We start from the raw sequence: 47,763 nt of genomic DNA on the forward strand, positions 1-47,763 counted from the left end.
AAGTGATTTACGCAGTTGATAATTTAACATGTTTCGATTAGGTAAGCCGGTAAGCAGATCATACATTGCTATGTTTTCTAATTCTTTTGTTTTTTGTTCTACTTCAAAATTCAATTGCTCTAATTCATAGCTTAGCTCTAACGCTGAATCAGTTAACACGTCTAACTCATCTGAAAACAAAATGGGCCTTTTTAATTTAACCTCCCTGAACTGGTCAAACTTTTTATTAGCCAGCAACGGAAGAGCGCCCGACAACCGTAATAACCGCTGAGTAAATGGCCGAGCCACACCATAAAGAAACAGGCCAAGTATTAAGAATATACCCGTGAGTGAAAGGAGAAATTGATATCGATATTGCGTATTTTTTTCTGCAAAAGGGCTAACATCATCAATAAGCAATAAATAAAACCTTCTTTGGCTATTGCTCGCTAGTGGTAATAAGTTGACGAGATAGCTCTGTTCAAATAACTTAAGTTGCAACCCATTTTCGATTATTTTATCAAGATCTCTTTCTTTATTAACATCAATAAGTGACTGGGTTAGTTTTTTATTTGATGCTGAGATAAGTTGTATGTCGTTATAACCTGTTTTATCAGGCTGCAAAGAAAAGCTTGCCACTGCCACTTCACTATTTAAAGAAGTGTTAATCGCATAAAGCATATCAACAAGGCTAGCTGTCATGGTAATAACCAGTACATCTCCATGGTTATTTAATAGCGGTACACTCAGCAAAAGCTGACATTGCTGTTGGCATAATATCTGATGATTAGGTTGTTGTAATTTTAGTACTTGTTCAACATTTTCTTGCACTGCATAAGGCATAGTTGAAGTTTCAAAAAGTAACTCTTTGTTTGAGTTAACGAGCCAAATACCCTCAATATTTAAAGTAAGCTGTAAACCATCAAACTGGCTCTCAAGTTGCTTTACAAAAACGGTAAAGTCTGTTTGTTGTGAAAACTTTGTGATTTCAGAAAAGGACTCAAGCCAAACATTTATTTTAGAGCGGAGAATATCGTTGTGTAAGGCAAACTGAGTCTGCCCTTGTGCCAAAGTGCTTTTATGAAACTCTTTGTAGTCGGCTTGTAATCGAGATAAAGATAAAGCTGAGAAGCCTACCGCCAATATCAATAACGTTGAAATGATAGATATCAGCAGTTTTGTAGGCACGCTAATAAATCTTTTAGTCATTGGTTAACCTCCTTATCAAAACCAATACATTAATTGCATGGCCCACAAATGCCATTTCTCACTGTTATTTATACTGGGGTTTGGTAAAACAACAGGGGTAAGCCTAGCCCCCCCCTGAAACCAGTGGTACTCTAACCTTAAACGTAGGTTACTTGAAAAATCATACGATACCCCTAGCGTGGTATTTCGATGGTAACCAAAGTATGCTGGTATAGTACCACCAGACTCTTGTGCTAGCCTGGTACCATTTTTGTCATTCTTATCATTATAATACATTTCATAACGTGCCAATAACGTTAGCTCACGGTTAACTTTAAACTGCGATTGCACATAGGCGCCTTGCCCGATGGGTTTTTTATTGTGCAAAGGCTGATAAAAGCCCTCAGTTTTAAAGCTCTCTTGATAAAGCTCACCACTAAACTCCCAACTTTCACCCTCGTATAAGGCATTCATGGTATAGAATTTAAAAGAGAAGTCGCCATCAAAAAATGAGTCTGCCGTTTTATTAGCCCGATAATTAAACACTGAATCTAAGTAAGAGGCACCAAATCGCCACGGTGAAAACGCAGGCTGCCAATAAAAACTAAGCTGTAAATCATTACCTTGTTTGAGCGAGCCCTGTGCTATCTTACTTAATACGATTTCTTTTTGTTTATTAGATATTCTTGATGTGCCAAAACTTACGTTAACATCAAAGTTACCCCAGTCGTCATTGCTGTGGCTAATTTTTACTGCACCACCATCCGAGCCTACAGCTATATCTCGAAAACCATCATAATAAACTGATTGAGGTATTATAATACTAGGGCGAGCGAACGGGATATCTCGGGTGCTAGAGTAGAGCCAATGATTATTTTTAAAACGACCTAAATAAACATTCGCTTTCCAATGCGAGCTTTCATACGCTGTCCAGTCTACTAAGGCATAATCAACACGAAAGCCTTCTGCGTATCTGTTGCCACCATTTAAATAAACAGCTTGCCCAGCAAGTCTCAAGTTATCATTTAACTGATAAGAGCCGTTAAGACCTACCTCGGTTAATTTAGGTGACAATGAGCCATCATCGTTAACAAAGTTACTGTCGTCCACATTGATAACACCTTGAGCAACAAAACCATGGTATTGGAAATTTTGTTCCGCAGACTCAGCAGTCACTACCAACAAGCCGAAAATTACTAATAGCCCCAACAACAGTGTTTTCATCGGCATTATTACCATTTTAATTTTTAATTTGAATAACATAGACACCCTCCATGTCTTGAGCACTATCAAGATAGCCAATTGCACCTGGTGTCCTACTAACGGCGTCGAGAAGATCTTTTTGTGTATCCACTATAATAGGCGCAACACCTAAACCAGAGTAAGTTAACTTATTCCAAATACGATCAAGCTGGTAAGGAAACATTTGCAAACGCTCCTTACTAAAACGTAAATGAAGCTCATGTTGACGAGGTAGAGTAAAAACGGTAATTCGCTTTCCTTCTGCCCAAGTTATTCTGCGCATAGTATAAATACTACGCAATTGTGACGTGGTTAAATTAAGTTCTTTAACAGACGGATGTGATATAACCTCAACAGCATAAGACGTTGACGTTATAAACCCTAAAAATACTAATAAGCACAAAGAGTAAAGTTTTTTGATAAGTCAGTCCTTTTACACTCAGCAGTAAGTCTAAATAATCTTGGTAAAGCAGTTACCGACAATAAAGTAAATAGCTTAATTCCTACAATAACGAGTTAAAATCACAGTTAGCCCGTTGGTTATTTCATGTTTTTATAGACTGTTAATTAAACAGTGTAATTAACTACCGGCAAAGTACGCTATAATCTATGCAATACCCTTATTAAGCTTTTGAAATATACTTCAAGCAATAGCTTACCACAATACTTGCCCTATATAATTAAATTACTTTAAAAACAGCCCGTTAAAATTTATAGTTTGCCTAACTCAGTGTAGCCAACAATGAAAAAAAAGACAGTTTTTTGCTAATTAAGAGATTAGACCAGTATTTTGCTGTTATATTCTGCGAAAACACTATAATAATCGCCAATAATAAAAAAAACAGTTTTTTATTCACAATATTATTATTTTGTGTAATTATTATAATTATTCACAATTTAAAGATATTTTTACCGAAGATGAGTACTAAGTTTGCAGTTTTAGTGTTAAATGGCCCTAATTTAAATATGTTAGGTAAGCGTGAGCCTGAAGTGTATGGCGCACAAACATTAAATGAAATCATAGCGGCATTGACAATACAAGGCCAAGAGAAAGGTATTGAAATTTCTCACCTACAATCTAATGCTGAGCACTCACTGATAGATGCAATACATCAGGCTTATAAAAAAGTAGACTTTATTATTATTAATCCCGCTGCTTTTACCCATACCAGTGTTGCGCTACGTGATGCGTTATTGTCAGTAGCTATTCCTTTTATTGAAGTGCATTTATCGAATGTTCATGCAAGGGAAAAATTTAGGCATCATTCTTTTCTTTCTGATATTGCTACTGGCGTCATTTGTGGCTTAGGTGCAAATGGATACAGCTACGCATTACAGTCTGCTGAGGCTTGGCTGAAGAAAAACAAAATAAAATAGTTGTTATAAACTATAGTTAAGCCCTGTAACAATCAAAGCATTACAGTTGGTTATTAACACTAACCCCACATTAATTAAAGTACATTAGAAACAAGGTAATATAATGGATATTCGTAAGATCAAAAAACTAATCGAGCTAGTTGAAGAGTCAGGTATTAATGAGTTAGAAATATCTGAAGGTGAAGAGTCTGTACGTATTAGCCGCGGTGTTTCAGCAGTAGCTGCACCGGCAATACAAGCAGCTCCTGCTGCAGCCCCTGCCCCTGCCCCAGCTGTTGCAACGCCAGCACCTGAAGCTGCACCGGCATTAACTGGTCATGTTGTGCGTTCTCCTATGGTAGGTACGTTTTACGCTTCAGCTTCTCCTGACTCTCCTGCTTTTACTGAAGTTGGTCAGCATGTAAATGCCGGTGATACTCTATGTATTATTGAAGCAATGAAAATGATGAATCAAATTGAAGCTGATAAATCAGGTGTTATCAAAGAAATATTAGCACGCAATGAAGATGCTATTGAATTTGATCAACCGCTATTCATCATTGAATAAGCCCAACCAAAAAGGGTCATTCCATGTTAGATAAAGTTGTTATCGCCAACCGTGGCGAAATTGCCTTAAGAATACTTAGAGCTTGTAAAGAGCTCGGTATCAAAACTGTGGCTGTGTATTCCGCTGCTGATAAAAACTTAAAGCACGTGTTATTAGCCGATGAAACTATTTGCATTGGTAAAGCGCCTGCTCCCGATAGTTACCTTAACATTCCTGCAATTATCACTGCAGCAGAAATAACCAATGCTGTCGCTATTCACCCAGGTTATGGATTTTTAGCTGAAAATGCTGATTTTGCTGAGCAAGTTGAAAAATCGGGTTTTGCTTTTATTGGTCCAAAAGCAGAAAGTATCCGTATTATGGGCGATAAAGTTGCTGCAATTAAAGCGATGAAAGTCGCTGGTGTTCCTTGCGTGCCGGGCTCTGATGGTCCATTAGACGACGATGAAGCAACCAATAAAGCCCATGCTAAACGTATTGGCTATCCTGTTATTGTTAAAGCTGCTGGCGGTGGCGGTGGCCGTGGTATGCGTGTTGTTCGCAACGAAGAAGATTTAATAGATGCTATTGCTTTAACCAAAAATGAAGCTGGCACTATTTTTAAAAACGATATGGTTTACATGGAGAAATTCCTTGAAAACCCTCGCCACGTTGAAATACAAGTTATTGCCGATGGTAAAGGAACAGCAGTGCACTTAGGTGAGCGTGATTGTTCAATGCAACGTCGCCACCAAAAAGTGGTTGAAGAAGCTCCAGCACCAGGCATTACACCTGAAATGCGTGCCAAAATTGGTGAGCGGTGTTGTAATGCATGTATTGAAATTAATTACCGCGGTGCAGGGACTTTTGAGTTTCTGTATGAAAACGGTGAATTCTACTTCATTGAAATGAATACACGTATTCAAGTAGAACACCCAATCACTGAAATGATCACTGGTATTGATTTAATTAAAGAGCAACTCCGTGTTGCTGCAGGTCAACCGTTATCTTTTACTCAAGAAGATATTAAAATTTCAGGCCATTCAATTGAATGTCGTATTAATGCTGAAGATCCACGTACTTTTATTCCTTCTCCAGGTAAAATTACGCGTTTTCATCCGCCGGGCGGCTTAGGTGTTCGTTGGGATTCACATATTTATGCCGACTACACAGTACCCCCTCATTATGACTCTATGATTGGTAAACTAATTACATGGGGCGATAACCGCGATGTAGCCATTGCACGTATGCGTAATGCATTATCAGAGCTTGTTATCGATGGTATAAAAACCAATATCTCTTTACACCAAGACATATTAAATGATCAAGGCTTTGTTAATGGTGGTGCTAATATTCACTACTTAGAACAAAGACTTTCTGAGTTTGGTTAAAACTCCAGATTGATACGTTAATTGCATTCAAAAAAAGTGTTACACCGTTAGCACTTTTTTTTTCACTACAATTTAAGGTAAACTAGGGGCAATAACCACAGTGAGCAGCCAAATGACAAACCCCATAAAGAAACCTACCCCTCCTGAAGATGATGACTGCTGTGGCGGTGGTGCTTGTAACCCCTGTGTTTGGGATCACTATTATGCTGAATTACAAAAATGGCGTATTGCGCAAGCTAAATTAAAAGAAGAGCAGCAAAAGCATAAGCAACCTTGAGCGTAATTAGCACAACAACCACAATTTCATTAAATTTATTCCCTGCTTAGCGCTTCATTAGCGAGCTTAAAACAAGCTTATGAGTTAAACAGAAAACCTTTATGCTCATAGCATTTGTTTACGCTTCCCTATTAACGGTAATTACTTGTTTAGGTATCGTTACTTTATAATGCCCGAGTCCATTATTATTTGTGCTATCTCTTGCACTTTAGGGCTCGACATTAAACCAATAACGTCACCATTATTAAACATACGTGAAAGCTCTGGGTCACGTGTTAATTGCTTAAAACGAGGGTTATGTTTTACTGCCTCAACACGTACGAGTGTAGTCATAATTTCTTCAGTTAACCGCATTTTAACCGCTGTTTTGTCAGTAACATCAACATCACCTAGTACATGGGTTTCGGCCAATATTCGCTGTACTGTTTCTTTATCAAGCACGGCATTAATTTCACTCGCGGTCATTAAGCCTAGTACATCTTTTTGTTGTACCATACGCTTAATTTTTTTACTGTTAACTAAGGTTTTAACGTCGGCGTCATTAGCGAGAAAGATACCATCTTGTATACCACGCGCTGGGTTTTTTAAAGCATAAGCAGCCACCCCTACTAACTGCGGTGCCTGTGGAAACTGCTGTGCTAATACAGTATCAATAGTTCCCCCCATCATTTGTTGTGACAGCTTATTAATGAGATTATTGGCGGGTAGTTCACCATTATTCAATGCGGTAGCAGCTATATTAGCGAACCAAACCAAGGCTAGCCCCACAACAGCCCCTATTAACCCATTAGTAATTGCCCCAAGGGTGGGTAATTCTGACTTTCCTGCTGTTAATTTACCAAGAATATGAAGCAAAATTTGTAAGATGATTGAAATTAAAATCCAACTAAGAACAAATATAGCAAATCCTGCGACAAAATAAGCAGCTAGCCCTTTAAGTGCAGTGTGCTCACTTAATAGTGCAGCACCGTTTGTAGCAACACTTAAGGTCAGTATGTAAGCGCTTATCAAACTCACTAACCGAGCCAATACCAAGCCCAAACCTAAGCAGTAGCCACGATAGATAAAGTAAAGTAATACGACTGAAAACAGAATAATTCCGATCATGTATTTGCCCCTAATAATAAATTTTAAGTGAGCACGATAACAATGCACTTACGTTAAATAGTAAACACTATGTTATCGACATTCAAGGCTGTTGGTTGCTGGTTGTTGACTAGTGCGTGTTTGTATAAACGCAATAATTCAGCTCTCATCCTTTGTTTTAATGGTCATTTCAATGTGTTTATTTGCTCCTGCAAACCATTTTTGTACATAAATAGAGCCTAAAACTGGCGGCATAACATTTTCCGGGACTTCTTTATATCGAACACTATTCTTATTATGCTTTTCGAACACAAATTGAATGGTTTTCTCTACCATTATTAATCCTTAAATAAATTGATGTATTTTTCTGACGGATAATAAAGCACTCATTATAAAACTTCAAAGGCAACCAGTGATACCACTGGTTGAATTAGCTTAACTGTTAAGTTAATTAGTCTCTATTATCCCAATAAACAATATTTAACGTTTATTGTAAAATAAATTGAACTTTATTAAAAAAGTACGCTCTTATTAAACAGTAATGTTATTCCCTTAATATTTCATGTTTTATGCACCTATTTTATAGGTGCATTTTTTTTGCTAATTATCGTAATAAAACGGAGTATATAATATACAGTGGTATCATTAGACAGCCATTGTAACCAAATAACATTAAAGTAATAATTTTTCAATAATACCCGCTTAATTGATATATTTATTATAAATTTACTGTAAAATGGTAAGCATATAACATCCTAACAGGAATGGAGAATTGGTATGAATAAACCATTTAATATTAACCTAATACAAGGCTCTCGCAGTCTTGCGAATGACTTGATTGAGTCTCTTCGCAATAAAATATTAGAAGGGAACCTTGAGCCTGGCACTAAGCTCCCTGCTGCTAAAGATATTGAAGAGCAAGCAGGAGTTAGTCGAAGCGTTGTTCGAGAGGCAATGGCAGCATTAAAAGCAGAAGGCCTGATAGTTAGCAGACAAGGTGTTGGTATCTTTGTTGCTAAAAATACCATAAAGCATTCGTTTGCAATTGACGATAATGAATTTAATTCAATCGAAGATGCGGTTAAAATTCTTGAGCTTAGAATTGCTGTAGAGTTAGAAATGGCTTCAATGGCAGCGCAAAACCGCACAGAACAACAGATGGCAACTATTTGGGAATGTGTAGCAGCGTTCGATAAACAAATAGCTAGCGGTAACGATGCAGTAAAAGAAGATCTTGCTTTTCATCTATCAATTGCTGACGCAACAGGCAATCCCTACTTCTCACGCTTTATTAAGTACATTGGTGAAGGTGTCATTCCAGCAAGAGATATCATCACTAACTATGAAAAATCTATAGACGCGAAAGATTATTTACATTTAATTCAAGATGAGCATAGAAAAATAGCAGAAGCCATTGAATTAAAAGACTACGTAGCGGCAAGAGCAGCAACACGCACTCACCTTGGCAATAGCCGTAGTCGTCATATTAAAATCGTTGAAAGCTATAAACAGGCCATCAACTTGTAGCCAAATTAAATGAGTGCATGGCGCTAGCTCACCCAATAAAAACTTCATAACACTAACTAAAAATTAATGTTATGAAGTTTTTTCTTTTGTTTAATAAAGTAATAAAAGAATTAGTCCCCCTTTAATCAGTATGATGGTGAAGGTTTTTAGTGAGCCAACTATAGCTTATCGTTATAAACTTAAGTGATTACCATGATAACCACTTAAGCATCCCTAACTAAAGGCTTACATTAAGCCAAAGAGTTTTGGTAAAAATTCACTAATGGCTGGTATATAAGTCACCAACATAAGCGCAAAGAACATTGCAAAATAAAGTGGTAGCATTGGTCTTATTATTTTTTCTATACTCGTTTTCGCAACTGAGCAACTTACGAAAAGCACTGCACCAACGGGCGGAGAGCAAAGCCCTATGGATAAATTGAGCACCATCATAATTCCAAAGTGTATAGGTGACATACCGATACTTTCAGCCACAGGCAAAAAGATGGGTGTAAATATAAGGACCGCTGGCGTCATATCCATAAAAGCACCAACTAAAATTAAGGTTAGATTAATAAGTAATAAAACCATTAACGGGTTTTCGCTAATACTTAACAGTAAGTTACTAATAGTTTGTGGAACATCTTCATAGGATAATATCCAAGACATGGCTGAAGATGTTGCTATTAAAAACATTACTATAGCCGTTATCCCCCCTGCTTTTAGAAACAAATTAGGTAGGTCACCAAAGTTCACTTCTTTATAAACAATTGTAGCAAGAAAGAGTGAATAAATTACTGCGATAGCCCCTGCTTCAGTAGCGGTAAAAATACCACTGATAATGCCACCTATAACTATCACCAATAAAAATAAACTCGGTAACGCAGCGACAACTTTATTAAGCACAAGTTTTAGCGGTAAAGTTGCTCCTCTAGGGTATCCCTGGTGTATAGAATAAATGGCGCACACCAGCATGAGTAACCCAGCAACTAATAGCCCTGGTAAGTACCCCGCCACAAAAAGTGCAGAAATAGACACACCACCACTGGCAATTGCATAAATAATTAAGATATTACTCGGAGGAATAATCATACCAGTGGTTGCGGCAGTCGCGGTAACAGCGGCGGCAAAGTTTCTGTTATAACCTTTTTTTTCCATTTCTGGAATCATAAAACTACCAATCGCACTGGTTGCCGCAACCGCTGAACCTGAAATCCCTCCAAATAAAGTGCATGACAACACGTTAACTAGCGCTAAACCACCGGGCAGCATTCCGATCAACGCCATAGCGCATTCAATCAAACGTTTAGCAACTCCTCCTTGCCCCATAATTAAGCCAGAAAGAATAAAAAAGGGAATAGCTAATAAGGCAAAAGTATTTAATCCACCAACCATGCGCTGCGCTATGGTTGTTACTGCTGGTAGAAAATCAATACTAAATAGCATAGTAACTAAAGTAGCTAGACCAATACTAAATGAGATAGGCACATTTAAAATCAGTAATATAAAAAACACAACTATCAGCATTAAACCACTAATTTCCATTAGTCATTACCTCTTCGTTACGAGTGTTTAACAGTAGGTTATATATCTCTATGCTTGCGTAAAAGCAAAATAACACACCCGACAAAGGTAAGATGCCATAAACATACCCCATTTCGACATTCAGTGCTGCAGATGTTTGTACAGGATTAAATGTTAAATGTACAAGGTTACTTCCACCCAGCACTAGCACACTTAAAGCAAAACAGAATACTAATGTATGGGATAGTAACTTGGTATAATTTTGACGTTTCAAGGACATTTTTTTAATGACAATGTCTAACCCTAAATGCATTTGTGTCCGATAACAATAGACCGAGCCTAGCAAACCAATCCAAATAAGTAAGAATCGGGCCAACTCTTCAGAGCCTGGGCTAGATGCGTGAAAAATATATCGTGCAAGTACCTGCCAAGTTACGGTTAATACAATAATTAACATAAAAGAAATTAGACAAGTAGATAATACTCGATCTAAAAGGGTCACAAACTTATTCATCTTTTTTCACCTCTGACTCCACCGCCTTAATACGATTGATATAATCGCCAACCACTGTCCCTTGATAGGAAGTATGGAACGGTATTACCGCTTTCATAAATGACGCTTTATCTGGTGCTATAATTTCAACACCTGCTTTTTTCATCGCGGTCAAGGCTTCATTTTCAGCATTGAGCCACAATGACTTTTGAAACTCAACCGCTTCTGCCATCGCTTTTTCTAACCAGAGCTTCTCATTTTCAGATAATGAATTGAAGATATGCTGACTCACTACCACAACATCAGGTACTGAAGTATGCTCATTGAGCGAGTAGTTAGGACAAATTTCATAATGACGAGATAAATAAAATGTTGGAGGGTTATTTTCAGCGCCATCTACCACACCTTGTTGCAATGCAGCATATATTTCTCCCGATGATATTGGCGTGGCCGAACCACCCAAAGCCCTTACCATTCTCACCGCTGTTTGGCTTTTCATGACACGTATTTTTTTACCAATAAGATCCGCAGGAGACTTCACCATGCTGTCACAAGTATAAAAGCTACGACTGCCAGCATCAAAATAACCTAACCCCAATATATGGGCTTTTTTTGTTGACGCTAAGATCTGTTGCCCAACCTCACCTTGTAAAACCTGCCAACGATGTGATCTGCTACGAAAAATATAAGGAACGCTAAAAACCTTCATTTCAGGCACGAACCCCTCCAGCGCAGCGGCTGAAACTTTAGCCATGGCTAAGCTACCAATTTGTAATAGCTCAACCATTGCTCTTTCTGAGCCAAGCTGGCTATTAGGGTAAATTTTTACTGTCAGCGTACCATTTGAATAATGCGCTAAACGCTCAGCCATAAAGTCAATTGACCTATGTACGGAATGGTCAACATTAAGGTTATGGCTAACTCTAAGCACTTTATTATTACTCTGCTCAGAGCAACCTATTAATAATAAAAAACTTAACAAACATAACAATTTAATAGTAGCAGACAGCATACTCTTCCCCTGAAAGGTTTATGAATGATTATTTTAATTCTGTAGGACCGTATTTATCCATATCATCATAATCTAAATTTTCACCCGCCATTCCCCAAATAAAAGAGTAATTAGCGGTGCCGGCACCACTATGGATAGACCATGAAGGTGAGACAACCACTTGTTCATTAGATGTCCAAATATGGCGAGTTTCACTTGGTTCGCCCATAAAATGGCTAATTGCTTGTTCTGGTGCTAAATCGAAATAAAGGTAAGCTTCCATTCTTCGATCATGTTGATGTACAGGCATTGTATTCCAAACACTACCAGGTTTTAAACAAGTTAACCCCATTTGCAGCTGACAGGTGTCTACAATACCATTAATAATTAACTGATATATAGTACGCTCGTTTGATGTTTCTAACGAACCAAGCTCTAAAGTATTGGCATTTTCTTGGTTCACTTTTTTTGTCGGATAAGCGGCATGAGCGGGCGCTGAATTTAGATAGAATTTTGCAGTTTCAGTAGCGCACTTACTAGTAAAACTCACCGATTTATTGCCCGAGCCTACATATAACGCTTCTTTATTTTCTAAAATATATTCTTCGCCATCAACACATACGATTCCTGTTGAGCCTATATTAATAATACCTAGCTCACGTCGATCTAAAAAGTATTTAGCTTTTAGTGGGTCAATACTATCTAAACTTAGCGTTTTATTACCTGGTACAGCTCCACCGACAATAAATCTGTCATAATGTGTGTAGACTAATTTAATTTTGTCTGTTTGAAATAAATCATCAACTAAAAACGCGTCTCTTATTTTTTGTGTGTCAAAACTTTTTGCTTCGTTGTGACTAACCGCATATCGGGTTTCATATTCTAAAGTCATAATACTTTCTCTACTTGAAATAATAAAAATTAAATGGATTAACGCGCCAACCAACCACCATCAACAGCTAACACGTGACCGTTAACATAATCACTTGCATGGCTTGCTAAGAATGTAACTGCGCCAACCAATTGCTCTGGTTCGCCCCATTGTCCCGCAGGAATTCGTTTTTCAATCTCTTGATTGCGGTTGACATCATCTTGTAACGCTTGCGTATTGTCAGTACGAAAATAACCAGGCGCTATCGCATTAACTTGCACATTTTTAGCTGCCCATTCATTTGCTAATGCTTTGGTAATACCAACTACACCATGCTTACTTGCTGTATATGCTGGCACTGTAATACCACCAGTGAAAGAAAGCATTGACGCTATGTTAATGATTTTACCCTGCTGTTTTTCTAACATTTTACTACCAACGAGTTGGCAAGTTAAAAAGACTGAATTTAGATTTACATCAATAACATTTTGCCATTCATCTAATGGGTACTCATGCGCTGGAAATCTAGAAATAGTGCCACCGTTATTAACCAAAGCGTCGATATTACCTGTCAATGAAAACGCTTTATCAACCATGGAACGAACCTCGTCAGGCTTAGATAGATCTGCGTTAACGGAAAACACTTCGCCACCATTAGCTTTAATGATTTGCTCCGTTTTCTTTGTTCCGTCAACTTTAGAGCTGCTACAGATAACCGTTGCGCCAGCACCAGCTAATCCAATAGCTATTGCTTGGCCTAAACCTCGACTCGCACCCGTAACTAAGGCTGTTTTGCCTTTTAGCGAAAATAAATTTTGATGTGTTTCTAATGTCATAATAGTTTCCAATGTTTAAATGCTTACACAAAAGATATCAGTCCTCATGTTATCATACAAGTGATTTTATAAAAAGTTTAATCTCAGTTCCGTCTATTAATACCCTTAGAGGTAGCAATCTGTTATTGTGCGTTGTCTTATAACATGATAACTTGACAAAAGCATTATTTGAACAAAGCAAACCAATAACATATGAACATGGTTTCTTTAACGCTATTCAACTAAAGGTAAAGATCATAATGAAATGTAAACTTAAAATAACTACATTGCTACTCACCACAGCATGTTTACTAACCACTGTGGGTTGCTCTGTCCAGCAAGCGTCAATAAATGAGCAAATAGCCGCTAGTGAGAGTAACTTGCAGCCTAAAGAGTTACAGCAAGTGAAAGCATACGCTAAGTTTGTTCCGATACGTGAAGATGATTTTGCTTGGGAAAATGATCTAGTCGCATTTAGAGTTTATGGCCCGTCTTCATTAGCAACGCCAACAAAGGCAGCGAGTGGTGTAGATACTTGGCTTAAACGTGTCGACTATTCCATTATTGATAATTGGTATAATAATTACGAAAAAAAAGTGAGTTATCATACAGACTGGGGAGAAGGACATGACCCTTATCACACTGGTATCTCACGAGGCGCAGGCGGCACGGCTATCTGGATAGATGGCACTCCTTATCCTTCAAGCACCTTTAATGCTTGGCGAATCATTGATAACAACCCAGAAAAAGTCATTTTTGAATTAGACTATCACTGGCAAACAAAATTAGGTGAGGTTTCTGAAACAAAACAAATTAGTCTTGCACTAGGCTCACAATTATTTGAAGTAACATCACAGTTTTTACTTAATGGGCAGCCAGCAAAAAATCTTAGTATTGCCATTGGTTTAACGACTCATGATGAAGCTGCAAAAGCCAGTTTTAATAAAGAGTCAGGTTGGATATCCGCCTGGGAAAAGTTAAAAGGTTACTATTTAGGAACGGGTGTTGTAGTGGCGCCAGAACAAGTTGATGAAATTATTCACCGCCCTTCACCGCTCAAAGACCACAGTCATGTTTGGTTAATTTCTCATACCGATGAACAAGGTAAGCTTAATTATGCTGCAGGTTACGGTTGGGAGCGCGCCGAAAAAATCACTACCGAAACCCAATGGCAACAATACTTAAACAATTATACGCTGTCTCAGTAAATGTTGAACCTGACTAATTCAGTGTCAAGCTAACATTTATTTATACTGGTGATCAAAATTTAGAGGATCATACAAATATGAACATTTATTTTTTATTTAAAAAGCAGCTTACCCGATTCGCTTTTATACTAGTGGGGGCAAGCTTAATTCCATTTTATGGTGTTGCGAGTACTCTAGCAAACACAGAAATTAACAAGCCTAATATTGTCATTATTTATACCGACGATTTAGGTATAGGTGATGTAAGTGCATACGGTGTTGGCAAAATATCAACGCCGAATATTGATAGTATCGCCACACAAGGGATCCGTTTTGATAATGGTTACGCCACTGCCGCTACGTGCACGCCAAGTAGATACTCTATATTGACAGGACAGTACCCTTGGCGAAAAGGTGCAAAAATTTTGCCTGGGGATGCGCCTTTACTTATTGCCCCTAAACAACAAACACTACCTAAAATGTTAAAAAAATCGGGTTATACTACTGCTGTTATAGGTAAATGGCATTTAGGGCTTGGTAGTGGCCAGGTAGATTGGAATCAACATATAAAGCTTAATCCTAATGTGGTGGGCTTTGACTATTCATATATTATGGCGGCGACAAACGATAGGGTCCCTAACGTGTATGTTAAAAATGGTAATGTTGTTGGTTTGCAAGAAAACGATCCTCTTTATGTCAGTTATAAAGAAAACTTTAAGGGTGAACCTACCGGCTTAGACAACCCAGAACTAATGACCAAAATGAGTTTTAGTAACGGTCACTTCCACAGTATAAATAATGGTATCTCTCGCATCGGCTGGCAAAAAGGTGGTAAAAGCGCCCAATGGATTGATGAAGAGATGTCTGATTTATTTCTTGAAGAAGCGCAATCTTTTGTTATAAAAAACAAAAACAAGCCATTTTTCCTCTTTTATACTTTGCATCAACCTCATGTACCACGTGTTCCGAATCAGCGCTTTGTTGGCAAATCGGGTTTAGGCGCTAGAGGTGATGCTATTTTAGAAGCTGACTGGGCCATTGGAGAGTTTCTCAAAACACTTAAAAAAGAAAATTTAGCTAAAAATACAATCGTTATTTTTTCATCTGACAATGGGGCTGTACTTGATGATGGGTATAATGATCAAGCAGTAGAAAAACTGGGAGCACATACACCATCAGGTAAATTCCGTGGGGGGAAATATAGCTTATTCGATGGCGGCACTCATATTCCGTTTCTCGTTAGTTGGCCTGATAGAATTAAACCTGGAGTATCTAACGCACTAATATCTCAACATGATTTTCTGGCATCATTTGCTAAGTTAACAGGGCAAAAAATTGCTCCTTCTGACAGCCAAGATCACCTCGATGTCTTATTAGGCCAATCAACTCAGGGTCGCAAGGAATTGGTAGTGCAAGCCCTAGGTGGAAAAACCGCTTACAGAGAAGGTAATTGGTTATTTATACCTGCTTATTGGGGTGATGAGAAACTGGCCAAAGAAGATATAGAAACCGGCTATTGCTCATGTTACCAGTTATATGATTTGGTTAAAGATCCAGGCCAAACAAAAAACTTGGCTGATAAATACCCCGTTAAAACGCAAGAAATGAAACGAGCCTATAAAATAGCAATATCTGAAAAGATAATGTGATTACATTAAAGAAGCTAACCTAAAGAGCCTTTTATACTCTGTTGGTTAGCTTCGAATGTGCGAATTTATCCCAACATATAAATATATGTAAAATATCAACACAATAATCTCAACTATGTCTACGAGATTAATATAGATAGAGCACTTAAAATAAACGTAAGCGTGCGGTAAATTCCTCTAATATTTGCGTTATCTAGACAATTATACCTTCTTCAGGTTCAAATAGGAGCAAGCTAATGCACACCACACCTAAAAGAAATGATCCACAATTGCATAATAATAAGCGCAAAGCGCCTTAACAATTGAACCGTTTTTTAAAGTCGTAACCCTATTCATTTCAATTTTTATACTGAAGCGCTAATCTACTTGTTTTTAACGTAAATTCAATTAGTACAACAATTTTTCGGCGCCATCACTTCGTTAACTGAAAGAAACATACATTTAAATTAACCTCGAAATATCCAATTAAACCATTGTTTTAAAATGGTATTTTATTTTATTTTTTCAAATTAAAACAAAATACTTGCTTGTATGTTAACATGATAGTATGGTTATCATACAAGTGATAAGGGTGCGCTTAAATCATTACGTTGTTCTACTTGTACCGAGTTGGAAGCAGCTCTATTTAATATCAAATTATATTTTTCTTTGATATTAAATAACACAATAAGAGTTGTAATATATTTGCTTTTACGACTTACACCCTAGAAAGAATATTATAATTATATCGGGGATTACTCATGTTACATAAACGTTCACTAATCAGTAAAACTATATCCATGCACTTAATGGGTCTTGCAATAGCCAGTACAAGCTTGGTAACACTTGCTGAAGAAACAACTGAACAAAAAATAAAGGAAACTGAAGTCATTACAGTCACTGGTATCAGAGGTAGTTTGGTCCGGTCACTATTTGACAAGCGTGCAGCAGCAAATGTTATGGATGGGATTTCAGCTGAAGATATCGGTAAATTTCCTGATCAAAACGTAGCTGAATCACTGCAGCGTATTACAGGGGTTACCATTGACCGTGACGAGTCTGGCGAGGGGCAGCAAATATCTATTCGTGGTTTTGGACCAGCATTTAACAACGTTTTATTTAATGGCCGTACTATGCCAGCAGACAACAGTCAACGCGGCTTTTCATTTGACTTAATTGCCTCTGAGCTAATCACTGGTGCAGATGTATATAAAACATTAAAGGCAGACACGCTTGAAGGTGGTTTAGGCGGCACTGTTAATGTTAAAACAGCTAAGCCACTTAACTATGACGGTTTTAAAGCCGCAGCATCAGCAAAAGGTGTTTATGACACACTCGCAGAAAGTACTAACCCTTTTGTTTCAGCCTTAATTAGTCAAAACTTTGATAATGATTTTGGTCTTCTAGCATCGTTTGCTTACCAACAGCGCGATGCTCGTTTTGATAAAGCTGTAGTTGATGGTTATGCAAATACCCCTGTATATACCGGTAGTACTAAGGACTCGAAAACAACAGAAAGTTACCTTAGACCGATGGGGGCGAAGCAAGTATTACAAAGATCAGATCGAGAACGTATTGGCGGAACTTTAGTTGCTCAATGGCAAGCCACTGATAATATATTGCTATCGGCCGATGTTCTATATTCTAAGCTAGAAGATAATAAAAATAATAAGGTGTTAAGTAATTATTTTGGTAAAAATGATCTTTTTAACGCAGAATGGGATGAGTTTGGAAGCGTTACCTCTTTTACGCGTCCTGGCAGTGCCATACCTTCTCCAGGTGTTAGAGAGATTTGGATAGATGGAGTAAAACAAACAGCGGGTCAAAAAAATTCAATTAATACCAATGGTAGAAATCGTAATAGTGAAACCACCATGGTTGGTTTTAACCTTGATTGGGATCTAACCGACAATTTTACTGTTGTATTTGATGTACAAAGCTCAAAGGCTGTTGCTGAATCTAAAGACAATCCCCTTGTATCATTGTCAGCCTTTAGCGAAGTGGACACTAGTTTCGAAAGAACGGGTGATTCATTTAAATGGTCAAGTGATTCGGCTTTTGACACTAGTTTAAAAAACTACACCGCTGGCAATTTATATTACTTTTCTCCATCAAGTAAAGACGACATTACTGAAGCTCGTATTGATACGGAATGGCAAGTTGAAGATATGGGTTATTTAACATCAGTTAGAACAGGTGTTTACTACTCAGATAGACAAAAGAATACCGCGCTTTATCAATCGCGTTGGACCGAAGCAGCTAAAGCTTTTAGTGGCTTCCCAATACCTGAATCTTTACTGAATAACACATCAATAAAGTTTCTAAGTGATCATGACCAAGGCGGCTTTGTCCATACATGGCCTGATTTTGATGCTGCAGGTATATTTGATTATTTTAACAGCCCAGAAGCATTAGCAAGTGCATCTTTTATTGGGGATCAGATTATCCATAACTTTGAAAATGGTGACCCTAAATATGCGAGTTTAGAAGATGCTCAAGCAGCAGCAGATGCTGCAGTAGCCGCTAGAATTGAAAAGATTCAAGGTTACTTTGCTTCTGCACCAACAGACGGTAATTTTGGGCTTTATAACAAGGCAGCGGATGCAAGAGCAGATAGAAAGTGGCAAGTAAATGAAGAGACAATGGCTGCATATGTTGAGGCTAATTTAATGGGAGACTCTTGGAGTGCCAACCTTGGTTTACGCTATGTTACTACTGATACTTCCTCTATCTCGGCTGGTCAAGTATTTGTTGGAACAGATACAATTACAGCAGGCACAGAGACATTAAGCCTTCAAATTGCTACGGGTGAAACAAGACTGTCAAAAGGCAGTTATTCAAAACTATTACCCAGTCTAAATGTAAAATATGACATCAATGATGATTTAGTCGCACGTTTTGCTTACTCTCAATCACTTAGTAGACCAAAGCTATCTGATTTAACCGCTGCTCAAACATTTAAAGTGCCTTCTTTTAGTGAAGAGCAGGGTTTTGAAGGTGAAATACAAGCTAAAAACACTGATTTAAAGCCATTTAGCTCTGCTAATATTGACTTAGCACTAGAATGGTACTACGCCCCTGAAAGCTACATTGGCGGCACTTATTTTAGAAAAAGCTTAACGGATTGGATCACCACTGAAAGTTACCAAACAACGCTATTCGATACCATTCAAAACGTTGATAGAGAGTTCACAACATCATCTCCTGTTAATGTTGCATCAGCCAAAGTTAATGGTTTAGAACTTGCGATATTACATAACTTTGATAATGGTTTTGGTATTCAAGCTAACTACACTATATTAGATACTACTGGTGCTGCAGATGCAGAGAGTGACTCAAAAGTAACTATGTATGGTTTATCTGATAGCTCATACAACGTTATTGGTTTTTATGAAAATGGGCCTTTACAACTTCGTATTGCTTACAACTGGCGCGAAGGTTACACAAAATGTCGTGACTGTGTTAGATCGCATAGCCAATCAATTGATGATTATGGTCAAGTTGATGCCTCAGCAAGCTACCGACTTACCAAGAAAGTGTCTTTGGTTGCAGCAGTTGTTAATTTATTTGATGAAGACCCATTAGCATATTATGAACGTCCAACTAATATTTTAAGTATTACTGACACAGGTACTCGTTATTCATTAGGTATTCGCGCTAAATTTTAATTGAATACTTACTCCTCCTTTCATAGGAGTTGACTATGTCTCGCTTTACCATGCGTTGACGTTTTTATTAAAGGCCAGTAGCTTTGCTCCTGGCCTTTTTTGTGCGCTTGCTTTGAAAGTAATTAGACTCGCCAATGCCTAAAAGCATAAGGTAATAAGTCATTACCACGTCATTTGATGATAAAGAACCCTTCGAATGAACTTCTTTTTTGGCTTGTCACTGCAAAAGTTATTTTAATTATAGTTTAGGCGTGTGGGTTGAAATGTTGAACTTCTGGAAACAAAGCGCGACAGAGTCAGTGTATGATGCTCGTTTAATATCAGCTAAAGTAGTTTAAGCGTAATTTCAGTAGTAAGACCCAAAAGAATAAGAATGCTCCTCACGCAATTATCCAACCTTATTTATTAGCTGCAATAACGCTCTCGCAGAAAAACGTGTTAAGCAACAGTATTACAATTATATATTTCACGGCATTCAACTAGAGTGAACTTTAGGTAATACTGCTCTAGCTAGCACCTATTTTTTAAACAGGTCTTTATCTCCATCGCTTTGGCAAAAAAAAGGCCTTACAAATGTAAAGCCTTTTATTATAAGTTTTTATATTTAATACAGTAAATTAATTAAAGCCTGTACCATCTACTGAGCATCAATATACTAGTTAACAACATAACGCGTTAGAATGTTGCCCTTACACCGACTGAATACCTAACTCCTGTATCTGTAATACTTAACATATTACTTTTACGGGTAGTATATTCATACGGATCTTCGTCTGTTAAATTAATAACATCAGTAAAAATAGTAATTTGATCCGTTATGTCATAGCTTGCTGATGCATCGATTTGACCGTAATCATCAACCGACTGAGAAGCGTTAGTTCCACCGACAGCAGTATCAACACAGTAACTACACGTGGTATAACCTTCACGCCAGTTATAGGCAATACGTATTTGGATTGGGCCATTTTCATAAAAGCCAATAACGTTATATGAGCTATCAGATAAACCGTGCAGGTTTACTTTTGAATCACTCTCTGCATCTGCAGCACCAGTAGTATCTAATATAGTGTAGTTAGCTTGAATACCAAAACCACTATCAAAGTTATGTAACATCGCAAGCTCTAAACCACTAACTTTGGCTGATTCAGCATTAAATGGTGATGTTTGTTGAAATACTCTATCAACGTTTTGAATAGGATCATATAGAGTTACATTTTGTGTTTCTGTGGTGATCCAATCACTTAAGTTTTTGTTGAAGTACGTTCCGCCAATATAGCTTTCATCTGCGTAGTACCATTCCAGCGCCAGATCAATATTATCTGAAGTAAATGGTTTCAAATTAGTGTTCTTGGCATTAATTTTACCTTCAAAAACATCTCGTTCGAAGAAATTAGGGATAATAATTTCGTTAGCAGCAGTTAAGTCTGATAATGCTGGCCTAGTTAGTGATTTAGAATAAGCAAAACGTGCGACTAAGTTATCAGAGATATCATATTTTATATTTAGACTCGGTAATAATTTAGTGTAACTACCTTGTGAGAATATATCATCTTTAGGCCCTTCAACTTGCACTTGGTTTAGTTGATCAGAACCCGCGGTCATGTGATCAGTGCCAAGAAATTCTTGACCTGCAGAAAGAGAAGAAGTGTTGGTCTTAACATAACGTAAGCCAACGTTCGCTGACCATGCATCGCCCGCTAAGTTTGCTTCTACATATGCTGCATAGGTTTCCTCATTAACTTGCCATTTTCTATCAGCTCGGGCATCAGCAACTTTATTATAAAGGCCAAAGTCACCATCTGTTGGCGCTGACGCAATATGCTCTCTAATGCTTGCTATCTTATCCGCCACCGCAGCATCTGCAGCCGCTTGAGCTTCAGCTAAAGTTGAATAATCAGTGCCACCATTTTCAAAGTCATTGATTATTTGCTCACCAATAAAGCTTGAACTTTCTATTGCAGCTTCGCTATTAAAGTAATCAAATATAGCTGTGGTATCCCAATCATACCAACTGTTAACAAAACCACCTTTATCATGATCTTGTAAAAAGGGTAAATCCACTTTGCTAAACAGTGACTCTGGTATAGGATAATTACTAAACACTTTAGCCGCTGACCCCCAACGTGATTGAGTAAGTGACTTTTTTTTCTCTCTATCGGCGTAGTACAGACCAGACTTAATCGAAACTAGATAATCACTATCTTCAGGTAGCCATTCAGTATCAAGGCGCACTTCAGTGATATCGTCATCACTCGCTGGGGAAAAGTAATAAAGATTTCCCGCTCTAAAATTTGAAGCATCGCCACTAAAGGCATCATCATTCGACCACTTAAATGAGTTACCCGTGTTTTCAAAATGCACATCCGTTGTGCTTGGGCTAATGACTGTTTGAAGTGGGTTGTCTTTTGAAGTGCCTGATGAATTAGAACTTTGTATGTCAAGTACAGCGTTAAAGCCCTCTGTAACTTGCCAATCAATATTAAGTCCGACCATCCGTGTGGTACTAACACGGTTTCTAGCATCAGAACTAATATAATTGGCTTGGCCTGGGTCTAGTCTTACACCATTTTCATATTGTTGAATAACGCCAGGAGAAATTTGATTTTGTCCACCACCAGGGCGGTCAAAAGAAATTACCGTACCAAATTCATCAAATTTTGCATTATAAATGTTATCTAAACCGTAGTTGTTAATCAGTGTTTTATTATTTTTTATATCTGTTAACTTAGAATATAAAACATCCGTTGTAATTAGAACATTATCTGTTGCTTGCCATTGCCCCACTAAGGTGCCACCAATACGTTCACGATCTGACCTTTGTAGGACTTGCGTCGCTCCTGCCGGACGAAGGTGTTGCTCTGGTGATAAAGTATCTGATCCTTCTGGACCTGTGTATGTTCTACCTATAGTATCGGTGATATATGATGTAAACTTAGATGTTGCAATTTTAGCTTGATCTACACGGGCATCACGTTGCTGATAAGCAAACGATGCTAACACACCAAAGTCACTATCAAAGTTCTGGCTGACTAATGCTGAAACGTAAGGATTAGTGCTTTCTGCTAGGGTATCGTAAACACCTTTTACCGAAGCTGCGCTTTTAAAACCTTCAAAATCTAAGGGTTTAGCCGTTTTAACATTAACGGTTCCACCTAAACCACCCTCAAGCGTATCTGCACGTAGTGTTTTATATACATCTGCACCGCTGATTAACTCTGAAGCTATTAAATCAAATGAAAAGCCACGTTGATCATTATCTGATGGCATACTACGACCATTAAATAAAACGTTATTAAAATTTGGCCCAAAACCACGAATTGAAATTTGCTCACCTTCCCCAGAAGCGCCACGGTCAATGGTAACCCCCGTAATACGCTGTAGTGATTCAGCTACGTTTTGATCAGGAAATTTACCAATATCTTCTGCAGATACACCGTCAACTACATTACCTGCATTACGCTTATCAAATAATGAACGAACTAAACTTCCCCTAATTCCGGTTACGGTAAGCACTTCCGTTTGGTCCGCTTGTGCTGTAGCCGCTGCGTTTGTTTCTTCCTCTGCCACTGCTGCAGTACTAGAAATGGCAACAAATACAGCTGCTGCTATAGTGTTTGCTTTAAAATTCATATCTCCACCCTGTTTTGTATAATATTGTTAACTTATAACACTCCTACGTTTTGAGACTCCCTTCCTTGGCCATGACAAATTGTGTTAAATTTCTTCGTTTAACTTATCAGTCATCATATAACCATACGATCATATGAGCTTCTGTACAAGTTTTTTTCGTGCACCAATTAAAATTAGTAGAACACATTGAAAACTACTGAAAATCTGTAATTTAGGGATGTGTTTTTTATTTATTGAGTGTTTTTATTATTAATAATAAAAACTCAGGAATGGTAAGGGCTAGCGAGCGCTATTTGAAGAAGTTACATTAATAAAAGTGGTTAAGCGGCGAGAAAAGATATTGTTTTCCAAGTCAATTAAAACTAAATTAGGATAGATGATATGCTCAGAGTCCAAAAGACACTGAGCATAAATATAAAATAACGCCTATTTGTTTATCATTTTATAAATCTCGGTACCTGTTAGTAAAAAACCACCTACCGCGTATATTTGAGTATCGTCTGCTGAAACCGAATCTGGTGAGGCCGCTATTTGCTGTACCCATCCCAACTTACCGTCGGGTTGTACAACACCAATTAATGCTGACCACGCTTTTTTCACGACAGGCAAATAAGTTTTCTTATCTAAAATACCTTGGTTAATGCCAGCAGCATAGGCATAAGCGATAAGCGCTGTACCGCTAGACTCTTTAAAAGGTTGCGACTCAGGAGCCAAAACTGAAGGGCGCCAGAAACCATCACTTTGCTGAGCACTCGCTAAGCGAGCCATTACTTTCTTAAAAATGTCTTCATAGCCTGCTCGCTGAGGATGATCTTGCGGTACATTTTCTAGAATACGTGCTAAACCAGCAACAACCCAACCAACGCCTCTAGCCCAAATCACTTTCTCGCCATTTTCTTCACGCTTATTAAAAAAACGACTATCGCGGTAAAATAAATGGTCTTCTTTATCCCAAAGTAAATCAACCGTTTCCCAGAATTCGCTATTAGCAAAGTCTAAATATTTTTTTTCTCCCGTTACTTTAGCTAAATGCATCCAAACGGGTGGTCCCATAAATAATGCATCAGCCCAACACCATCGTTCCTTACAAGGAACAATATTAAACGTTCGCCCTTCATATGATTCATAAGGCTGGCCTGCGTAATCCCCAGTGGCTGCTTTATCTGGCTGGATCATTTTAAAATTCAAGTCAGCAGATGAAGGAGAGTTTAGGATAATATCGAAAACAGTTTTTAATGGTACCAACATTGCTGGGTCTTGGTACTTGTCATATAGGTCTAGATATAACTGACCAATAGCATAATCATCAGCGTTATAAATACGTGGAGCAAAAAGATACTGATTACGCTTAGCGATATCGTATAGCTTTTTAAAATATTGCTCATCACCTTGTTGGTCAGCAAGCTTTGCCCACTTTGCCATGCCAACATGAAATGCCGCATAAACCCAACCTTGAGGATGACTGTCTCCATCAGTTGCAGCCATATAAGCCCCCTCTTCATAACCTTCAAATAAGTTAGTTTTCGGGTTAAACTGCTGCCACTGCCAATCTGAAACAAACTTCATGGCTTGATAAACGTCAGCCTGATTGAATTGATCTGACATTTCAGGTTTACTTGCACATGCTTGCCCAACTAATAAAGTCACTAACAACAAGCCTGTGTGACTTATCTTCTTATAAAATTTCATTATACTCCCCCCTGTATTACTAAACTAAAAACCTGATTTACATAAATTATATCAAGCCATATCCTGCAACAATCATCTATAGTCTCGTTGTCAGTCTTCATACAAGTATACATTTATTAAATTACTAAACAAGCCCAGAAAAAACAAATTCGTTAATTCACCAAAAGCCTAACAATTAACTTGTTGTAATTAAATGATAAATAAAAAATATTCTTTTGGTTGATATATGATACCTACAATTACCTTGACCTAAACAATAGTTTGTTTTATCGCCAAACCCTTGCTCATTATACGTTACATGCCCTGACAATTTACATCGTTAGACTTTAAAAAAAATCTTAAGCTATTGTTTTAAAGGAAAATAATAAATTACTTTATTTTTTACAATAATAACTTTAAATTGACTACTTTAGGTTGTAAGATGTCATACAACATTAATTTAACTGGTGTGCACATGTCTATTTATCGAATTATATTAAGCTCGACGATCTTTTTAATACTGTCTTTTTTTTCCATACAAGCGGTTGCTTCACAACGCTCACTTGTACAGTCTTTCGAGGAGTTGCCAAAGTCTCTAGCGCATTCTTCTACGAGTAGCTTAGGGCTTAGTCGTCAGTATTTTAAGTCAGGTGAACATGCTTTAATGTGGCAGTTTAAAGCAGGGGATTCAATTAAGTTTAATGAAAATATTGGCTATGAAGAATATGCGCCAAACGCTAAAGTTAAAGCTAAACACACCTACATGACTTGGATTTATAATACGAAAGCCAGTTCAGGGACATTGCGGTTTGCATTTTCAACTAAAGGCAAACTTAATAGCCACTTTGAGATGAACCTCAACTTTACCGGTTGGCGTGCTATTGCTGTTCCTTTTGAAACAGATATGCAAGGAACCCCCGACGTTAATATGGATCAATTAACAATCACAGCTCCAAATGTTGATGGTACTCTTTACTTTGATTTGATGGCCTTAAGCATACCAGTAGATCCTCGTTGGCCAACACCTGATTTTCAAGTGCCATTTGTTAATAAGAAGATTACCAAACGCGCCAACGCTCATTGGGGTGCAATATTACAATACGACCAATGGCGGTACGCATTTGAACAAACCCCTTATGCTACAGCTAGTGCTGCAAAAGTGTTAGCAACGGACACGATAATGCAACGTATTGATGAAGATTTGTTAAAGAACACAAGCAATTTCAATACCGATGACGTTAAAACTCTTTTAAAAAAAGGTAGAGAGCTTGCTTACCTTGATAACAGTCAACTCAAAGCCGTACAAATGTGGCGACAAATAGAAGTGTATGAATATGCCAATGTAAATAAAGAAACACTGGATGAAATCAATAAAACAACCATGCTTTTTGCTAAGGTGAGTAAGCATTTATTCAACCTTGCGGTAGCTCATAAAAAACTGGATGCGCCAGAGTACAAAGCGCTAGTGGCAAACCAATTCTATCTATTAGTAAAACAAATCCATGAACATGGATATATCCATGGTAGTGCTGTCGGCATAATGCATCACCAAGGCTACCCAATGCGAAGTTGGACTAAGGCCTTGTTTCTTGGCCGTGACATGTTAAAAGACCAATATCAAAATGCGCAACAGGCAATTGCATGGTTATCGGGCTTAGGCAGAATATTCAGAGATGAACAAGATAACAGAGGTTTTAATGTTGATGTAATGAACACTTTTTTACCGGGTATGCTGATGAGTATACTGATGGAAAATGAACCTAATAAAAAAGTTGCTTACTTAAACAGTTTAACTCGTTGGATGTCATTTTCCATGACGGCGACTAAGGGATTAGGCGGAGGGATTCAAAGCGATGGTTCATTCTTTCACCACGCCCAACATTATGTTGCTTATGGTAATGGTGGTTTAAGTGGGCTTTCTCCTGTGGTTTACTATATGAGCCAATCCCCTTTTGCCATAACAGATAAAGCTTATCAGCGTCTAAAAAAGTCTATTTTAATGACTCGTATCTTTTCTAACGGTTTAAAAGCTCCTATGAGCTTGTCCGGCCGCCACCCAGAAGAGTATGTTTCAATCACCCTGAGCCCATTCATTTATTTGACATTAATGGGCGATGAAGACATTGCGCGAGCGTACTTACGCTTAGTAAAAGATCAACCAAAGCAACTTGACATAGTACCCAAAGATCTTTCCATCACACCGGAGAAAAGCCCTGAAGGTAGCTGGGTAATGAATTTTTCTAGCTTAGTGCTGCACCGTCAAGATGAATGGTTAGCAAGCGCTCGTGGCTTTAGCCGTTATTTGGTTGGAAATGAAAGTTACGAAAACGCAAATCACTACGGTCGCTACACGAATTATGGACATGTTGAAATTTTACCGTCATCGACAGTAGACTCAGGTTACAGTGAAGCAGGTTGGGATTGGAATCGTTGGTCGGGCACGACGACAGAACATTTACCATTTGATAAGCTCCAAGCAGATATTAAGCAAGTTGATGAATTTGCTGGTATAGAAGAAATGCTGTTGAGTGATGAAAGTTACTCTGGTGGTACTCAGTTAAATAATGAAAGTGCAGTTTTTGCAATGAAATTACATGGACATGATAAGTACCAGAGTGATTTACGCGCAAGAAAATCCGTGTTTTTCTTTGATAATCGGATTGTAGCGCTAGGCTCTAATATTAATAGCAGTAGTGAATACCCAACAGAAACGACTTTATTCCAACAAGCATTAACCCGCGACGATATAAAAACCTATGAAAATGGCCAGCCTTTACAGGGGCTAGCGCTACAAAAAACAGAGCACTTGCTTAAACCAGCATACTATATGGATACCCGTAGTAATGCTTATTTTATCCCTAAAGATCAAACCATAAAACTGTTACGTCAACAGCAAAGTTCGTTTGAAAATGAGAATAAAAAACCCACTAAAGGTAACTTCGCTACCTTATTAATTGATCATGGAAAAGCGCCCTACAATGCCCAATATCAGTACACTATATTGGTGAGTAGTAATCAACAACAAAGTGAACAATTTCACCAAGCCCTACAAAGTGATCAACCTCCTGTTGTAGTTTTACAACAAGATAAAACTGCCCATATTGTTAAAGATATAGATACCAATACGGTTGGTTATGCTGTTTTCGAAAAAACCGAAACTTTACTAGACACGCTTGTTGCTAGCGTTGACACACCCGCTATTGTAATGAGCAAACTAAAAGAGGATCTATTACTGTTAGCGGTAACCAACCCCGATCTTAACCTTTACCAAGGCCAAGATAGCGAACAACTTGATCCACAAGGCTTACAAAAAGAAGTCTCTATTTATTCAAGAAAATGGCGCTACAATATGCCAAAACCAAACCAAGTGACTATTACTTTACATGGTCAGTGGTCTGGTGCTGGTGAAAATTATCAAGTAGTTGCTCAAGATGATAATAAAAGTGTCGTGACGGTTAATACGCTTGCAGGTGCTCCAGTTCAGTTAACATTAAAGCAGGTTAAATAAATGAATTTTACAAGACGCTCATTTTTACAACTAGCAGGCGCTGCGGCAATTGGTGGAACAACGGTTATGGGCTGTACAAATAAGACATCACAGCCCAATGTGCTATTTATTTCTATTGATGATTTAAATGACTGGATTGGTGCACTTAAAGGCCATCCGCAAGCGCATACGCCCAACATAGATAAATTAATGAATAGCGGAACCAATTTCACCAGCGCACATTGCAGTGCGCCTGTGTGTGCAGCATCACGTAACTCATTACTCTCTGGATTAAAGCCAAGTACTACCGGTTGGTATACCAATGCTAAATTTGAAGAAACTGCTGACCAATTATTAGGTGATACACCTACCCTACCTGAGCACTTTAAAAATAACGGTTACAAAACGATGGCTGGAGGCAAGATCTTTCACACCGGTACCTCTGATTATCGCCATGATAAACAGTGGCATGAAACTCTGCCTTTTTACGAGATCACTAATCAGTATTTACTCGATCGCGGTTACGGCTATGGTAGTCATGGCAGCAAAGACCATAAATATTACCCTTTTCCAAAAGATGGTGGACAAATCGTCCAAACTTTCGGCCCCAATACACCAGGTAAATCATTGTGTTGGGGGGCATTGGATAGAAAAGACATTCCCCATAACGGTGTTATGCCTGATGAATATATCGCCAATTGGGCGGTTGAGCAGCTCAAGGAGAAACATTCGCAACCTTTTTTTCTCGCAACAGGCTTTATTAGGCCTCATGTTCCCTTTACTGCACCTAAAGAATATTTTGAGCTATTTCCACTTGATGAAATTATTATGCCTGATTTAATTGAAGATGAAATGCGTGATGTTCCTCGTTATGCTAAGGCCATGGCGTTGGGAATTATTCCAGGAGGAGATCACCATGCTGTCACTCAGGTCAGCCCAACATTTTGGCGCGAATTGGTACGTGCTAATTTAGCTTGTATTGCGTTTGTTGACGACCAAGTTGGTAAAGTACTTAATGCGCTTGAACAAAGTCAGTATAAAGATAATACGCTGGTAATCTTGTGGTCGGATCATGGTCAAAACTTTGGTGAACATAAAAACTGGCGTAAAATGAGCTTATGGGAAGAGTCAACCCATGTCCCTTTGGTCATAAAATTACCGAAACAAACCCAAGGGCAACGGTGTGATCAGGTAGTGAGTTTACTTGACATTTACCCTACACTAACACAATTGTGTCAATTACCCGTAGTTCACAGTAATGAAGGCTTGTCCTTAAAACCATTGTTGATTAATCCAGCGAAAAATCGCAGCAGACCGGCAGTAACAACTTGGGGCTATAATAATCACTCAATTAGAGACGAGCGATGGCGCTATACTCGTTATCGCGATGGTAGTGAAGAGCTTTATGATCACCTTAATGACGCGAATGAACATTATAATTTGGCGCACGACAGGCAATATGATGCATTAAAAGAGCAACTAAAAGTATGGCTGCCTGCAGAAAACAAACTACCGAGCCATATGAAGGTTTGGAGTGATGATTTTTTAGAAAAACGTTTAAATAAGTGGCAACAAGAAAATGGTATTCCTGCCTGGTTAAGTTAATCAATGTAGCGGGCATTATTCTAAAGCAGCATAAAAAAGTGTCAACATATCAGAGACTAAACGAATTAAGTGTCTCTGTGTAAAGGCCCTGCAACAAAGTCTCTGTAATTGCCTATTCTTAATACCCAACTAGGGTTTTGGATAGGTAAATTATGCATAAGAAAGAACGAGAAGCATTTGCTTGCCAGCAGCAAAAGGCATTAAATCTGTCGTTTTTACTGTGCCGATAGGGCGAACTTATATACACCATTCAACTACCCTCAATACAGTCGACAAGCTATAAAACCCAACCATGGTACCAAATCACTTAACAGTTTTATTCAAAAGGCTACCAGGGAATGTAAAAACTGATGTGTTTTACGATAGTGCTAGGGGCAAGAACGGCTCTGCCAATGAGGAAAGAAAAACAGCCTTAAATCGTTTTGGGATAGAGTACGTACGTCGTTGAAATACAAAGTCTGTTGCAGGCTAATGTAAAGCAGGGAATGCTATCTACTAGCAATATTCCCTGCTCTATTTAGTCTATATATGCCTCATCACCAGGTAATCTTCTTTAAGGCACTACTTAGTAAAACACCTCGCTTGGTTTATTCAACTAAGCTGGCAGAGTGCCTAGCATTATATTTTTCTAACCAAGGATCTTTCTTATCTTTTAAGCTTGCTAATAATTGAGCATGCAGTTTGCTCTGGGTAGCTTTGTCCTTGCCTATCACGTTTTCTTTTTGATACGGGTCATTCTTATTATCATATAAAAATTTACGCTCTACATCGTCTTTATCAACAGTGACAACATAGGTATATCGATGTGTTCTTATCCCTCGGTGCCCTGACTCAGGTTGACCTTCTAAAATGTAGTAATATAAAGCTGATGTAGGCTGTTCACCATCTCCCTTTAGAATAAGAGACGATAGATCTTCCCCATCTAAATTTGCAGGAATGCCATCTGTCGCGTCAACCATATTCAAAAGTGTTGGCATAATATCGGTAACACTGACGATTAAGTCACTCTTTTGAGCGCCTCTAATTTCATTTGGCCACTTAATTATAAACGGGACATTAATGGCTTCTTCAAACCATACGTTTTTAGACATTAAGCCATGACTTCCCATCATTTCACCATGATCAGAGGTAATCACGACAATAGTATTTTCTTCTAATCCTTCCTCTTTTAGGGCTTTTAAAACCCGGCCTATTTGCTCGTCAACACCAGTAACCATAGCAAAGTGATTTCTAATGTGGTCTTTTGCTAAATCTGTTCGCTTTCTGGTAGCACCAGGATGAAAAGCCAACTCGCTAGCGTCTGTGTCTAACGCTACATTGCCTCGTACTAATAATTCATCTAATGATTTATCGTTATAATGTTCTAAATATTTTTCAGGTACATATTGATAAGGTGGATGTGGTGGATTTACAGACCAGAACAACGCGAAAGGTTTGTCTGCATCTCTTGTGTTTTTAGAAGGGTTTTTGATGTAATCAATTATGACATCCGCTTCATGTTTTGAGGACCATTCATTAACATAAGTCAGTTCATCTTCTTTAGCATCATTGATCCAGTAGTGAGGATTGTTATGCTCATCGAATGTGCCGTAGGCATACCAAAAGTTGAAGCCATGACGTAATTCTTTGGGTTGATATGCATCCCAAATTACCGTGTCGTCCCCCTCTATTGGAGGCGGAGACATGAGATGTAGCTTACCAACATAACCCGCATCATAGCCATTCTTCACTAAGACATCTGAAATGCTAACGTCTTCTTTTTGCCAAGAGTTATTGTACTTATGTCGGTTAGAGTTACTATTACTTAATACTTGGTTGTTATAAGGTAGTTTTCCTGTCATCAGCATAGCTCGATAGGGACTACAAAGCGGATAATTGCTGATAGCATTGGAAATAACCATCCCTTCTCTTGCCAGTTTATCTAGGTTAGGCGTATGAACAGGATCTTGTTGATTGATACCAACTGCTGCGTTTCTAAATTGATCTGGAAATATAAATAGAATATTTGGTTTTGTTACTTTTTTCTCTACTATGTCTCCCGTATTAGGCTTGCTATTACAGCCCGATAAAAACCCTGTGATTATTGCTAATAATGTTATATGTTTAAGATATTTAGTCATTTCAATTATACCATCCAATTCTTTTTTATATTATTTTAATCGAGCTAAGGCTTCGATACATTCAGCAACTTAGCCTATTGGGTTTAACACTAGACTTATCTACATTTTAAGTGTTTCAACGTCTATTATTAATTGTTTAGATTAAGCTTAATTTTTTGTGCATTAATCGTCTTTATCTGTTGTCTCTCTGTATTAGGTAAATAAACAACATATTTGGCCTATTTAACAGCGACGGTTTTAGTTTTAGTTGTAGTTTAAGGCTATTAAAGTGCCTGTTGATGCAAGTTTAAAAACCGTTATCAACAGTTTCTACTTTATTCTTTGATAATCGTAGTCGCATACCCCTGTGCTAACTTCTCCAATAAAATCACTTCTCCACGAACGTATTGCCCTTCCACCACAAAGAAGTTTTCCGCAGGTGCAGGAGAATTATGAACCACGACAAAGATATATTCCTTACCATCAACTTCTAGAGCAATGGCTTCAACATCGGTTTCATCAAGTAATTTATCCCGTCTAGAGTAGACTGGTACTTTTTTATAGTTGAGCGTGGTTTGCTCTGGAAAATAAAGCAAGCTGATAAATGAGGTAAAGCCGGTGGCATTGCTAAAAAACTCTGCCGACAAGGCTTTTTCTTTTAAGTTATAATCAGTGGAAACCCAAGACTCCTCAAGCAGCATATCGACTTTATTGACTGGCACGATAACTAAGTTATCTTGGTTGTAACTGGTAAGTACGCGGTTGTTTTCTTCATCAATCTGAACCTTGTCATTGGGAAAGTTAAAATACTGCGAGTATTTATGTTTACCATTAGCAGCAAAGCTATCAACAACAACCCAAACGTTATCGATTAAAAACAATAAGCGACGCTTCATGGATACGGGATCACTAAGGCGCTGATAGGCTGTATTTTCAGCTTCCGCATAATCAAAATTATCGCTAAGGTGGGTATATACTCCTTGAGATCTTGCTTCGAATTCATTTTCCCAAGTATTTTTATAAACACTATTGGGTAAATCATCCACACCTAGGGTATTGTGACTTCGATTACCTTTGAAATATTCTCTCAAATCATTGTCAACATAGCTATAACGTCCTGAATCAACAAGATAATCCCTTTGATTGGCGTATAGATCAAAATGCAAGATATCGTCATGGCCATGACCACAACCCAATTTTCGAAGATGAAAGCCGGTATAAGAGGCATTTTCTAGCCAAGAGCTGCGCATATAAACATCACCTGAGCTACTTAAAAAACTTGAACGGAATGCCGGTTGTTTAGCCTTAATGGCATCATACTGTAGGCTTCGTTTCATACCTAAAGTAAATAGTTCATCATAACCTAGATGCTCTGACGCGCGAGCTTTCATTACTGGGTCTTCGAATAATGAAGCGCCAAAAGCAAGTATATCTTGGGTGTTAGTATCGTCGCTATCGCCAAACATTGGTTGCTTAAAGTTTGGCTTTTGCCACTTAATATTGGCCTGCAACATACTTCTTGTTTTACTTTTGAATATAGCTGGCAGTGAAAAGTTTTTCCTTTGTGCCAGTAGTAAAACATTCATATAGTTACTAAGTACTGCATTATGGTACATGGGCGATTGCTCCCAATGACTACCGTCGTCTAGTACTTGTAATTCTAAAGTCGTTTGTAGTGCTTCTATGGCTTGCTTGCGCCACCCTTCTGCAGGTGTAAACTCTTCGAGAAACAAAGCAATATTAAGGAGACCGTGAAACTCAATAACCCCCCAATTACTGGTTTTTGCAAATCCGCTAAAGTCGCTAGCTAAGTACTCGGCATGTTGTACTAAAGACTTGAGTAGCAGTGCAAAAAACTCAGGTGTGATATTTGGCGAATGCTTAAAGTATTCAAATGTTTTGATCCAGAACTCACCTCGCATACCCACCTCTAAACGACGCCACGACTCTAATTCACTACGTTTTTTAAATGCATTATTGGTAATCCAATGAGATGCTTGGTTGACGAATGCAGATGCATAAGATTCATCGTTGGTGAGCAAATAGGCTCGTCCTAGCTCTTGCCAGTATCTATGTCTATTGAGCATATAAGCCCACTCTATGTCACCAAAAGGATTAATATTCCAATCTATTTCCTCCTTAAAGTGATAGGGGGTGTACGTACGTTCCATATCCCACTTATGGTCAAACAAAAAATATTGTTGTTTGACCTGATCAGCGATCCTAATCGAATTATCAGTTTCTTGTTTGAATGTGCTAAGTAGGCTAGTCCTATCATTTTTGCTTAGCTGTAAATACAGGTTCTCTTTATTGCGATACAATTGCAGTAACTTTGCCAAAGCCTGAGATGATTGCTGCCCTTGGTAAGCTTGCTTAACTTCCCTTAATTGCTCCTGATTAAAGTCCAACTTCGACAACAATTGATTGTTAATATTTTGTCCATAGCTATTAGCTACGACTAGCAAGCAGATTAGCATGCCAAGAATGCTTTTCATTATGGTTAATACTCCTATTTTTTCTTATTGATTAAATATTAAGGGGACTTGTCATACGGCACGGTTCTTTTTAATCACCTGGCGACAACTTCCTTCAAGATATGTTATCTGTTATCTGAACAGTAAAAGTACTTCTTATGACATTGATGCTAAATTGATATATCTCAGCATAGCCACTTATAGTTTGCCGTAAGGCCTTAAAATGAACACAGAATTATGTAAACGTCAGATGTTTTAGCTAACTCTGCTAGATTTAATTCTACCTATAACTAATAAAGCCAGTAAGGCCATACAAAACAATGACAACATGCTAGGTTCTGGAACGGCTTGGCTTTGTCTAGTTGATACGCGAAAGAAGCCGTTATAAAATGCATCAGCTCCTTGTTCAATATCATCATAATCTTCAAAAAACTGTATACGTAATATACCATCCGCTAAAAACATGTTATTAAGGCCTTCATCTGTTAAGCCGAGAATGCCACCGCTAGTGTAGCTAGCAAAACCTGTAAAATCGTCATCAACACCCGGTGCCACTTCGATAAGCCCTAAACCCGCACTAGTGCCAAACTCAATAACGGCTTCGCTCAACCACGAGAAACCTTGCGAAGCAATGCTAAGATCCCAAGCAATACCATCAATAATTACAGGCTTCCCTTCACCTATATCAATGAATAAGGTGGTATTGTTAACATCACCCCACTCTCCCCAACTAGAGGCATTATCTATATTAATATCAATGATCGCTGCTGGCGTTGGTACCGACATAACACTCAACGCTACTCCCAAAAGTAGTATCTGTACAAATTGCGTAAGTTTATTCATGACATTCCTTATTTATTATTGATAATTGATAATTGATAATTGTAAACGTTAAGGCATTGCCGAGCTTATAATGCAACCTAAATATAAGAGGTGGGTTATAGTTAAAATAGCAAGGCCAATTCAAAATAGTTATCGAGACAACTTCGACGTTTGAATTTTTTTCCTTTGTGTTAAATTAACCTCTACAGGAAGTCCTTGCTCTATATCGAACTCCAGAATCGTTATTTTCTTATCAACATTTATAACTCTTGCTTTGGGATGAGTGTTAGCCAATTTCCATTTTCCGTGGAGAGTTAACTGCACTTGTTTTGGTTCAGCGGCTGTCAAGTTTCTCGCTGTAAACCCTATATCTGGATCGACGACCGACAAACGAATATGTTTTTTACTCAGATTTTTATACATAACCAAACATGATGTGTCACTCCCTTTTAGCACACTATCGACGTAGTCCATATTGCTTGATGCTTGGAACAACGCGTAAGCCCATATATTTTTACCCGTATGTTTTATTACATGTCGAGCATTGTTTTTTTCATAAACAATGTAAGGCTTCTTAGCACTGATATTATCCATACTATCGATGGTGGCGTTGGGTATTGTGATATACTCATAACCAGAGCTTTGGGGTGCTGTACCATGATCAATATACCCTATTGTATACTCACCAACCGCGTTTTGTGAGATATCAGCAGGCCATACCTGCTTGTGATTAGGCGTTTGCTGCACGCCCTGCCACACTTTTAAGTCACCGCTGCCAGCAACCACATAAAAGCCTGTTTGATAGTCATCAATCACCCAGTTATCACTATCACCAGTGAAACTCAACATGCCTTCTGAACTGTATGTGGCGCTATTTACTTCCACCGCACTCTGTGAATCGGCTAAACGCTGATATAAGGTAGTGACCGTTGAATGCACACCATCATCGTTATTTATATCTGAGGCTAAAGAAACAATAATGTCTCCGAAGGCAAAGTTAGATTTTTTGAAAGTGAAGCTAGTATTGTGCGTATCAGGACCGTAAACCGTACCAAAACCGCTGCCTAACTCTTGCTCCTGAAAATCCATAGCAAACATGCCATAGGTACCAAAGGTATCTTTTAAGGTGCCGTTTACTGCACCTTTATTATCAAAGGCTAATGAACCTACGAAGCGTTTTTGTTGTTTCTCATCAATACGAGAACGTTCTCCATGCAAGTGCTCCCATGGCAATACAATCGTTGTTGTACCTGGGTTGTAGTTCCAATTCCATGTTTGAACATCAAAGCCATTATTACCTACCGAGTTGTCCCCTGGGTAAATAACTTCCAAAGAGCCGTAACTTTGATAGCGTCCATAACGATTCGCATTTGAATAGAGTTCAGAACCCATCATGTTGTCGCTAAAGCCGTTAAATACAGCTAACCAATCACCTTTCCCAATGTTACTTTGTTGCCTAGCGACGCCCGCATTAGCATGGTTTAACTGTATAAAACCACTTTCAAATTCAGCTTTTTTACTATAGTCTACTAACGGTTCTTCATCCCATGTTCTGTTGTAATAGCCTGCTAAAACAGGGTCTGCGGTAGAAAGTCCAAGAATTTTCCCCCCGCTTACCGCTAGCTGCCTTAAATCCCAAGGAGTTGTCGAAATAGTTTTAATATGTGGATTACGCCCTACCATAGACAAAGCTTTTATACCTGAGTCATTACTCATCATTCGTTGCGCATAGATGAAGTCACGTAAATTTTTGTATGCATTAATGTCTATTTGAAAAGAGGTATCATCAAACGCGCTTATGATGCTTATAACAGAAGCCATTGCGTACATATATCCGTCGTAGGCAGCCCAGTGATGAAAACCAGAGCCATCGGGTTTTAAACCATCACTTGTCCCATTTGTGAATGTTAAAAAACGTTCAAGATATCGCTTTGATGCTTTCAACCACTGCACACGTTCATCATTACTGGTAGCGGTTTTCCATAAACCAAACAATACAATAGAGTCACCCATATTGTGCATCCAGTCGGTGTTGTAGCCTACCCCGGCTTGATAGTCACCCCAAAAATGCAAAAAGCCACCTGATTGTATATTCAGTGTATAGCCGAATATGTCTTTGATTTCATCTGAAAGATAATTTTTCAAGTGCATAGTATTACGAGCGAATTCCCTATAGCTATATGAGTTATAATCGCGTTTTATGTCAAGATCGCATAACTTCTGCGATACTAACCATACTATGTTGGATGCCTTTTCAGCTATATGGACATCGTTAGGCCCAACTAGCTTTAAATGCTGTGCAAATGTTTTAATTAATTTTCCAGCTTTGTCATAAGAAATAGCATTACCTGTGATTGAACCGCCGGCCACTACAATATTAAGGGCATCGTACTCAATCAATGCTTGATTTAAACGTGACTGCAGCAAAATAAGATCAACATCATCATCTGTTCCAACATACCTATCAGAGAGTGCTGTATAAATTTTATTAACATCAGCAACTTGTTTAGGTGTTGCTGAAGTAAGTGCTATATCAGTATTGAATACAATAGGTGCTGAACAAGCAGGATTGGGTGGTGGCGGTGCCTTTTTCATTTGCAAAGGCTGCCCGTTAAGAGTTGCATTGTCCACAGCAAAATCACGTGCAGTATGACCACCATCTGTGCGAATATATCGCAACTCCAGTTCATCACCATTATCGTCATTGTTGGGGATGTAGTTTAAACTAAAGTTATTTACGTTGCTGTTAGACGAAGTGAGCGCAAGAGCTTTAGTGCTTGCGAGCTCTTTATCATCGGTAACATTATGTAAAGTAACTTTAAGTTTCACATAGGAAGAACGTGGGTTGTAAACATAAGTGGCTATTGATAAAGGTTCATTTTCAACCATAACACAACTAAATCGATAGGCGCCACCTAGATTCGCTACAGCCGATTGCCCATCAAACAATAATGCACCATCACCCACACCGTCACCATTGTCACCATCGGTAGTAACATCTATAATCGCCAGATCTCCAATGGGAGAAAAACCTACATCATTACTGGTATCAGGTAAGCATGCAGTTTGACCAAATGAACTATACGAAGCAACTATCGAAAATAACGCAATAGAAAGTCGCTTAATGTTCTTCCTGGTTGACCGTGATAACTTTTTAGTCGACTTAGGTGTTATGTGTAAACAATGTTTCATAGAGTAGCCTCACTTTTTTATAAATGCCATTAGCATTAGAAGTTGATACCAGCAAACTCTTAAGATATCGACTCAAACAACCGCTTGTCTTATAACCTTACTACATGACAACATTACTACAAGGATAGGTTGCAGGCAATAACTTTGTCAACAATTTCAAAAAAGGCTTTGTCAAGAGTCGATCTAAGAGGTGTAGAAAAATAGCTGATTCCTGGTACGCAAGTAATAAAAGTCATAACGCTAAATATTTAGGGTTTGCCATTTAGACGCCCATGCCACATTTAAGAAATGACCACTTTTACATTGTTAATATTATTGCCGTTTTGTTGACATACTTTAATGCCAGATAAACGGCTACACTTGCGTATTTTTCAAGTTAAACAGACAACGGCAGGGGAATTAGGACGGCATTTCGCTTTAATTTATTAGCTCTAGCTTTACCGTCTTCTTAGTTAAGCGGTTTATTGGCCATTGCACCTTTTTTAATTCCAACTCTTTCTCTAGCTGTTTAGCCATTGTCCTTAGACGCTTGGTTTCGTGACTTGCTAAATTAACCTCTTCACCTATGTCATGAGTTAAGTTATATAATTCCCAGGTTTTGCTATTGTAATAATAAATTATTTTCCATTCGCCTAGCCTCATAGCACTATGAGGTTGATAGCCTGGCCCATGGGGACCCCACACATGTGGGTAATGGAATATCAATGCTCTTGTATTTGTTGCTTGTATTTTCTGGCTAGGTGAAAGCCAAGCCCCAGTCATATCAATACCGTCTAACTTGTAGTCTTTGGGGATTTGCTGGCTGGCATTAGCAACCGACAAAATAGTTGGAAATAAGTCTTCAATTATTAATGGTTGGTTAGAAGTACTATTTAATGCAATTGGCCATTTTTTTTGTAACGTATTTTTCGTTGTTGGTTTAGCCCAAGCTGCAATATATGGTACACGCGTACCCCCTTCATATGCCGAGCCTTTGCCAGAGTTCAGTGGCCAATTATGACTATTTAATTCTGTACCTCTAGGTGATGTTTCCCGAGTATGTCCTGACAAACCACCATTATCTGATGTAAAGATAATGAGCGTATTTTCAGCAATACCTAAATCATCTAAATGTTCTATTAATGCACCTAAACTTTCGTCCATACCCTCAACTAAAGAGGCGTAATTTTCTTCTACTTCGGGAATATCTATATCAGTATTGGTATAAGCCTTGTTTTGATAAGAAGCTACTAGTCTAGGGTGAGGTTCAATTGGCGTATGCACTGCATAGTGCGCCATATTCATGAAAAACGGTTTATTCTTTACTGACGCTTGGCTTATTAACTGTTTAGCTTTTTCAGTTAAAGCATCAGTTAAATGCACTGGTTTATTATGATATTCAGTGAGGCCAGGTACTCCACGTGGATAATTATCTATTACGGGTAAATCATTACCAAAGCTATTTTCCCCTAAATACGAGGCTGGCGCACCTGCTGAGTGACCTGCAACATTAAGATCAAAGCCTAAGTTTAACGGCTCTGCCCCTGTCGTTCCAATTGCACCAAAATGGGCTTTTCCCACATGGATAGTATGATAACCCGCTTTTTGTAATAATTTAGGTAGTGTAATGTCAGAGGCTTGCAAACCTTCTTTCCGCCAGTTTTTTGGTGGTGCTGTTGGCCCCCAACTACCTGAGTGTTCTTCATTAGCTCTTAAAGTCCAATTAGTTACATGGTGCCTCGTCGGGTTTTTCCCTGTCATCATAGAAACGCGACTTGGTGAACATACTGCATGTGAATAAGCTTGAGTAAACTTTACCCCTTGCTGTGCTAATTTTTCCATATTAGGCGTACTAAAATGTTGATTAGCTGGGGTAAGTTTACCTGCAAAAGCCACCGAAGTATCTTGCCACCCCATGTCATCAACTAAAAATAAAATAATGTTGGGCTGTTGAGAATCTACCTGATGACTGCTCTCTGCGCTGTGCGCTGAATTTAACGTTATTATTAGTGTAAAGAGTACAGCCAATGGCTGCTTTTGTAGACAAGTTATTAAATGTTTCATGCTGACTCTTTTACCACTTTGATTGTGTTCGATTTTCTGATTTTATGACCTACTGTGGCATACCATACAATAACAAGGTAACAAGGGATCATAATCCAATAGGCCGCTTGTGAGTTTCCTGTCGACTCAACGATACTGCCATAAACCAAGGGTAATATTGCTCCGCCTGAAATACCCATAATTAATAAAGCTGAACCTGTACTGGTATAGCGCCCTAAGCCTTCTAATGCCATAGGCCAAATTGCAGGCCAAACTAATGCATTGGCAAACCCCAGCATAGCAACATATAGAACAACATTAGGAATGGCTGTAATACCGGTCCACGCAAATAAAGCCTGCCATACTGAGTCACTTGTTCCTGTGGTATTCAAAATTAAAACCGATAGGATCACACCTAATATTCCAGATAGTGCCAATGCCACTTCCTGACTAATAAAACGAGGAATTGTCAGCATACCTGTAATATAAGCACCAACCATAAATGCCATTGTGTAAGAGGTTAATTGTCCAAAGTTCTCAACCCCGAGTTCCTGTCCAAACAAGCCAATGGTGTCACCGGCAATCACTTCAACTCCCATATAAAAGAATAACGTTAACGCACCAAAAATAAGTTGTGGAAATTTTAATATTCCCCAACGCGAGGCCTTTTCATGTTTACTTTCGTTTTGCTCATTGTCATCTGCATGCTTGGGCTCGGGTAATGGAGAGAAATGAATAAGAACAGCTAAAACACCTAGCATTAGCGCCATAACAATATAAGGCAGTATTAAGCGAGTTGATAATTCTGAGAGTTGAATCATACGTTCAGCTTCGCTAAGTAACGCAAGCTTTTCATCAGCGAACCCTGTCATGTCGGTTAGTATGAAAGCGGTAAAAACAATCGGAGCAATAATACCCGCACCTTTATTGAGTAAGCCCATGATGCTGATACGAACTGCAGCAGTTTCTTTTGGCCCCAATAATACAATATAAGGATTAGCAGCTGTTTGAAGTAATGTTAATCCTGAAGCGAGAATAAATAAGGCTAAAAGAAAAATACTATACATGCGTTCATAAGCAGCAGGAATAAAAACTAAGGCACCAATTGCCATTATTGCTAACCCAAGCACCATGCCTGTTTTATAACCCGTACGCTTTAAAAGCATTGAAACCGGTAACGCCATAACGGTATAAGCAATATAAAATGCCATTGTCACTAAATAAGCTTCCATATGATCAAGCTCACAAGCAATTTTTAAAAAGGGAATTAAGGAACCATTTAGCCAGGTAATAAAACCGAAGACAAAAAATAATCCTCCGACTATTGCCATTGGCATGAAACTCGATTGTTGTGAAGTTTTACTGTCAGTTAATGTACTCATATTTATCCCATCACTATTAATTATTAACTCTTCGCTATTTACTTATAAACAAGAGTCGTCTTTACCCACCTTATAAAATTTCAAATAGAAAGGCCTTGAAACTTCCTGAAACTCTGATAGCATGTTATCAGACAACATGAAGACATGACAACAGAAAAGTGTAAGCATCTGAAAAAATCAAAATCAACCGCCTGAATACGAGGTTAAATTTACCAAGGCGACAATCTCAAAGGCATATCGATCTGTTATTGCCTATCAGCTTTAAATAGTGAAACACAGATAGGGTTTACCCAATTTACACATTAACGAGACTTAACTCGTTATGTACCTTTAAGTTAAAAAATGAGGCTTAAATATGAAAGCAATTACTGAAATTATAAAAGCTAACCGCAATGGTGAATCAAAAGGCATATATGCAATATGCTCTGCTCACCCACTAGTTCTTGAAGCTGCAATAGAGCAAGCGAAGAGCGATGATACACCAATATTGATAGAGGCTACGGCCAATCAAGTAAATCAGTTTGGTGGGTATACTGGTATGTTCCCCAGTGATTTTTTAGAATTTATCGGCAAAATTGCAGACAGCAAAGGCTACCCTAGAAGTCGCATTATTCCTGGTGGTGATCACCTGGGCCCTGTGTGTTGGGTTAATGAATCAGCCGAGCAGGCGATGGAAAAATCTCGTGAGCTGATAAAGACTTACGTGGCAGCAGGCTTTAAAAAAATTCATTTAGATACCAGCATGAGCTGTGCAGATGACCCTTTTTGTTTACCTGATGAAGTTGTAGCAACTCGCGCTGCTGACTTATGTGCAGTAGCAGAAAAAACAGCAATTGATACATTTGGTCACTCAGACTTGGTATTTGTTGTTGGTACAGAAGTACCTCCCCCTGGTGGTGCAACAGAAGAGATTGACACATTAGAGTTAACCTCAACTGAGCGAGTAAAACAAACAATCGAACTTCACCGCTTAGCTTTCGAAGCGCTAAGCTTACAAGATGCTTGGCAGCGTGTTATTGGTTTAGTGGTGCAACCGGGTGTTGAATTTGATCATACAAGTATTATTGATTACCAATCTGAAAAAGCACAGGATCTCAAGAAATTAGTTACCACCATCCCTAATATCGTATATGAAGCACACTCATCTGATTATCAAAACGATGAAGCTTACGTATCACTGATCCAAGATCATTTTGGTATTTTAAAAGTTGGCCCGCAATTAACCTTGGCTTTACGAGAAGCGCTTTTTGCCTTGTCTTATATTGAAGAAGAGCTGATCCCAATTGAAAAACGATCATTTTTGCGTGATGTTTGTGAGCAAGAAATGCTCGAAGAACCCAAAAACTGGCAACGCTTCTATCCTGTACCCGCAAGTAAGGGCACCCTGTACCGCCGCTTTAGTTATAGCGATCGTATTCGTTATTATTGGCATATGCCACGTATTAAATCAGCTGTTGAGCAGTTACTAAACAACCTAAGCCAACAAACGATCCCCTTGCCATTAATTAGCCAGTTTTTGCCTGAGCAATATCGAGCAATTCGTAATAACACCTTATCAAATACACCACACGATTTGGTCAAAGCGAAAATCAAACAAGTCACTGAGTCATACGCTAAAGCTTGTTGGAAAAATTAACAATATGGTCAGCTTAGCTAGTGCTGAGCTGACCGTAACTGTCAAACATTAGGAATCAAACATGTCACAATATTTAACTTATAGCGAAGATTTTTTAACTGAAAAAAAGGGCTATTGGACAGCAAAAGAAATTTGCCAGCAACCACGCATATGGCGTGAAGCTGCTGCAAATGTCAAAAGTGAGAGTGAGGCCATCTTAGCATGGCTAAACCCCATACTCGCGAATACTAATTTACGCATAATTTTAACTGGCGCTGGCACTTCAGCTTATGTCGGCAATGCTATTGTCCCGCATTTAACCACTAAAACTGGCCGTGTATTTGAGGCGATTAGCACCACTGACTTAGTGAGCAACCCATTACAATATTTGATTAAAGATATTCCAACCTTGGTAATTTCTTACGGCCGTTCAGGTAATAGCCCAGAAAGTATTACAGCGGTAAAGTTGGTTGATCAAATCGTTGATAATAGTTATCACCTGATCTTAACTTGTAATCCAGAAGGCCAATTAGCACAGAGCGCTAAAACACAAAGCAATGCTTACTCTATGATAATGCCAGAGGGCACCTTAGATAAAAGCTTCGCAATGACAAGTAGCTTTACTTCAATGTTCGTCACAACATTAGCAATATTCACGCCTGATGATAGTCAATTAGAATTGGCGGCACAATGGACTGAAACGCTATTAGAGACAGGCCTTGAAAAGTTAAAAAAACAAGCAACAAAGCCAACTCAGCGTTTAGTGTTTTTAGGCTCAGGCGGCTTACAAGGTATCGCCAAAGAAGCAGCATTAAAGTGTTTAGAATTAACCGCAGGACAACTACTAAGTTATTTTGAAAGCCCCTTAGGGTTCCGACATGGTCCTAAATCTTTAATGGATGCCACCACTGAAGTCGTTGTTTTCTCTTCTACTAATGAGTATACCAAGCTATATGATGCCGATTTAATTTCTGAGCTTAAGCACGATAATCAAGCGCTTGATATCACAGTTCTCAATGCCGCTAGCTTTAACCAAACACAAGATATTGACGATGTTTGGGCTGGTTTACCTTATGTTGTTTACTCTCAAATTTTAGCTTTTTATAAATCAATGGATGCGAATATTACGCCCGACAACCCCTGCCCTACCGGTGAAGTTAATCGTGTTGTGCAAGGCGTTATTTTATATCCACTCGTGCTTAAATAGAGATTACTAACATGTTAAAAACAAATAATGCCCCGGTTAAGGCTATTTATGGTTTAGACATAGGTGGCACAAAAATGGAGATTGGTATCTTTTCGCCTGAACTCGAGTTACTGATGAGTTGGCGGGTACCAACCCCTGTAGATAGCTATAGCGAATTCCTTGATAGCATTTGTAAATTAATTCAAGAAGCTGATAAGATTACTGGTGCTAAAGGCTCTATTGGTATTGGCATGCCGGGCATTATTGACAATAATAATCGCGTAAAATCTGCCAATGTGCCCTGCGCGACAGGCCATAATATTGCCGATGATCTACATGCCCTAATTAACCGAAAAATTAGTGTTGCAAATGACTGTAGACTCTTTGCTTTATCTGAAAGTATCGGTGGAGCGGGCAATAAACTCGATGTTGTCTACGGCGCTATTATTGGTACAGGTGCAGGGGGGGGGCTTTGTGTCAATGGCAAACTGCTAAAAACAGTTAACAACATTGCTGGAGAATATGGTCATATTCCAGCTTCCGCCATGTTAATACATAAGTACAATTTACCGATTAAAATTTGTGGGTGTGGCTTAACGGGATGTATCGAAAACTACATTGCAGGCCCTGGCTTAGGTTGGCTATACCAACATTTTGGCGGTAATAATCAAAAAACGACTGAATTTGTTTCACAATTAAGAGCCAACGATCCTATCGCAAATAAAACATTTGCTTGCTATATGGATTTGCTAGGCTCTGCGTTTGCTTCACTAGTCCTGTCTTATGACCCCAATATTATTGTTGTCGGCGGTGGTCTTTCTAAAATAGACGAAATATTAACAGCGCTTCCCGCTGCTATTAACCAACACCTTTTTGATGGAACCACTTCTCCAGCGATTAAACGCGCAACATTTGGTGACTCCAGTGGAGTTCGCGGCGCAGCCATATTAGGGAGTCAACATGCAATCAACTAAAAGTTACTATTTACGTGCTAAACAGGTATTTTGTGAGGATGCTATTCTAGACAATCACTATGTACTTGTTAAAGATGGAAAAATATTAGCAATAACCGATGAGCCAGACGCTGGCATCAACACCATTGACTTAGGCAACCATCATTTACTGCCGGGCTTTCTTGACCTACATATTCATGGCCGAGAAGGTTGTGACATCATGGACGCAACTCAAGAGTCTATTGAAATTATCTCAAGCTCATTAGCAAAACACGGCGTTGTTGGTTTTTTGGGAACAACAGTCACCTCAACATGGGAGAATACATTAGCTGCTTTTGAAGCTATTGGTACCGCGTATCATAAACAGCCAAGTGGTGCTCAGGTTTTAGGTGCTTACAATGAAGGCTTATTTTTTACTAAAGACCATAAAGGTGCGCACGATGAGCAATACTTCCTTCCGCTGATACGTGAGAACATCGACTCCATTATCAAGGTTGCCCAAGGCTCGTTAAAAGTTGTTGCCTTAGCACCTGAGCTACCTAACTCTGATGAAGTCATTCGCTATTTGTCTTCAAAAGGGATTAAGTGTATGCTCGGCCACACCAATGCCAATTATCAACAAACAACTGATGCGATGCATGCCGGCGCCTGTGGTGGCGTACACGTATTTAACGGCATGAGAGGTATTCATCATAGAGACCCTGGCTGTGCTGGCGCTGTATTGTTAGATAAAGATGCTTATGTAGAAGTTATTGCTGATGGAGTTCATCTTCACCCCGGTATTTTAGAGCTTATTTACCGCATGAAAGGTACGAATAAAATGGGCCTAATTAGTGACTGCATTGTTGCAGGTGGCATGAAAGATGGAACCTATAAATTAGGCATGCTTGATGTCAACGTAACAGATGGAATCGCTCGAACAAAAAGTGGCTCGCTCGCTGGTAGTACATTAACACTTGAAAAGGCAGTTGCTAATTTAGTTAATTTAACCGAAATACCGCTATTAGAAGCTGTTCATATGGCAAGTTTAATACCAGCACAGTTTCTCGGTGTGGATTCAACTTTAGGCAGTATAGCTATTGATAAAAGAGCTTGTTTAGCCATTGTTGATGACGAGTTAAATGTTAAAGGAACCATCATTGATGGCAAACCCGTCTTTCTGTCGGACAGTATTTCAACAAAATTTGAACTATTAGATTAAATTTATTAGGCCGCTATATGCTTACTAGCGGCCTAATATTTACACCGTTGTTAAGCGTTAAATACCAACTCTCACGCATCACACCCACCTCTGTTAATAAACAGCGACATTAGCTAAGGCCCCCGAAGTTGTTTGCACTCTTATATTGCGATTATGTTACGGAGAAAAACATCCCCCCTGTTAAGCAACTAGCATTTACCTTACACCCCACCACAAAACACTCCTAGGATATAGTCCTAATTCTGCTACACTAGCAGCCACAAACCTCTTTATAGCCGCTGTTCGTGCAGTTGACAATATAATGGTCCCCGCTAGATGAAGCGTAATATTATTACGCTAATCTGATGAGTTGCTGCTGATTTAATTAGGTGTTACCCCAATAAACAATATTTAACGTTTATTGTAAAATAAATTGAACTTTATTAAAAAAGTACGCTCTTATTAAACAGTAATGTTATTCCCTTAATATTTCATGTTTTATGCACCTATTTTATAGGTGCATTTTTTTTGCTTGCTTTTGGCGTCTAAAGGACTTGAGTATTTCAAGTTTAGTAAGCGTCTGCTGAACCACACCTAGTTAAGTTGCAGTTTTACATTCCAAGGTAGTAACTTTTCCACATCAACCTCATTATAGCTAAGTTGTTCAAGGCAATGAGTAATGTAATCAAATGGCGTTAA

The 47,763-nt window shown here is 38.5% G+C and carries 32 protein-coding genes (1 of these 32 only partly in view); 14 read left to right on the plus strand and 18 right to left on the minus strand.

Features of this window, described 5'->3' with window-relative positions; translation table 11 throughout:
- The 3 genes in view from AC0UA9_RS02940 to AC0UA9_RS02950 are tightly spaced (at most 15 nt apart) and all read right to left on the minus strand, a layout consistent with a single transcriptional unit that may run on beyond the window.
- A protein-coding gene (locus AC0UA9_RS02940) for a putative bifunctional diguanylate cyclase/phosphodiesterase (RefSeq protein WP_475656799.1) crosses the window boundary here: on the minus strand, positions 1 to 1,188 show its beginning. 1,257 nt of this gene lie to the left of the window's left edge; only the first 1,188 of its 2,445 coding nucleotides appear in the window; the start codon lies at positions 1,186 to 1,188; its stop codon lies beyond the left edge, outside the window.
- Between the two features lie 15 nt (positions 1,189 to 1,203).
- Positions 1,204 to 2,430, minus strand: coding sequence for a hypothetical protein (locus AC0UA9_RS02945; protein ID WP_475656801.1), 1,227 nt, complete (start codon positions 2,428 to 2,430; stop codon positions 1,204 to 1,206).
- A complete protein-coding gene (locus AC0UA9_RS02950) occupies positions 2,408 to 2,692 on the minus strand; it encodes a hypothetical protein (RefSeq protein WP_475656803.1) in 285 nt (94 codons plus the stop codon). The genes AC0UA9_RS02945 and AC0UA9_RS02950 overlap by 23 nt, the downstream gene beginning before the upstream one ends.
- 635 nt (positions 2,693 to 3,327) lie before the next feature.
- On the opposite strand from AC0UA9_RS02950, the gene aroQ reads away from it, so the two are divergent.
- The 4 genes from aroQ (at position 3,328) to AC0UA9_RS02970 (ending at position 5,980) form a co-directional block, all read left to right on the plus strand.
- Positions 3,328 to 3,786, plus strand: coding sequence for a type II 3-dehydroquinate dehydratase (gene aroQ / locus AC0UA9_RS02955; protein ID WP_475656807.1), 459 nt, complete (start codon positions 3,328 to 3,330; stop codon positions 3,784 to 3,786).
- Between the two features lie 103 nt (positions 3,787 to 3,889).
- Entirely contained in the window at positions 3,890 to 4,333 is a 444-nt protein-coding gene (accB, locus tag AC0UA9_RS02960; protein WP_475656811.1) for an acetyl-CoA carboxylase biotin carboxyl carrier protein, read from the plus strand.
- Positions 4,334 to 4,356: 23 nt separating this feature from the next.
- Entirely contained in the window at positions 4,357 to 5,703 is a 1,347-nt protein-coding gene (gene accC, locus AC0UA9_RS02965) for an acetyl-CoA carboxylase biotin carboxylase subunit (protein ID WP_475656814.1), read from the plus strand.
- Between the two features lie 112 nt (positions 5,704 to 5,815).
- Positions 5,816 to 5,980, plus strand: coding sequence for an oxidoreductase-like domain-containing protein (locus AC0UA9_RS02970; RefSeq protein WP_475656817.1), 165 nt, complete (start codon positions 5,816 to 5,818; stop codon positions 5,978 to 5,980).
- 159 nt (positions 5,981 to 6,139) lie between these two features.
- Here the strand turns inward: AC0UA9_RS02970 and AC0UA9_RS02975 are convergent, their stop codons facing one another.
- Both AC0UA9_RS02975 and AC0UA9_RS02980 read right to left on the minus strand, forming a co-directional pair.
- On the minus strand, positions 6,140 to 7,087 hold the full coding sequence (locus tag AC0UA9_RS02975) for a hypothetical protein (protein WP_475656820.1): 948 nt from the start codon (positions 7,085 to 7,087) through the stop codon (positions 6,140 to 6,142).
- Positions 7,088 to 7,225: 138 nt separating this feature from the next.
- A complete protein-coding gene (locus AC0UA9_RS02980) occupies positions 7,226 to 7,402 on the minus strand; it encodes a hypothetical protein (RefSeq protein ID WP_475656823.1) in 177 nt (58 codons plus the stop codon).
- A 441-nt stretch (positions 7,403 to 7,843) separates the two neighbouring features.
- Here AC0UA9_RS02980 and AC0UA9_RS02985 point away from each other — a divergent pair, with 441 nt between their 5' ends.
- Positions 7,844 to 8,593: a FadR/GntR family transcriptional regulator gene (locus AC0UA9_RS02985; RefSeq protein ID WP_475656826.1), complete on the plus strand. Its 750-nt coding sequence runs from the start codon at positions 7,844 to 7,846 to the stop codon at positions 8,591 to 8,593.
- Positions 8,594 to 8,818: 225 nt separating this feature from the next.
- Here AC0UA9_RS02985 and AC0UA9_RS02990 read toward each other — a convergent pair whose 3' ends face one another.
- From AC0UA9_RS02990 to kduD, 5 genes are read right to left on the minus strand one after another with little or no spacing between them, the layout of a single operon-like run.
- Complete coding sequence (locus AC0UA9_RS02990; protein WP_475656830.1) at positions 8,819 to 10,117, minus strand: TRAP transporter large permease; 1,299 nt, start codon at positions 10,115 to 10,117, stop codon at positions 8,819 to 8,821.
- Positions 10,107 to 10,610 carry a TRAP transporter small permease gene (locus AC0UA9_RS02995; RefSeq protein ID WP_475656834.1) on the minus strand — a complete coding sequence of 168 codons (504 nt, stop codon included), beginning with the start codon at positions 10,608 to 10,610 and terminating at the stop codon, positions 10,107 to 10,109. The genes AC0UA9_RS02990 and AC0UA9_RS02995 overlap by 11 nt, the downstream gene beginning before the upstream one ends.
- Entirely contained in the window at positions 10,603 to 11,601 is a 999-nt protein-coding gene (locus AC0UA9_RS03000) for a TRAP transporter substrate-binding protein (RefSeq protein WP_475656837.1), read from the minus strand. Before AC0UA9_RS03000 ends, AC0UA9_RS02995 begins: the two co-directional genes overlap by 8 nt.
- 28 nt (positions 11,602 to 11,629) lie before the next feature.
- Positions 11,630 to 12,472: a 5-dehydro-4-deoxy-D-glucuronate isomerase gene (gene kduI, locus AC0UA9_RS03005; protein ID WP_475656839.1), complete on the minus strand. Its 843-nt coding sequence runs from the start codon at positions 12,470 to 12,472 to the stop codon at positions 11,630 to 11,632.
- Positions 12,473 to 12,510: 38 nt separating this feature from the next.
- On the minus strand, positions 12,511 to 13,287 hold the full coding sequence (gene kduD / locus AC0UA9_RS03010) for a 2-dehydro-3-deoxy-D-gluconate 5-dehydrogenase KduD (RefSeq protein WP_475656840.1): 777 nt from the start codon (positions 13,285 to 13,287) through the stop codon (positions 12,511 to 12,513).
- 239 nt (positions 13,288 to 13,526) lie between these two features.
- Here kduD and AC0UA9_RS03015 point away from each other — a divergent pair, with 239 nt between their 5' ends.
- The 3 genes from AC0UA9_RS03015 (at position 13,527) to AC0UA9_RS03025 (ending at position 19,749) form a co-directional block, all read left to right on the plus strand.
- Positions 13,527 to 14,474, plus strand: coding sequence for a DUF4861 family protein (locus AC0UA9_RS03015; protein WP_475656842.1), 948 nt, complete (start codon positions 13,527 to 13,529; stop codon positions 14,472 to 14,474).
- A gap of 77 nt (positions 14,475 to 14,551) precedes the next feature.
- Positions 14,552 to 16,102, plus strand: coding sequence for a sulfatase family protein (locus AC0UA9_RS03020; RefSeq protein WP_475656845.1), 1,551 nt, complete (start codon positions 14,552 to 14,554; stop codon positions 16,100 to 16,102).
- A gap of 740 nt (positions 16,103 to 16,842) precedes the next feature.
- Entirely contained in the window at positions 16,843 to 19,749 is a 2,907-nt protein-coding gene (locus AC0UA9_RS03025; RefSeq protein WP_475656848.1) for a TonB-dependent receptor, read from the plus strand.
- 675 nt (positions 19,750 to 20,424) lie between these two features.
- On the opposite strand, the gene AC0UA9_RS03030 is transcribed toward AC0UA9_RS03025, so the two are convergent.
- Entirely contained in the window at positions 20,425 to 23,379 is a 2,955-nt protein-coding gene (locus tag AC0UA9_RS03030) for a TonB-dependent receptor (protein ID WP_475656849.1), read from the minus strand.
- A gap of 426 nt (positions 23,380 to 23,805) precedes the next feature.
- On the minus strand, positions 23,806 to 25,068 hold the full coding sequence (locus AC0UA9_RS03035) for a glycoside hydrolase family 88/105 protein (RefSeq protein ID WP_475656851.1): 1,263 nt from the start codon (positions 25,066 to 25,068) through the stop codon (positions 23,806 to 23,808).
- 421 nt (positions 25,069 to 25,489) lie between these two features.
- Between AC0UA9_RS03035 and AC0UA9_RS03040 the strand changes: the two genes are divergently transcribed.
- Both AC0UA9_RS03040 and AC0UA9_RS03045 read left to right on the plus strand, forming a co-directional pair.
- Positions 25,490 to 28,555: a chondroitinase family polysaccharide lyase gene (locus tag AC0UA9_RS03040; protein ID WP_475656853.1), complete on the plus strand. Its 3,066-nt coding sequence runs from the start codon at positions 25,490 to 25,492 to the stop codon at positions 28,553 to 28,555.
- The gene (locus AC0UA9_RS03045) at positions 28,556 to 30,139 is read left to right on the plus strand and encodes a sulfatase (RefSeq protein WP_475656856.1); all 1,584 of its coding nucleotides are present in this window, start codon (positions 28,556 to 28,558) and stop codon (positions 30,137 to 30,139) included.
- 587 nt (positions 30,140 to 30,726) lie between these two features.
- On the opposite strand, the gene AC0UA9_RS03050 is transcribed toward AC0UA9_RS03045, so the two are convergent.
- From AC0UA9_RS03050 to AC0UA9_RS03075, 6 genes are all read right to left on the minus strand, one after another.
- Positions 30,727 to 32,259, minus strand: a complete 1,533-nt coding sequence (locus AC0UA9_RS03050) for a sulfatase family protein (protein WP_475656858.1) — start codon at positions 32,257 to 32,259, stop codon at positions 30,727 to 30,729.
- Positions 32,260 to 32,573: 314 nt separating this feature from the next.
- Entirely contained in the window at positions 32,574 to 34,733 is a 2,160-nt protein-coding gene (locus AC0UA9_RS03055) for an alginate lyase family protein (RefSeq protein ID WP_475656860.1), read from the minus strand.
- A 234-nt stretch (positions 34,734 to 34,967) separates the two neighbouring features.
- Positions 34,968 to 35,555, minus strand: a complete 588-nt coding sequence (locus AC0UA9_RS03060) for a hypothetical protein (RefSeq protein WP_475656862.1) — start codon at positions 35,553 to 35,555, stop codon at positions 34,968 to 34,970.
- A 129-nt stretch (positions 35,556 to 35,684) separates the two neighbouring features.
- On the minus strand, positions 35,685 to 38,726 hold the full coding sequence (locus tag AC0UA9_RS03065) for a polysaccharide lyase family 8 super-sandwich domain-containing protein (RefSeq protein WP_475656864.1): 3,042 nt from the start codon (positions 38,724 to 38,726) through the stop codon (positions 35,685 to 35,687).
- Positions 38,727 to 39,143: 417 nt separating this feature from the next.
- Entirely contained in the window at positions 39,144 to 40,769 is a 1,626-nt protein-coding gene (locus AC0UA9_RS03070) for a sulfatase (protein WP_475656866.1), read from the minus strand.
- Entirely contained in the window at positions 40,766 to 42,130 is a 1,365-nt protein-coding gene (locus AC0UA9_RS03075) for a sugar MFS transporter (RefSeq protein ID WP_475656867.1), read from the minus strand. The genes AC0UA9_RS03070 and AC0UA9_RS03075 overlap by 4 nt, the downstream gene beginning before the upstream one ends.
- Before the next feature lie 355 nt (positions 42,131 to 42,485).
- Between AC0UA9_RS03075 and AC0UA9_RS03080 the strand changes: the two genes are divergently transcribed.
- The 4 genes from AC0UA9_RS03080 (at position 42,486) to nagA (ending at position 47,085) form a co-directional block, all read left to right on the plus strand.
- Positions 42,486 to 43,766, plus strand: coding sequence for a D-tagatose-bisphosphate aldolase, class II, non-catalytic subunit (locus AC0UA9_RS03080; RefSeq protein WP_475656870.1), 1,281 nt, complete (start codon positions 42,486 to 42,488; stop codon positions 43,764 to 43,766).
- A gap of 61 nt (positions 43,767 to 43,827) precedes the next feature.
- Complete coding sequence (locus tag AC0UA9_RS03085) at positions 43,828 to 44,952, plus strand: SIS domain-containing protein (RefSeq protein WP_475656872.1); 1,125 nt, start codon at positions 43,828 to 43,830, stop codon at positions 44,950 to 44,952.
- An 11-nt stretch (positions 44,953 to 44,963) separates the two neighbouring features.
- Positions 44,964 to 45,905 carry an ROK family protein gene (locus AC0UA9_RS03090; RefSeq protein ID WP_475656874.1) on the plus strand — a complete coding sequence of 314 codons (942 nt, stop codon included), beginning with the start codon at positions 44,964 to 44,966 and terminating at the stop codon, positions 45,903 to 45,905.
- Positions 45,892 to 47,085, plus strand: coding sequence for an N-acetylglucosamine-6-phosphate deacetylase (gene nagA / locus AC0UA9_RS03095; RefSeq protein WP_475656876.1), 1,194 nt, complete (start codon positions 45,892 to 45,894; stop codon positions 47,083 to 47,085). Before AC0UA9_RS03090 ends, nagA begins: the two co-directional genes overlap by 14 nt.
- Positions 47,086 to 47,763: the final 678 nt, after the last annotated feature.

The organism is Colwellia sp. F1 (assembly GCF_056238625.1).

What these genes read in the sequence shown, in the direction of transcription:
- AC0UA9_RS02945 (WP_475656801.1), bottom strand. Translation starts at nt 2,430, where the DNA reads ATGTTATTCAAATTAAAAATTAAAATGGTAATAATGCCGATGAAAACA.
- kduD (WP_475656840.1), bottom strand. Translation starts at nt 13,287, where the DNA reads ATGACATTAGAAACACATCAAAATTTATTTTCGCTAAAAGGCAAAACA.
- AC0UA9_RS02970 (WP_475656817.1), top strand. Translation starts at nt 5,816, where the DNA reads ATGACAAACCCCATAAAGAAACCTACCCCTCCTGAAGATGATGACTGC.
- AC0UA9_RS03080 (WP_475656870.1), top strand. Translation starts at nt 42,486, where the DNA reads ATGAAAGCAATTACTGAAATTATAAAAGCTAACCGCAATGGTGAATCA.
- aroQ (WP_475656807.1), top strand. Translation starts at nt 3,328, where the DNA reads ATGAGTACTAAGTTTGCAGTTTTAGTGTTAAATGGCCCTAATTTAAAT.
- AC0UA9_RS03020 (WP_475656845.1), top strand. Translation starts at nt 14,552, where the DNA reads ATGAACATTTATTTTTTATTTAAAAAGCAGCTTACCCGATTCGCTTTT.
- AC0UA9_RS03090 (WP_475656874.1), top strand. Translation starts at nt 44,964, where the DNA reads ATGTTAAAAACAAATAATGCCCCGGTTAAGGCTATTTATGGTTTAGAC.
- AC0UA9_RS02975 (WP_475656820.1), bottom strand. Translation starts at nt 7,087, where the DNA reads ATGATCGGAATTATTCTGTTTTCAGTCGTATTACTTTACTTTATCTAT.
- AC0UA9_RS02980 (WP_475656823.1), bottom strand. Translation starts at nt 7,402, where the DNA reads ATGGTAGAGAAAACCATTCAATTTGTGTTCGAAAAGCATAATAAGAAT.
- nagA (WP_475656876.1), top strand. Translation starts at nt 45,892, where the DNA reads ATGCAATCAACTAAAAGTTACTATTTACGTGCTAAACAGGTATTTTGT.
- accC (WP_475656814.1), top strand. Translation starts at nt 4,357, where the DNA reads ATGTTAGATAAAGTTGTTATCGCCAACCGTGGCGAAATTGCCTTAAGA.
- AC0UA9_RS03015 (WP_475656842.1), top strand. Translation starts at nt 13,527, where the DNA reads ATGAAATGTAAACTTAAAATAACTACATTGCTACTCACCACAGCATGT.
- AC0UA9_RS03045 (WP_475656856.1), top strand. Translation starts at nt 28,556, where the DNA reads ATGAATTTTACAAGACGCTCATTTTTACAACTAGCAGGCGCTGCGGCA.
- AC0UA9_RS03085 (WP_475656872.1), top strand. Translation starts at nt 43,828, where the DNA reads ATGTCACAATATTTAACTTATAGCGAAGATTTTTTAACTGAAAAAAAG.
- AC0UA9_RS03000 (WP_475656837.1), bottom strand. Translation starts at nt 11,601, where the DNA reads ATGCTGTCTGCTACTATTAAATTGTTATGTTTGTTAAGTTTTTTATTA.
- kduI (WP_475656839.1), bottom strand. Translation starts at nt 12,472, where the DNA reads ATGACTTTAGAATATGAAACCCGATATGCGGTTAGTCACAACGAAGCA.
- AC0UA9_RS02990 (WP_475656830.1), bottom strand. Translation starts at nt 10,117, where the DNA reads ATGGAAATTAGTGGTTTAATGCTGATAGTTGTGTTTTTTATATTACTG.
- AC0UA9_RS02995 (WP_475656834.1), bottom strand. Translation starts at nt 10,610, where the DNA reads ATGAATAAGTTTGTGACCCTTTTAGATCGAGTATTATCTACTTGTCTA.
- accB (WP_475656811.1), top strand. Translation starts at nt 3,890, where the DNA reads ATGGATATTCGTAAGATCAAAAAACTAATCGAGCTAGTTGAAGAGTCA.
- AC0UA9_RS03025 (WP_475656848.1), top strand. Translation starts at nt 16,843, where the DNA reads ATGTTACATAAACGTTCACTAATCAGTAAAACTATATCCATGCACTTA.
- AC0UA9_RS03070 (WP_475656866.1), bottom strand. Translation starts at nt 40,769, where the DNA reads ATGAAACATTTAATAACTTGTCTACAAAAGCAGCCATTGGCTGTACTC.
- AC0UA9_RS03040 (WP_475656853.1), top strand. Translation starts at nt 25,490, where the DNA reads ATGTCATACAACATTAATTTAACTGGTGTGCACATGTCTATTTATCGA.
- AC0UA9_RS03055 (WP_475656860.1), bottom strand. Translation starts at nt 34,733, where the DNA reads ATGAAAAGCATTCTTGGCATGCTAATCTGCTTGCTAGTCGTAGCTAAT.
- AC0UA9_RS02950 (WP_475656803.1), bottom strand. Translation starts at nt 2,692, where the DNA reads ATGCGCAGAATAACTTGGGCAGAAGGAAAGCGAATTACCGTTTTTACT.
- AC0UA9_RS03050 (WP_475656858.1), bottom strand. Translation starts at nt 32,259, where the DNA reads ATGACTAAATATCTTAAACATATAACATTATTAGCAATAATCACAGGG.
- AC0UA9_RS02985 (WP_475656826.1), top strand. Translation starts at nt 7,844, where the DNA reads ATGAATAAACCATTTAATATTAACCTAATACAAGGCTCTCGCAGTCTT.
- AC0UA9_RS03030 (WP_475656849.1), bottom strand. Translation starts at nt 23,379, where the DNA reads ATGAATTTTAAAGCAAACACTATAGCAGCAGCTGTATTTGTTGCCATT.
- AC0UA9_RS03060 (WP_475656862.1), bottom strand. Translation starts at nt 35,555, where the DNA reads ATGAATAAACTTACGCAATTTGTACAGATACTACTTTTGGGAGTAGCG.
- AC0UA9_RS03075 (WP_475656867.1), bottom strand. Translation starts at nt 42,130, where the DNA reads ATGAGTACATTAACTGACAGTAAAACTTCACAACAATCGAGTTTCATG.
- AC0UA9_RS03035 (WP_475656851.1), bottom strand. Translation starts at nt 25,068, where the DNA reads ATGAAATTTTATAAGAAGATAAGTCACACAGGCTTGTTGTTAGTGACT.
- AC0UA9_RS03065 (WP_475656864.1), bottom strand. Translation starts at nt 38,726, where the DNA reads ATGAAACATTGTTTACACATAACACCTAAGTCGACTAAAAAGTTATCA.